Source organism: Bacillus cereus group sp. MYBK222-1, assembly GCF_051916425.1.
Classification (GTDB): Bacteria; Bacillota; Bacilli; order Bacillales; family Bacillaceae_G; genus Bacillus_A; species Bacillus_A paranthracis.
The window spans coordinates 230,686-288,356 of record NZ_JBQAGP010000004.1 but is presented as its reverse complement, the minus strand read 5'-3'; the positions used below and the strand labels follow the sequence as shown (position 1 = coordinate 288,356).

Below are 57,671 nucleotides of genomic sequence, written 5' to 3'. Positions count from 1 at the left end.
AGGCTTTGGCGTTATATCCAAACGTTATTATGGATTAGAGAGATTTCACAGTAGTGAAATAATTAGGGTGGTACCGCGGTCCATTCGTCCCTATAGTTTTTTGGGATGAATGGGCTTTTTTGTTTGCCTTCTCTTCCCTATCACGCATTCAAATTTAGGAGGAATTACTTATGTCAGTTATCTTTTCTGGTATTCAGCCGAGTGGAACGATTACACTTGGAAACTATTTAGGGGCTATGAAGCAATTTACAGAGCTTCAAAACGAACACGACTGTTATTTCTGTATTGTAAATCAACATGCGATTACAGTGCCTCAAGATCCCGTCGGGCTTCGTAAAAACATCCGCAGTCTTGCTGCACTTTATGTAGCATGCGGTATCGATCCTGAAAAAGCTACGTTATTTGTACAATCAGAAGTACCGGCACACGCTCAACTAGGATGGATTATGCAATCAGTTGCTTACGTTGGAGAATTAGAGCGTATGACGCAATATAAAGATAAAGCGTCAGGTAGAGATTCAGTACCAGCTGGATTACTAACGTATCCACCATTAATGGCTGCTGATATTTTACTTTACAACACTGAAATCGTGCCTGTTGGTGATGACCAAAAGCAACATATGGAATTAACACGTGACCTAGCAGAGCGTTTCAACAAACGCTTCCGTGAAGTATTCACAATTCCTGAAATCCGTATTCCAAAAGTAGGAGCTCGCGTTATGTCACTAACAGAGCCTACGAAAAAAATGAGTAAATCTGATCCGAATCCAAAATCAATGATCAGCATGCTTGACGAACCAAAAACAATTGAAAAGAAAATTAAGAGTGCTGTAACTGATTCTGAAGGTATCGTGAAATTTGATAAAGAAAACAAACCTGGCATCTCTAACTTATTAACAATCTACTCTTCATTCTCTGGAAAAACAGTTGAAGAAATTGAAGCAATGTACGAAGGAAAAGGATATGGCGACTTCAAAGGCGACTTAGCGCAAGTAGTCGTAGAGGCAATTCGTCCAATCCAAGACAAATATAACGAACTAATCAACTCACCAGAACTAGACGAAATTCTAGACAAAGGTGCCGAAAAAGCAAACCGCGTCGCATTCAAACAACTACGCAAAGTAGAAAACGCAATGGGACTAAGCAGAAAACGTAGGTAACATATAAAGCGGAGGCGACTGCTTAGCCCTGACGGCTAAGGTTCTTTCCCACAGAAGGTGCTTTTTACCTTCTTGTGGGGAAGGTTCTTAGACGCGAAGGGTTAGGAGCCGGAGCTAGATTACATATAAAGCGGAGGCGGCTCGTTCAGCTCTGACTGGCTAAGGTTCTTTCGCATAAAAGGCGCTTTTTGCCTTCTTATGCGGAAGGTTCTTAGACACGAAGAGCTTGCCGCTGGAGCTAGATTTCATATAAAGCAGAAGCGGCTCGCTTAGAATGTGAGGGGGATGGAGCTCCTGACGTAGAGGCGTTTTTTGCCTCGCAGGAAGGCGCGAAGCCACCGAACATTCTTGCCGCTGGAGCTAGACTACAACAAATAAAAAAAACCGCCGATTGGCGGTTTTTTAATTTACCTTTTGCTCGTTTTCCATTTCCCATAACTTTTCAAAAAATGGCTGTCCTTTTACGAGACGCTCGCATAATTGTTCGTGCTTCTCAGACCAACCTGTTTTCGCTTCATCATACAGCTTAGCCCAAATATCTTCAAATTCCATATGTTGAACCATTCCGTATGCTGATGGATCCCACTCTGTGAACCAATAGCGAATTTCCGCTGTGTTTTTCGTTGTATGTAATTGATCTAACGCCATAAATAGTAATTGTTTAAGCTGTCTTTCTTTACGAGTTAAGCCATTCATAATGAAAGGTGATGGTGATAAAATATGATGTTCTTTTTCCATTTCTTCTACTTGGAACTCATACTTTTCTGCTTGTACGTTTTCTACCATCTCATATACCATCTGCTCTTGGCGCGGTATAAGTCTGCTCTTTCGAATCGGTACGTTGTAACCAATTGTGTCGATTGCAATAATTCCTTTTCCATCTGTAACTACAAAGCAATACTCTTGCTGCAAACGTTCATGATTTTTACGAATATAAGCCTTATGATGTACGTCTTCCAACATTTTTTGCGGAAGCTCTAACAATTCGTTCTCGATGTAATGATATAATGTGGAATCTACTTTTAATAATGGCACTTGATCTAATAGCTCAATCGTATCATCTTTCCGCCATTCGTAAAAATGACAAACGTTATACCCATTTTCTTCACCTTCAAACCAATTTACCCATACATCATGTAGATATAACATTCACTACCCCTCACTTCACTACTGTTTGTATCCATCATTATGTTCAATTTTTCTTAACTTTATTCCACCTAAGGAAATATATTCTAATTATTATTTTTTCTTCTATTAATACTAAAAAAACAGGAAAGAGAGCTCCTGTTTTTTTATATATGAAATGTTTTTGCTTTATTCAATATTTCTTTTGCATCTATAGGTAATAAAGAAAGTGTATCTTCTCCTTCCAAAGTTACACAATCTTTGACAATATGAAATCCAAGCGCATAGCCAAGCATCTTCGGATAAGAGTGAAATCCATTTAATAAGATGTCGTGCTCCCTTGTTCCTCGCTTTATACTTATTCTTTCATATACAACGTTTTTCCAATAATATATAGCCTCTTCTTTTGAAAGATACGTCGTCCACGGTGCATTGTTTTTTTCTGAATATCTTTCCGTTACCGCTTGCTCAGCTAACCCTTCCATAATCATCGTATCAAGTAATGTATATTCCGTTTCTTTCGTCTCAATTTGATGCAACCTGCATATATGATGATATTCATGCGCCAATAGCACTTTTAATTCTTCCACCGAATTCCGTCCACATACGAATAAGAAAATAACGTGACGCATAGATAATCCAGCCCTGCCGTTATACTCTTCTTGTACAGTTCGATTATAGGAATCTGATAATAGAATAAAGACAGGGACATCTGGACCTTTTAACCAATTTTTCAGTTTCTCATACTCTGCACGTAACTCTTTCCAAACTTCCTTTTTCTCTAACTCTTTAATTTCTCGTTCTCCTCGCATAACAGGGCGATACATACCTTTAGAAATTAAAAAGCGATACAACCTTTCTTTTGGCAGCGGGATATACTTCGTAAACTTCTCACACAGCTTTTCTGGCCGTCCATAATATAGATGTAACCACTCAGCAGTTTCAACAACCCCCATCTTTATCCCTCCTTTTTCTTATGTATATGCAAAAAGAGAAAAAGACGTAAAAATAAATAAGGAGTTTTTTCGCAATATATCGCGAAAAAACTCCTTATCTCATCTATTATTTATACGCTTTAAATACTAATACTGCGTTATGACCACCGAATCCTAATGAATTACTTAACACCGCGTTTACTTCTTGATGTCTCGCATTATTCGGTACGTAATCTAAGTCACATTCTGGATCTGGTGTCTCATAGTTAATTGTTGGAGGAATTACTCCGTCTGTAATTGATTTAATAGAGAAGATCGCTTCAACAGCACCAGCTGCTCCTAATAAGTGACCTGTCATTGATTTCGTTGAGCTGATTGCTACTTTATACGCATGCTCTCCGAACGTTTCTTTAATTGCCATCGTTTCATACTTTTCATTCGCATCCGTACTTGTACCATGCGCATTAATGTAATCAATATCTTCTGGCTGTAGACCTGCATCCGCTAAAGCTTGACGCATTGCGCGCACGCCGCCTTCACCGCCAGGAGCTGGCATTGTAATATGGAATGCATCACCAGTTGCACCGTAACCAGCGATTTCCGCATAAATGTGAGCACCACGAGCTAATGCGTGCTCTAATTCTTCAAGAATTAAAATACCTGAACCTTCACCCATTACGAAACCACTACGGTTTTTATCGAATGGACGGCAAGCTGTTGCTGGATCTTCATTGAATGTTAATGCTTTCGCTGAGCTAAATCCTGCGAATGCCATACTTGTTAACGGCGCCTCTGCCCCGCCCGTAATCATTGCATCAGCATCACCACGCTGAATTGCTTTAAACGCATCACCAATTGAGTTTGCACCAGATGCACAAGCCGTTACAGAACAAGTGTTAATTCCTTTTGCTCCTGTTGCGATTGATACTTGGCCTGCTGCCATATCTGGAATCATCATCGGTACGAAGAATGGGCTCACGCGGCGCGGGCCTTTCTCAGTAAAAATCTTAAATTGTTCTTCGTATGTTTCCATACCACCAATACCAGAACCAATCCATACACCAATTCGAGGTCCATTTTCTTCTGTAATCTCAAGCTTTGCATCTGCAACTGCCATTTTCGCTGCTGCTACTGCATATTGTGTAAAGCGATCCATACGACGCGCTTCTTTTTTATCAATATATTTCTCGACTTCAAAGTCGTTAATTTCTGCTGCTACTTTTGCTGGAAATAGTTCCGGATCAATTCTTGTAAGTCGTCCGATTCCAGATACACCCTTTTTAATGTTTTCCCACGCTGTTTCAACATCTGTACCGACCGGTGTAACAGCTCCTAGTCCTGTAATTACGACCCTCTTTTTTTCCATACAAAATACACTCCTTTTTTCTCTCAGTCCTTATTTACCCCAACGAAGAGCGACTGCTCCCCATGTTAATCCGCCGCCAAAACCAACAAGTATAATTAAATCACCATCTTGAATACGTCCGTTTTGCAATTCCTCTACCATTGCAATCGGAATGGAAGAAGCTGATGTATTACCGAACTTCTCAATTGTCATACTCATCTTTTCTTGTGGTAAATTTAATCTCTCTCTTGCAGATTCCATAATACGAATATTCGCTTGATGCGGTACTAAGAAATCCACATCTTCTTTCGTAAGACCAGCTTTATCTAGAACGCGAAGACAAGAATCCCCAAGTTGACGAACAGCAAATTTAAAGACTTCTCTGCCATTCATCATAACATACTCATCTTGATAAAGATGCTTACCGCCACTTCCGTCCGCTCCTAATTCGAAAGATAGAACGCCTTTACCTTCTGAAACAGCTCCCATTACGATCGCACCGGCTCCGTCTCCAAATAGTACTGCTGTATTTCGATCGTTCCAATCTACAATTTTAGATAGTTTATCACTACCAACTACTAGTATATTTTTATAAGTTCCCGTTTGAATAAATTGCTGCGCTGTAATCATTCCGTACATAAAACCAGCACACGCTGCACTTAAATCCATTGCAGCTGCATGTTTTGCGCCAATTGCTTCTTGAATGACACAAGCCACTGCTGGAAAAGCACGATCCGGCGTTACTGTTGCTACTAAAATAAGATCGATATCCTCTCCGCTAACCCCTGCATCTTCAAGCGCTTTTTTAGAAGCCTCTACGGCCATATATGAAGTATCTATTGTATCATCGGCAATGCGTCTTTCCGCAATCCCTGTTCTCGTACGAATCCATTCATCGGATGTATCCATTATTTTCTCTAAATCGTGATTTGTGACTACTTTTTCCGGCACATATCTTCCGATCCCTAAAATGCCCACGTTCACATCGCAGCCCTCCGTTTTATATCAATTATTATGACTTGGTACTAATTTTAAAACATAAATGTATTTTTGTCTAGAATATATTTCTGCTAAAACATAAAGCGAACGCATTATTCACCTTATTGTTTATGAAAAGGAACGGAAACATACCTTTCCCTGTTCTTTCGAAATATAAAAAGGCCCTGACCGCTTCTATCCACGGTTCGGGCCTCTCTTCCATCTTAAAAAGATGCTTTTTATTCTTTTTATTCTTGATCTGCTTTCCCAAGCTCATATGCTTCGTTCATAACTTTCATCAATAACTCTAATACTGGTTGAGCTTTCTCCATATCAAGCGCAATTCCATTATCATCTAAAATGGCCTTTGCTTCTGGTAAATGCTTCATTGCGATTTGTAAAAATTGCATGCTTTTCTCATTCATATTATGTTCTTCCTCTCCATTAAAACTTTCACATACATAGTGTAACACGCTCGCTATCCTTCGTATAACTCTTTATATTTTTTCATATGTGCCAATTGTTTATTTAAACCGTATTCTAACGGAGTATTTCTTTTTATCGAAATAACCTCTACAGTTCCATCTCTTTCTTCCACATTCTCTTTTTTCACTTTATCCTCTGCACGTAAAAGGTTCATACCTTTTTTCCATAATGATTTTTTACCACTAAGTAAATTATATATACCGAGATACTCCTCGTTCATTCCATTTTCCCATAAGTATTCACATACATCTTCAACGTACAGTAGATCACTGGCGTTTTCCTCACTCGTATAATGGCACTCTTTCTCACCCAGTTCTGATAAAATGAGCTGATGATACATCATAAAAGATGGTTGCCATGGCCCATATAATGTAGGAACTCGAAATACACTATATTGTACCTCTCCTTTTTTCAATCCTTCTTCCACTTTCGCAAATAGACGTTTATTTTCGGACTCATCTACGTTTCCTACTTCAATAGAAGAAATTAGATTTAACTTCACTTTATGTTCTTCACACAGTCTTATCATTCGCTTTAAATACTGTAATATAACTCTTTCATTTCGAAAGCCACTTTGTTGGTTAGGCTCATACAGACAAAAGTAAACGGCATCAAATTTCTCTTCCTCTACGGATCTCCATCCGTCTTCATCTCTTATCGAATAATACGTAAATAACGCATTTCGCCCAATTAACAATAACTTCTCTTCATTAATTTTTGTCATACTATCGAATTCATCAAAATCAAGACCATATACTTCTACTTCTTCTGCAATCATTTTATTCACAAGGTGATAACCTACAAACGTAAGTGCACCTATAATTAGCACGCGTTCCATACCACCCACCCTTTCTCCTTGAAACAAATAGCTCCTCATTTATGTATATGGGAGCTTCACAATTCTTCTTCATATTTTTTAAAGAAATCAGTCGTTTGCCTAACCATTTTATATTTCACATCTTGCAGATGGAATAAGACAGAAGTATCGCATTGGTTCAATTGCCTCATTTTCTCGTATTTACGTAGCAACTGTTTTCTACCTCTTTTTTCTTGTGTTGATACGAAAACTTTAACAGGTACACAAGACGGAAGAAGCGTAAATGATTTCTTATTTATTTTGGATTCTAATTCTTCTTCTTTGGAATCATACGCTAAACATAATTCCTTCACGAGTCTCTTGTAAAAAAACTTATGCTCTTTCTCAAACTCGACATATTCTGGTAAATCTAAACACGGATTTAGCATAATGACAGAGCGTATACATTCAGGGTATTTGTTCATCATTTCAAGTGCTACAAGTGCCCCCATACCATCTGCCATAATGTGCATTTTCGCATTCAATGTCTCTTTTCTCAGAACAACGTCATATAGGCGTTTTGCTAGACGAACAGATTGATCGTTTCCCCAATGTCTTCCGTATAAATTAGAAGAAAAGACCGTATAGCCTTCCTCAATAAGGCCATGTAAAAAATAAGATCTACCCGCATGCTGTGTCCATAAACTTGTACCATTCTCAATAAAGTAGTTGTAATCACCTAGAAGCATGACAGAAAATCCATTTGGCTTCTCCGGTAAATAAATGACACATGGTTCTTTTTCTAAGTAAAAAAAACGTTCCGTAATACTCATTTTTCCCCCGCCTTATTTTCTAAACGTATAAAAGTACTCTTTTATAATGTATGAACGGAATGCAAATTTGCGTTGAAAAATCTACAAATATTTTTCTATATTCTTTTTTCAATTGTGTTACAATAAGGACAGATTGAACGAATAGAGGTGTAAAATATGCGTTTCATTTGGGCATTAATTTGGTCGTTCTTGCTTGTACATATGATGAGCTACGTAATCGGCTCTATGACTGGCGGTACATACGATTTTAACCAAGCGTCTATTTTCTCAGTTGTTCTTGCGGTATTCGTACTAGCAATTGCAGCTGCAATTCCAAACGAGCCAGTAGAACAACACTAAAAAAAGAGTCCGGATTTTATCCGAACTCTTTTTTGTTTTACTTCACATGAACGACTAATTCGTTATTTTCTACATCAACAACTACATGACTATTGTCAGTAATCGTTCCTGCAATTAATTCTCTCGCTAATTTCGTCTCAACTTGACGCTGTACATATCGTTTTAACGGACGAGCTCCGTACATTGGATCGAAGCCAGCTTCGACAACAAACTCTTTCGCTGCGTCTGTTAATTGTACCGTAATATGACGGTCAGCTAAACGGCCTTGTAATTCTTTTACAATTTTATCAACAATACCTTTAATTTCATTCGTTGTAAGAGGTTTGAATAAAATAATTTCGTCGACACGATTTAAAAACTCTGGTCGGAAATGTCCTCTTAATTGCCCCATGACAAGTTCTCTTGATTCCTCTTTAATTGAGCCATCTTCTTCTAATCCATCTAATAAATGAGCAGATCCAATATTTGACGTCATAATAATAACTGTGTTTTTAAAGTCTACTGTACGTCCTTGCGAATCTGTAATGCGTCCGTCATCTAACATTTGTAATAAAATGTTGAATACTTCTGGATGTGCTTTTTCGATTTCATCTAACAAAATAACAGAATACGGTTTACGTCTTACTGCTTCTGTTAATTGACCGCCCTCTTCATATCCAACATATCCAGGAGGTGCACCAATTAAGCGTGACACAGCGTGTTTCTCCATGTACTCAGACATATCAATACGAATCATTTGCTCTTCACTATCAAATAAAGACTGCGCTAACGTTTTTGCAAGTTCTGTTTTACCAACACCAGTCGGTCCTAAGAAGATGAAGGAACCAATTGGACGGTTCGGGTCTTTAATACCAGCACGAGCACGAAGAACTGCGTCTGATACTAGGCTTACCGCTTCTTCTTGTCCGATAACACGCTCTGATAAAATTTGCTCTAAACGTAGTAATTTCTCGCGTTCACCTTCAACGAGTTTTGCAACAGGAATACCAGTCCAACGTGAAACAATATCAGCAATTTCTTCTTCACTTACTTCCTCACGTAATAAACGATTTTCTTGTTTATTATTCGCGCCCATTTCTTCTGCTTCTTTTAACTCTTTTTCAATTGCAGGAATTTTTCCGTGGCGAAGTTCCGCTGCTCTATTTAAGTCGTAATTCCCTTCTGCTTCTTCTAATTCACGGCGCAGACGCTCTAAATGTTCACGTAAGTCACGAACTTTGTGAATATCTTCTTTTTCTTTCTCCCATTTGGCTCTCATGCCACTTGCCACTTCTTTTAAATCCGATAATTCACGTTGCAATGTTTTTAGACGTTCTTGGCTACCAAAGTCTTTCTCTTTTCCAAGAGCTGCTTCTTCAATTTCCAGCTGCATAATGCGACGCGTTACTTCATCTAATTCTGTTGGCATAGAATCAATTTCTGTACGAATTGTTGCGCACGCTTCGTCAACAAGATCAATTGCTTTATCCGGTAAGAAACGATCCGAAATATATCGATCTGATAAAACTGATGCTGCTACAATCGCGCGGTCATGAATATTTACACCATGATAAATTTCAAAGCGCTCTTTTAAACCACGTAAAATGGAAATTGTATCTTCAACAGTTGGTTCTTCTGCTAATACTTGTTGGAAACGTCTTTCTAGCGCTGGATCTTTCTCAATATATTTACGATATTCATCTAACGTCGTCGCCCCGATACAATGCAGTTCACCACGCGCAAGCATCGGTTTTAACATATTTCCTGCATCCATTGCGCCTTCTGTTTTACCAGCGCCGACGATTGTGTGAAGTTCATCAATGAATAATAAAATGCGTCCTTCACTCTTTTTAATTTCATTTAATACAGCTTGGAGACGCTCTTCAAATTCACCACGGAATTTCGCTCCAGCTACAAGCGCACTCATATCTAATGCAAAGATTGTTCTATCTTTTAATCCTTCAGGTACATCCTTTTTCACAATACGCTGTGCTAACCCTTCAACAATTGCTGTTTTACCAACACCTGGTTCACCAATTAAAACTGGGTTGTTTTTCGTTTTACGTGAAAGAATGCGGATTACGCGGCGAATTTCACTATCGCGGCCGATAACAGGGTCAATTTTCCCCGCTCTTACTTCCGCTACTAAATCACGACCATATTTTTCTAACGCTTCATAAGTTGCTTCTGGATTTTGACTAGTCACTCTTTGATTCCCCCGAACTGTCATTAAAGACTGTAATAAGTTATCTTTCGTAATATAAAATCTTGTAAATAATTGGTTTATATCGCCTTTTTCTTCAGTAAAAGCAAGTAATACATGTTCCACTGAAATGTAATCATCTTGCAATTTCTCTGCTTCTTTTCCTGCTCTTACAAGTAGTTGTTGCAGAGCACCTGTTATATATAATTTACCTGCTTCTGCACCGCTCCCCGTTACGGAAGGCTTTTTCTTAATTAAATTTTCGGCGCCTTGTTTTAATGCTTCTATATCGACGTTCATTTTTTGAAAAATACGTACTGCTAACCCATCTTGCTCTTCTAATAATGTAAACAAGAGATGAACAGTATCTACTTCTTGATGGTGATGAGATACCGCTAAAGATTGGGCACTCATAATCGCCTCTTGTGTTTTTGTTGTCATTTGATTTAAGTCCATCTTTACAGTCCTCCAAATGTTTGACTTTCTTTGACCTTTGATTTGATTATACGCCAACTGACTTTTTTATACAATAATTTTGCTTATGTATTTTCAAACTTATTATTTGAAAAAGAAAAAAGGAGCATTCATGATACAACTGAAAAATATACGGTAAATGAAATTAAAATGTGTAACGACAAAAAAGCCGCAATAACGATTGCGGCTCCTGTTACGGTTTTCTTTTATACGTCCACTGACGGTTATGATTCGTGTTATCTGGAAACTTGTCACCAGCAGTTAGTTTCACCATTTGCGGGTCTTTTACCATACTTCCCGTTTCACCAATTTCTACGTAAATGCCATCATTCGGCGCTTTTTGTCCAGAACGAAACCTGCGATTTTGTCCCATTTCCATTCTCCTTCCATGACGTCTTTGCCTCATTAGTATATCCATTTTAAAAGAAAGCTTTTCTGTCATGTTTAGGAAACAGGTACTACATTTCGTTCTTGTACATATACATGAATGACACAAGCTTAAAGCAGGGATTTCTTTCCTATTTGTAGAAAAAAAAGAAACCAACCTACTATAGGCCAGTTTCAAAGGAGAGTCAAACATATACGAGAAGATTACATGTTCATTATAAGCCTCATCATACGAGAAATGTAACCCTTTTCACAATTTGTCCATAATGAAAGAAACATTGTTTGAACTTTCTAAAAAGATGTTGACTTTTCTTAATTTCCAACGAGAAATAGTAGACACCGTAGCACTTTGCGACGTAAGATGGATATATAGTGAACTTTCCATCTTTGGTGGTCTCACCCAGTCTAACCTCTTATTTCTGCAGATTAAAAACGGAAATACAGATAAAAACAAAAAAATATTATAAGAGGTGAAATTATGAACAAACAACATTTAATCGCACTAGACTTAGACGGCACTTTATTAACAGACAACAAAATAATTTCCACTCGAACGAAACATACAATTGCAAAAGCAAAGGAACAAGGACATATTGTTGTTATCTCAACAGGACGTCCATTCCGCGCTAGTTATGATTACTATAAAGAACTTGGTCTAAATACACCAATCGTAAACTTTAATGGCGCTTACGTACATCACCCTCTTGATTCAAAGTGGGGCACACATCACTCTCCTCTTGAGCTAGCAACAGCGCAAGAAATTGTCCGGGCTTGCTTTGATTTTGGCGTAAAAAACATATACGCTGAAGTAATGGACGATGTGTATGTACGTGAAATTGATGAAGATAAAAAACATATTTTCGAATTCGGTTCTCCAAACATTTTTACAGGAGACTTATTAAATATTTTAAATGATCATCCAACTTGCTTATTAATTGACGCACATGACGAGCATTCCAGTGCAATTCGTCAACATTTAACTGATATGCACGCTGAAGTAATCGACCATAGAAAGTGGGGCGCACCTTGGCCGATTATTGAAATTGTAAAAAGCGGATTAAATAAAGCTGTTGGACTACAAAAAATTTCTAGTCATTATAACATTCCACAAGAGCGAATCATCGCTTTCGGTGATGAAGATAACGACTTTGAAATGATTGAATTTGCTGGTCACGGCATCGCAATGGGAAATGCCATCCCTGAATTAAAATCACTCGCAAACCATACGACGCTAACGAACGAAGAAGATGGTATTGCACTATATTTAGAAGAGGTTCTTGGGTTGTAATCTAAAAATTCCCTGCTTATAGTTTCTCGCCAAACGCTCATACTATCATTAGACGCACAAGTTAGCGCGTCGATTGTTTTCAGCTAAATAAAGGGGGTTTTTCGAATGGGTAAAAAGAACAAATCAAAACGTTTTATCCAACAAGGAGCCGATGCTGTTATGAAGCATGATGCAAGATTCCCGTACCGAGGTACATTAGCTGAGGCAGAAAAAGCGAGAAGTAACTCTTCTTTTGGAGGGGTCTAAATGGGGAACTTACTATTTCAACAAGCTAGAGATGCTGTTGCAAATGCTGTATCTTGTTCAAGCGGCGTCGAGCAACAAGATCTCGTATATAGAGCAAAAAATGCTTTGCAATCCGCTTACGCAAATTCTTCAACTGCTGAAAAAGTTCAGCTACGTGAAATGCAAGAGCAGTTGCAAAACATTACGAATGCACATTAAAAAAGAGGACCAGCTTTGGTCCTCTTTAATCTTTTCGAAACAATCCGAACACCCCAACTGTTTGCAGTACGTTTGTAAATGCACCTGGGTCCACTTGTTTAATAACCCTCTCCAATTCGTACAGTTCGTAACGGGTAATAACAATCATTAACATTTCCTTATTTTCATTCGTATAAGCACCAGTTGCTGGTATAGTTGTAATCCCCCTCACTAAGCGTGAGTGAATCGCCTTTCGTACATCCGCCCCATTCTTCGTAACGATTAATGCCGTAATCTTCACATGACGCGTATGAATTGCATCGATGATTCGCGTTGACACATACAAAGTCACTAAAGTATATAATGCTTTTTCCCATCCATACACATAGCCGGCAGCGATAATGATCAGTGCATTAAAGAAGAAAAAATACGTACCGACAGGCTTGTCTTTAATCTTTGATAAAATCATGGCGATTATATCTAAACCACCTGTAGAAGCCCCCCACTTCAACGCAATCCCTACCCCGATTGCTGAAATAAGCCCACCAAAAATCGCATTTAATATGATGTCGTTTGAAACTGCTCTAACTGGAATAATTTCTAAAAACATAGTCATAAAGATAACGCAAAGAAAACTAAAGAAAGTAAAGGCCTTTCCAACCTTTTTCCATGCTAAAATAACGACTGGAATGTTAAACAAGCTAAATAATACCCCGGTTGATATGTGAATAGATAAAAAATCACCTAATATTTGTGATAGCAATTGAGACAATCCAGCAAAGCCACTTGCATACACTTTCGCTGGCGTTAAAAATAAATTCATTCCAATCGCATTTAACAAACCTGCGACGATTACAACGATTAACTTCTTTATAAGTTCGGTATAATTCAACTTCAAATCCATTTCCAATCCACCTTCATTATTCATGAATACACTGCTATACATAGTCTTTACGAAAAAGGAAATGATAAACGTACAACGTTTAGAAATGGAGTTGATACATATGCCACATACGAGTGATAACGACAAAAAAGCACGCGATAATAATGCAAAACGCGCGCAAAAAAATGAGCAAGAACAAAAGAATATAGAGCAAGGTAAGCGTGCTTATTCCAAAAAGACCGATCACCTTTGATCCCATCGTACATCAACAATATTGTTGATGTACTTTTTTTACATTTCACAGGAAAAAACATTAAAAATTCACTTCATGTTCACTTCTATATTCTACAATAGCGATAACATATTCGGATGAGGTGTTAGCATGAGAGGAAAACACATTTTCATTATTACTGCACTACTAAGTATATTAATGCTATCTGCTTGTGGACAAAAAAACGACTCAGATACAGTCGCTACAGCAACCGACTCAACCATTACGAAGAGCGACTTCGAAAAACAGTTGAAAGATCGTTACGGAAAAGACATGCTGTACGAAATGATGGCGCAAGACGTTATCACGAAAAAATATAAAGTATCTGACGATGATGTAGATAAAGAATTACAAAAAGCAAAAAATCAATACGGAGACCAATTTAAAAACGTATTGAAAAACAATGGTTTAAAAGATGAAGCTGATTTCAAAAATCAAATTAAGTTCAAACTTGCTATGAATGAAGCGATTAAGAAAAGTATTACAGAAAAAGACGTGAAAGACCACTATAAACCAGAAATTAAAGCAAGCCATATTTTAGTAAGTGACGAAAATGAAGCGAAAGAAATAAAGAAAAAATTAGATGCTGGTGCTTCATTTGAAGAACTAGCAAAACAAGAATCGCAAGACCTACTATCAAAAGAAAAAGGCGGAGACCTCGGATATTTCAATTCAGGTAGAATGGCACCTGAATTTGAAACTGCTGCCTATAAACTAAAGGTCGGACAAATTAGCAATCCCGTTACATCACCAAACGGTTATCATATTATTAAATTAACTGATAAAAAAGAATTAAAACCCTATGATGAAGTGAAAGACTCTATTCGCAAAAACTTAGAAGAAGAACGTATCTCTGACCCTATATTCGGCAAAAAACTATTGCAAAATGAATTAAAAAAAGCAAATATTAAAATAAACGATAGTGAGTTGAAAGATACGTTTACTCTTGTACATGAGCAAGGGAATTAAAAAAGCACCACCTTATAGGTAAAATATAAGGTGGTGCTTTTTATTTCCTTTATTTCTTAAAGTACGTCCAACCTTCTTCTTGGTAAACCTTTTCTTCTTTCATCAACTTACCAAGTGCACGCTTAAATGCAGCTTTACTCATATTGAAACGTTCTTTAATGTCTTCTGGATAGCTCTTATCCCAAAACGGCATTGCTCCGCCCCGTTCTTCCATATATGCATAAATCACTGTAGCATCATCTTCCATTCCTTCTTCTTTACGAGGAAGAAGTGAAATGTTAATTGTACCGTCATCTTTTACATCAATAATTCGTCCCGTTACACGTTGACCGATGCGAACTTGTTCTTTTCTTTCCGTATGATGTAAAAATGCACGAAAATGCTCATCTGTTAATACGAACGAACCAACTTGAAGTGAACGATACACACGTCCGTTTACGTTTTTATTACGCATAGATGGTGTCGCATCTACAACGATTTCTTGCATATCACTATCTCTTGCCGGAAGAGCAATTAAACGATCACGATTCGTTAATTTTAACGTACAATATAATTCATCTCCAACTTCAGGCCATACTGGCATATAAATTGGGAATTCATCAGCTGGAATTAGTATATCTTTTGATACACCAATATCAACAAACACACCTAAACTAGGAATAACTTCTACAACCTTTACCCAGTTCCAATCATATGTTGTAATAATTGGCTCCTTCATTGTTGCCGAAATACGATTTTGGTGGTCAAGGTATAAGAATACATCAATCGTATCGCCTTCTTCAATTTCTCCAGCTACTTCATTTTTATGTAGGAAAATTTCTTCTTCTTCATTTCCAACCATATATCCAATTTCCGTTTCGCGTAAAACAGTTACCTGTTCAATCGATCCTATTTGTAAATACATATTTTTTTAATTCCCTTCTATATATATAAAATGAACTTTTTAACTTTTTATATTTTTATCATTCCAAACAAAAGTTAATTATAACACGATTTTCTCTTTATTTGTCCAACTGCCCAAAATTCACTATAATAAAATGAGGTTACATCATTATAAGTATGAAAACACTTAAGTCTAAGCTCGTTTTCAGCTATACTTTAGTATGTACAGTACATAAAAAGAGTAGAAATTTATTTGGAGGTGCTAACTATGGCAAAAGATAGTTCTTTTGACATCGTTTCGAAAGTAGAATTACCTGAAGTAACAAACGCAATTAACACTGCATTAAAAGAAATCCAAAACCGATATGACTTTAAAGGAAGTAAAAGTGATATTAAACTTGAAAAAGAAGTACTTGTTTTAACTTCTGACGACGAGTTCAAATTAGAGCAAGTAAAAGACGTTCTTATTTCTAAACTCGTAAAACGTAACGTTCCAATTAAGAACTTAGATTACGGAAAAGTTGAAGCGGCAGCTGGTAACACTGTTCGCCAACGTGCAACACTTCAACAAGGTATCGATAAAGATAACGCGAAAAAAATTAACAACATCATTAAAGAAATGAAATTAAAAGTAAAAACACAAGTACAAGATGATCAAGTACGTGTTACAGCGAAAAGCCGTGATGACTTACAAGCAGTTATCGCAGCAGTTCGTAGCGCTGATTTACCAATTGACGTACAATTTATTAACTACCGCTAAAAAGAAAAACATCCTCTATGTAGAGGATGTTTTTCTTTTTAGCTTGTAAAAGTCTAAGCTTACGGGCAATCGGATAAATTTTATGCATAAATGAAGAAGAACCTTTTAAAAATCGAAACAAAAACCTCCCTCCCCAATCAAATGTAACAAATTATGAGTATAAGAATATTTTCCACCCTTTCCTGTAATGTAAAATTAGTAAGGAATTTATTTTATGAAAAATGTTAATTAAAAAGAGTTAGAAGTGGTTATTTGAAGAAATTAATACTATGTTTTTTATTAACTACATTCTGTCTATATATTGCAGGGTGTTCTAATAATATAACTACACCTGGGGATACATCTAAAACTTCAACACCTGCGAATTGTAAATACATCAACAAAGCTTGGTATAAGAAACCTACGAACTGTAATAATCGATGATATAAGTCATAAAAAAGACACCATATGGTGCTTTTTTTATAGAGAATAATAAGATGTTCATCAGAAATTATGAGTGATTTTTTTATTTTGTTGTTCAAAATATTTTTCTTTAACTATTTTTATCAGATCTTCTTTTTCTGTTAATTCAAAGATAAATAATGCTTTTTTCATATTATCAGCTACATCTTCTTCATTACATTGTTTCAGCTTTAGCATGTTCCAAGCTTTCCCGTAGTATAATTCGCCTAATAAATATAAAGTATTTAGATTAATAGCTAATTTAATACCCATATCATTGTATTTTATTGCCTCTTCATGTTGATTTGCATGACCTAACATTTTCCCTAAATTAAAAATGATTTTTAATTTAATCTCTTTATCTCTAGGGAAATCTAACTTGTTAAAATTAGTTAAACATCTTCTTAATATAGTAATACTCTTTTCATATTCTTTATTTGCCCAATGAAATATAGCCATCGACTGCATAATATCTATTTCTCTTTCCGATAAAAAATCACCATTCGTTACAGTTAGTTTTAGTGCATTATTTAAAAGATTTAAAGCAGTTTTTATTGATTTATTCACATAAAATATAGCAATCGCTTCATGCCATATTAGAAATTGTTTATCTTCTTTTAACTGGAAATTATTTTCGGTTTTCTCTTGTTTCACTATTTCATAAAGTTCATTATATTGTTTTTGTTTTGTACAATCTCTCATTACACATTTTACATTTTCTACATATTTTAGTTTTTTGTTTTGAGTTAGTGCGAAAATATGATTTGGATCAATACCAAGTCTTTCAGATAATTGATATAACAATATGCTAGATGGATAAATCATACCTTTTTCTATTTTGCTAATTTGACTTTGCGAACATATTCCATGACACAATTCAGATTGTGATATATTCTTTTTCATTCTAAGTTCTTTAATGGTAATACCCAAATCGTAAAATTCCATTTTTCCTCCTCAAATATAGCCCTCAATGAGTAACAAAATACTTTTCACCCTTTAATGTAATGTAAAATTAGTATATTTTCAATTATTGTTTCTTCTATCGATTTTTTTACTTCTTTGCTCAGTTGCATTTCGAGGTGAGAGTCTTACTTCAAAGAAAAACAGACTAGGGAGAAAGTTTTCTCCTTAGCCTGTCCCACCGAACAAATTCCCCATCGTCACTGTTATCCCCAAAATACAGAATTACGAATACGATAAGAAGACTTGAACATCTCACCTCATCACGCACTTTTAATTGAACACAAAAGAGAATATCCCCTTATTTCCGCTTCTTTTTAACCACAATTAAAAAAGCAATAAACAATACGTTCACACCGACGATTAAAGAAATAAATAGCCAATTCACACCTGTTTCCCCGTTAACTTTATACACATTTGATTCTTCACGCTTTAAAACGAGATAAAATTTTCCGTTTTCTTCTCTTATAATTTCATCTTCTAACAATCCCCTTAGCTCTTGTTTTTCACCAATCGCACTTGCAGGTAAAGCAACTTTTTGTGTTTCTCTCGTATTATTAATCGCTACTACTGTCACTTCATCTTTATACTTTCTCTTTAGTACACTCATTCCATCTTTATCGTATAGAAGCTCAAACGTACCGCGGCGTAAAGATGGTCTCGCTTGTCTAAGCTCACCGAGTTTCGTTATATGTTGCATAAACTTTTCATCTGATTTGAAGTCCATTAATCGTCTATTATCTGGCGTACCTCCTCCATCCAATGCAATTTCAGTTCCGTAATAAAAATTCGGAATACCTGGTGTTGTTAATAAATATGTAAGAGCTAGTTTCAAACGAGATGGTGGATAATTCATATTCTCTTTTGCAATACGAGCAAATCTTTTTGTATCTTGATTATCTAAAAATGTAGCGGCTGCTCCGTCTTTTTTACTTACATCATATAAAGGTTTCACCGATACGTCCGCTTTGGAAAACGCATCTACTATTTTTTCGTTGTATTCACTATCTTCTTTTGTCATAACTCGAAAATCTTTCTTTATCACTTGCATATCTTTTTGCACATCATCCCAAAAAGCAGGCGATTTTTTTTCACTATGTATTACATAACTTGCATCTAAATCAACTTCTTTGATCCACCATTTCATCGAGTCGATTACTTGTTGTTCGTTTTCTCCAAGCGGAAATTGAAATACAACTTTCATTCCTTTTGCATGAGCTTCTTGCACAAGTTCTTTCACATCATTTTCTGTTCCGAAATGTTCATTTACCTTCTGAAAATTGCGCACGTCTAACCCATCGTATTTTACACTTTCAAAAAGCGGCGAAAGCATAACAGTAGTAAATCCCATTTTTTTTATGTAATCCATTCTTTTTATAATACCTCTTATATCTCCGCCCTGATATCCTTCTAAATTGCCAACTTCTAACTGTTTGTCATTTTTCGGTTCCCCATTATTAAAACGATCAATCATAATGGAATATATAACTTCATCTCGCCACTCTCTTTTTTCGTCTGCAAATGTATGTATTGGTACAAACAAAACGACAGCTAAACAAAAACAAATGAATAGTTTCCTAGTATGTATTTTCCCCACACGCATCCCCCATGTATTTTAATTGTAAGAATATTATACCAATTATCCAAACGAATCGCATACGTTGATTTCATTCTTATCAAATTAATACATGTTAGGTTTTCTAACATTACATATAAAATTTTCTGAATTTTTAGTTGATTTTTCTTTTTATTTCGAATATGATATGAAACATAACAAATTGATGTTATTTTTTCTAACATTACAGGAGGAGAGAGCATGAATACAGGAGATACGGTTTTTATGTTTGTAGCGACAGTAATGGTCATGTTAATGACACCAGGATTAGCACTTTTTTATGGAGGGATGGTTCGCAGTAAAAACGTACTCAGTACGACAATGCATAGTTATAGTGCAATGGCTATCGTTTCGATTCAATGGATTGTAATTGGTTATTCTTTATCATTCGGACCAGATTGGCACGGACTTATCGGCACATTCGATTGGTTCGGTTTAAACGGAGTTAGCTACGCACCAAATCCAGACTACTCATCTACTATTCCTCACAATTTATTTATGATGTTTCAACTCATGTTCGCTATTTTAACTCCCGCTTTAATTTCAGGAGCATTTGCCGAAAGAATGCGATTTTCAGCTTTCCTTATTTTCATCCTTCTATGGACAACAATCGTTTACAATCCTGTCGCTCATTGGGTATGGGGCGTTGGCGGATGGCTAAGAGAACTTGGTGCGTTAGACTTCGCTGGTGGTAATGTCGTTCATATTACATCTGGGGTGGCTGGCCTTGTATTAGCTATTTTCCTTGGAAAACGCAAAAACATAAACGGTTCGTCTCCTCATCATTTACCATTTACGATGTTAGGCGCTGGTTTACTGTGGTTCGGCTGGTTCGGTTTTAACGTCGGAAGCGCATTATCTTTAAACGACGTAGCTTTAACTGCATTTATTAATACAAATATAGCCGCCGCTGCCTCCGCATTAACTTGGATGCTTTCAGAGTGGTTCTTCCAATCAAAACCGACCGCGATGGGAGCTGCTTGCGGCGTTGTTTCCGGCCTAGTCGCTATTACACCAGCTTGCGGGTTCGTTACACCTTTCTCAGCTCTTCTTATCGGAGCAATTGGCGGCGTATTATGCTTCGGAGCGGTCTTTTTCTTAAAAACAAAATTCGGATACGACGATACACTCGATGCATTTGGATGTCACGGCATCGGCGGAACTTGGGGCGGCATTGCGACAGGACTATTTGCAACTACCACCGTAAACAGTGATGGCGCTAACGGATTATTTTACGGGAACGCCGCGCTGCTGTTGAAACAACTTGTAGCAATCGGCGCAACATATGCGTTCACAATTATAATGACGTACGCGATTATTAAAGCAATTAACTTCTTCCTCCCTGTCCGGGTAGATGAGCACGAGGAACATATGGGACTTGATATTTCAATGCATGGAGAGAAAGCTTATGAATATACTGAGCGAGTGAACTAAAAAAGAGATGCAATCTATTGATAGTAGATTGCATCTCTTTTTATTAGACTTGCCGGCACCATACCCTGAGCGGTATTAATATAAATATATCAGCGATTCTTCGGATATATCGACGATTTTTCAAATATATCAGCGATTATTTCAATATATCGACGTTTCGACACGATATATCGATTTACCAACAAATTCCGACATAATGAAACTGAAGAATACCCGCGTGTAACTTTACATAAACAAAAAAAGACGACCGTTTCATAACAGTCGTCTTTTCCAATTTATTTCGGAGCATTTCCTACATATTGCGTAATATCAACGTTTAATGCTTGCGCTAAACGCATACCGTACTCTTGATCTGCACGGAAGAAGTTACATACAGCTAGTAATTTCGTACGTTCATTTACGTCTTTTAAGTCATTTGTTAAGTTTGCAATTAAGTTGTCTTGCTCTTCTTTAGAGAATGAACGGTAACGCTCACCCGCTTGTTTGAAATCATTTGGTTTGTCAATTTTCTCACGAGATACATAGCCTTCTACTTTCATAGTTGAATCGCGGTAAGCTGGGTCTTCAACTGGATTTTCAGCATGACGGCTCGGTTCATAGTTAATTGTAGATGGGTTTTGATTGATTTGCATCGCACCATCACGTTGTTGATTATGAACAGCTGCGTATGGACAGTTTACAGGAATTTGTAAGTAGTTTGCACCAAGGCGGTAACGCTGTGTATCTGGATAAGAGAATAAACGACCTTGTAATAATTTATCTTCAGATGGTTCAATACCATTTACAGTTGCACTTGGAGAGAACGCTACTTGTTCTACTTCCGCGAAGAAGTTTTTCGGGTTACGGTTTAACGTCATTGTCCCTACTTCCATTAATGGGAAACGATCTTCTGGCCATACTTTCGTTGGGTCCAGTGGATCAAAGTCTAAAGAATCCATTTCATCTAGTTGCATCACTTGTACGTGTAAATCCCATTTCGGGTAATTTCCTTTTTCGATTGCATCGAATAAGTCACGAGTTGCATGGTTGAAGTCTTTTCCTTGTACTTCTTGCACTTCTTTTGCACTTAAGTTACGTACACCTTGCTGTGGCTTCCAATGATATTTAATGTAGACGATTTTACCTTCCGCATTAATCCATTTGAATGAATGTACACCGAAACCTTCCATTTCACGATAGCTTGCTGGTGTACCGTAATCAGAAAATACCCATGTCATCATATGTGTAGATTCTGGACTTAACGTCATGAAATCCCAGTAACGATCTGGTGTTTGAATATTTGTATCAGGTGCTGGTTTTAAAGAATGCACCATATCAGGGAATTTAATTGCATCACGAATGAAGAAGACTGGTAAATGGTTACCTACAATATCGTAATTTCCTTCTTCTGTATAAAATTTAACAGCGAAACCGCGTGGATCACGTGCTGTTTCAGGAGAACCTTGACCATGAATAACCGTTGAAAAACGAACAAACACAGGCGTTTCAGTTCCTTCATTTTGTAAAAATGCTGCTTTCGTATATTGCTTCATGCTATTTTTCGTAACGAATACACCGTGAGCACCTGCACCACGTGCGTGCACAACACGCTCTGGAATACGTTCACGATCAAAGTGAGCCAATTTTTCTACTAAATGATAGTCTTCTAATAATACTGGTCCACGGCGACCAGCTGTACGAGAATTTTGGTTATCTCCGACCGGAGCACCTTGGTTTGTGGTTAAGCGATTATTTGGATTCATCTAGGGGGATCCTCCTCTTTCTTTCATAGTAATTATTATTTATTTAAAATTATTATAAATTAATTATTATTCAAAATTAGTTCTTTGTCAACTATTTCTTTCATTTTTCTGGAAACAATTGTAGCTAAACAATCAATAAATGTAGATTGTGCATTCGGCATATTTGGTCTAAAATACGCAGCATTTAATTCATCCGTCACAACTTTACACTCGTAATCGTTGTCATATAAAACTTCTAAATGCTCTGCCACAAAACCAACTGGGCAATATATGAAAGATTTATATCTATGCTCTTCAAATAAATCTCTCGTTAAATCTTGCACATCCGGTCCAATCCATGGATCAGGTGTATTTCCGGCACTTTGCCAACCTATTGTATAGTTTTGGATGTTTGCAGCTGCTGCGATTAAATCCGCCGTATGCTGCAATTGCTCCACATAAGGATCACCTGCTGCAATAATTTTTTCTGGTAAACTATGCGCAGAAAAAATTACAACTGCTTTCTCTTTATCTTCAATTTTTGTAAATGTTTCTTTTATTTGATCTGCCCAATACGAAATAAATTTCGGTTCATCATACCATTGTTCAATTGGTTCAATAACAGGACCACCTATTTCCTCCGAGAGACGAATTGCACGCTCGTTATATGCCTTAATGCTAAAGGTAGAATAATGCGGCGCTAATACGATACTAATTGCTTGCTCAATTCCATCGCGCTTCATCTCTTCTACTGCATCTTCTATAAACGGAGCAGTATGTTTTAAGCCTAAGTAACAATTAAATTCATACTCTGTAAACATATTATTCATTGAGTCTGTTAATTTATGCGCTTGCTCTTTCGTAATTTTTGCAAGCGGTGAAATTCCACCAATCGCTTTATAGCGTCCAATTAAATCTTGGAGTGCTTCTTCTGATGGCTTACGCCCATGACGAATATGTGTATAATATGCCTCTACTTCATCTAATGAATCCGGCGTTCCATACGCCATTACGAGTAAACCTATTTTTTTCTTTTTCATCTATATAACACCTCAATTTTATAAATGAGAATCTTTTTCAAGAACATTTGTTTCCAATTATAACAACTAATAATAAGTACGTAAAGATAATTATTCTAAATAAGTATTTTCTCTAATATGATTTTGAATTTTATATGACAATTTATTTAATAAAAAGCGACTTACTTATAAAGTAAGTCGCTTTTCTCCTATTCTTTAATATTTACTCCATATTCTTTAAACCAAACGTGAATTTGTGCTAAATGAGCTAAAAGTTGTGGCCCAGTCATTAATTGACCATACCATGGCGTTTGGAATGCACTGCCGCCTGACTCAATTAATCCACTCAGCTGTTCTTTATCAAATAGCTCGTGTAAAATCGAGCCTTTATCTGTTAATAAATCTTGTATCCATACTGTTACTGCTTTCGTATAGTGCGGATTATGTGTTTTTGGATACGGGCTCTTCTTTCTATATAATATCTCATTTGGAAGTAACCCTTCTAACGCTTTACGCAATAGACCTTTTTCGCGGTTTTTATACATTTTCATTTCCCAAGGAATATTCCACGCATATTCGACAAGACGATGATCTGCAAATGGAACGCGTACTTCTAAGCTCGCCCCCATACTCATACGGTCTTTTCTGTCTAATAATGTTGTCATAAACCATACCATATTTAAATAAAATAATTGGCGTCTTTTTGCTTCTAGCGGACTTTCCCCATCTAAAATAGGAACTTCTTGAATGGACTCTTCATAGCGCTGCTGTACATATTGTTGTAAATTTAATTTATTTCTCCATTCTTTCTTTAGCAATTGTTCACGCGCTTCTGTAGAACGCATCCACGGAAATGCGCTCGATTGTAAATCATCTTCTCTATAAAACCACGGATAACCACCAAATATTTCATCTGCACATTCCCCAGATAAACCGACGACAAAATCTTGTTTAATTTCGCGGCAAAACCATAATAATGACGAATCGATATCTGCCATACCAGGCAAATCACGAACGAGTACTGCTTCTGTTAAATACTGCGCTAATTGTTCATTTGAAATGACGCAGCGATGATGGATCGTTTGAAACGTCTCCGTCATTAAATGAATAAATGGTGCATCTGAATTTGGCTGAAACGCATTTGCTTTAAAGTATTTGTCATTATCTTCGTAATCAACCGAATACGTGTGTAATTGACCTTTTCCCGATCTTTCGTATTCTTTTGCAGCAATTGCTGTTATAGCGCTTGAATCTACACCGCCTGATAAAAAAGTACATAATGGTACATCAGAAACGAGCTGCCTTGTAATCGCATCTTGTAATAAAAAGCGTGTTTTTTCTACTGTTTCTTCAAAGGAATCTTCATGCTTTTTACTTTCTACATTCCAATATCTCCATATGCATAAACCGTTCTTTGAAAATGTCATCGCATGACCTGGACGTAATTCTTTTATACCAGCATAAATGCCGTGGCCAGGTGTTCTAGATGGTCCAAGGCCAAATATTTCAGATAATCCTTCTAACGTCACTTCCGCCTTCACATCTGGATGCGCCAATATCGCTTTTAACTCTGAGCCAAATAGTAATCGCCCACTGTCATATTTATAAAATAGTGGTTTTACCCCTAATCGATCGCGCGCAATAAACACTTGTTCTTTCTGTTCATCCCATACAGCAAACGCATATATACCGTTTAAATGATCGACACATTCTTCTTTCCATTCGATATAAGAAGCTAACAATACTTCCGTATCAGAGTGACCTTTGAAGGTATATCCTCTTCTTAATAGTTCCTTTCGGATGTCTTCCGTGTTATAAAGTTCGCCGTTATAGCAAATTGCATAATTTGCTTCATCTTTTAAACAAGTCATCGGCTGTTTACCACCTTCAGGATCAACAACGATTAACCGTTTATGCCCAAATGCAACATTGCCTTTAATCCAAACTTTATTATCATCTGGACCACGCTTCGCTAACGTCTCAGCCATCTTCGTAACGACGTCCCGTTCTCCTTCTAATGAGCGTTTATAATCCACCCATCCTGTAATCCCGCACATATAAATCATCCTTCCATCTTATTTCTTTTCTTGAACGTGCAGTAACCCCACTCTAAAAGTGCGGATCAAAAAAATGACAAACTTGACGATAACCTACTATCCACATATGGAATAGCATTTTCACTCAGTAAAACGTGTTTTATTGTATGCCCACCTATGTCCGGATGTGTCTAGTTATAAAGAATGCACGAACTGTCTATAACAGGAATAACTACTTTTCAAAAGGAGAAATCGTGTATGATACAACGTAAACATATTTTATATAACCAGCCTCGCGCTCATACAGTCGGTAATGTAGAATATATAAACAATGAATGGATATTCTTTGATGACGAAAATGAGGAAGCATTTTTATTAGAAGATATTGCCGAAGATGGATTTGAAATTTTATATAACAACAACTGGCTACCGGCTCGTTTCTATGAACAAGATATATTACAAATCGCCAACGAACAGCACCATTTGCAAAATGGGGAAATGATACGCATTCGTAAAAAATTACTCCTTAGCTATACAGAATGGCTTGAGGAATTACCTGACTCTGTCTTCGCCTTATTAACAGAATCATTGCAATCACTTCATTACTCTTTATATGATTGCATGTATTGTCATAATTATTTATCCTTCTTACCGAAAGAGGAAACATGCGAAGGAGTAAATATTCTTTTATTCGATAACGAAGAAATGATTTGTTCACTACAGCACCATTTCGTTCGTCACGCTACGTCAAATAAAAATATGTTTCGTTTTACGAAAGTAAACGGAGAAGAGTTGCATATCGATGCAACATAAAATAAAAAACCACCTTATCTCCCAAATATTTGAGATTATAAGGTGGTTTTATTTTCTTTATTAGAATACTTGCCAACCAATCGGTAATTTCAGTCCTAGATAAAATACCGCTACAAGCGCGATAATAAATAATCCCCAGAATGCCCCCGTTGCCTTGTTCTTGCTCATTTTCACAAGAACCATTTCCATTCCAGCGATAACTAAAATACCAGCTAGCATTTTTAAACCATACCACATGTGCATGTTACTTGTTGCAGTCTTCATAATACCCATGTACAACATGAAACCTGTCACAATAATGATAATGTACATAAGACGAAGCCCCATATGTACACCTTTCCCTTTTCTTCCTGCTGAATAAAGTGAATACGCAACGAAAAATAAAATTAAACCTAACGCCCATGCTGTAATATGCATATGTACCATCGTATCCCTTACCTCCTCTTTTCACACTTTTTCACTCTATATGATAACATGTTCATTTATTTTCAGGAAATGTTTCGCTTTTTTACATTTAAATGCTATAATATTTAGAGTATTTACAAACTTCTTGTAATAACAAAAGGGGGAACAATCATGATTCAAACTAAGGATATTATCGAACTTACAGACACATACGGGGCAAATAACTATCACCCACTTCCAATCGTTATTTCTAAAGCAGAAGGCGTTTGGGTAGAAGATCCTGAAGGAAACCGCTATATGGACTTATTAAGTGCATATTCGGCAGTAAACCAAGGTCATCGTCACCCAAAAATTATTAACGCTTTAATTGACCAAGCTAATCGTGTTACGTTAACTTCTCGTGCTTTCCATAGCGATCAATTAGGTCCTTGGTACGAAAAAGTTGCGAAACTAACTAATAAAGAAATGGTACTTCCAATGAATACAGGTGCAGAAGCTGTTGAAACTGCAATTAAAACAGCTCGCCGCTGGGCTTATGATGTGAAGAAAGTAGAAGCAAACCGTGCTGAAATTATCGTTTGTGAAGATAACTTCCACGGACGTACGATGGGTGCTGTTTCTATGTCTTCAAACGAAGAGTACAAGCGCGGATTCGGTCCAATGCTTCCTGGCATCGTTGTAATTCCTTACGGTGATTTAGAAGCGTTAAAAGCTGCTATTACACCAAACACAGCTGCATTCATTTTAGAGCCAATCCAAGGTGAAGCAGGGATTAACATCCCCCCAGCTGGTTTCTTAAAAGAAGCTCTTGAAGTATGTAAAAAAGAAAACGTTTTATTCGTAGCAGATGAAATCCAAACTGGCTTAGGCCGTACTGGTAAAGTATTTGCTTGTGACTGGGACGGTGTAACTCCTGACATGTACATACTTGGTAAAGCGCTTGGCGGCGGCGTATTCCCAATCTCTTGCGTTGCAGCAAACCGCGACATTTTAGGGGTATTTGAGCCAGGTTCTCACGGTTCTACATTCGGTGGTAATCCACTTGCATGTGCTGTTTCTATCGCAGCTCTTGAAGTGTTAGAAGAAGAAAAATTAACAGAGCGTTCTCTTCAATTAGGTGAAAAATTAGTTGGACAATTAAAAGAAATCGATAACCCAATGATTACTGAAGTTCGCGGTAAAGGTTTATTTATCGGTATCGAATTAAACGAGCCAGCTCGCCCTTACTGTGAACAACTAAAAGCAGCTGGACTGTTATGTAAAGAAACACACGAAAACGTAATTCGTATCGCACCACCTCTAGTAATCTCTGAAGAAGATTTAGAGTGGGCATTCCAAAAAATTAAAGCTGTATTATCGTAATAATAGAGAGGTTGTCCTACATGTTGGGACAACCTCTTTCATTTTATATTGATTTATACTAAAATAAAATTGTAATTTTCTGTATTTTAAATTCATAAAGGAGGTGCGATATGTTATTAAGATACGGCAAACATATTAACTATTTAGCTACAACTTTTCTTTTAGTTACATTCTTTGGCTTCCTACTTTCCGTAACATCGCTTAGTCACTACTCAACTCCCACTACATTCACACTACTGAAAGCATCATTTTGGACTACTGTTATTCTTACTATCATTGGTTTTGGACGCGAAAAAAGCGCACTTACGGTTATACTATTTGGCATTTGTACACTTGCAGTCATTGGTCTTTACACTTTTTCCGTTATCGATTACCTCTATCACCCAAGACCATAGAAAAGAGCTATCTTATTAATAAGATAGCTCTTTTCTTCACTTCACTACATTTCGCAAAGTACCAATTCCTTCTACTGTAACAACTACTTCATCACCGGCATGCAAAAACTTCGGTGGTGTGAAACCTTTTCCAACACCAGCCGGGGTTCCTGTTGCGATAATATCTCCTGGTTCTAATGTCATTCCTTTACTTATCGTTGAAATGATTTCTTCTATTGAAAAAATCATTTTATTTGTATTTGAAGTTTGTCTTACTTCTCCATTTACTACCGTTTCAATGTGTAACGCATTTGGCGCACTAACCATCGATTTATGAATTAAATACGGTCCCATCGGACAAAATGTATCGAAACTTTTTCCAAGGAAAAATTGCTTATGCTTCCTTTGAATATCGCGAGCAGTTATATCATTTATAATGGTATAACCAAAAACATGCTCAAGCGCTTTTTCTTTTTTTATTTGTTTCCCTCGCTTACCAATGACGATAGCTAGTTCCCCTTCATAGTCTAATTCATTTGTTGCGTGGGGATGACTATTAATTTTTTCATCCATTCCAATCACTGTCGTTGGTGCTTTCGTAAAGATCATTATATTTTCTGGAATTGACTCTACGCCGCCCATTTCCATCGCATGCTCACGATAATTTTTTCCAACGCAAAGAATATTCTTTCTTGGCCTTGGAATTGGTGCTAATATTTTCACCTCAGTTAACGGGTAATACGCCGTTCCTTCATTTTCCTTCGCCCAATTGACAATTTCACACATTTTTTCAACACATTCGGTTCCTCTTTCAATACATTCTAACATTGTAATAGGGATTGTAACCTTTTCTCCCTTTTGCCTTTGCGCTTCTCTTAAGTGCAATACCTTTTCTTCTTCTTCATCCACAATACCTACAAATACCTTTTCTTCTTTTTTCGCCGTTACCAAACGCAACATTTCCACTCTCCATCCTAAAACTCATACCTTTTAATTGTATTCGCATCTGTAAGAAAAAAACCTTCTCATACACGCTAATTTTTACAATATTCTTCTCATATCCGATTCGTTACTCCTTTATCATTTGGCATAAAATGTAGAAATTTTACTTTTTTTAGCGAATGCATTTCTTTTTTATGTTTTTTTTGTATAATATGTACTACATATATACTAAAAATTTCATTTAGAGATGGAGCCGATTTCAATGTTTGAGCAAGCGATTGAAAAAAAACGTGAAAAAATGATTTATTTTGCTGAACGCTACGGAATGACTTCTCAAAAAACAGTGGATTGTAGCCAAGAACTGGACAGGCTCTTAAATGCAATTTGGCATGTACATACGGATTTTCACCCTAATCAAACACTCGACACACACACACAATAACGTGTGTGTTTCTTTTATTTCAAAAAAACACACATTTTATTAAAAACGCCCATACAATAGTAGAAAAGAAAATTTTAAAAACGAAAGGTGTTTTGTATGCCAGCTATGGTCGGACATATTCGTATCGTTAATATTGGATCAAGTGGTATTTTTCATATTGGAGATGTATTTGCGATTAGGCCTATTAGTTATTCACGCGCTTTCGCTGGGGCCGGCTCTTTTAATGTTGGAGATAACGTTTCTGTCTACAATTATCAAAGCGCAACGACTGTTAATGATTCAGATGTTGTTGATCAAGCGATAATTGGTTCAACTTAAAGGGGGCGATTGTATTGAATTTTTATGTAAACCAAAGCATCATCATTAACAGTATTAAAATTGATAGCATTACAACCTCTTCTGTATTCCAGATTGGTACTGCCGGAAGTATTAAAGCCCTATCTAAATTCTCAAATACTGGCGGATTTACAGAACCCCTTCGCCCATTACAAGCGAAAGGACAAATTATTTCTATCAAACCATCAACTAGTTCTTCTTAAGACATCCTTGTCATAAATATATAGTAGGAATATATTTACCCTCCCTATTGAAAAGGAGGTTTCACAAATGAATCAAGATATATATACTTACTTACACCAACTTCAACAAGCTCTTCAAGCACAACAAGCGACCATTCTTAACTTAGAAGATCAAGTTCGTCAATTACAAGAAGAGCTTAATGAATTAAAAAGTCGCCCCTCCTCTTCTATAGGAAAAGTGGAATATAAATTCGATCAATTAAAAGTAGAAAATTTAAATGGCACTTTAAATATTGGATTAAATCCATTTTCAACAAAAGGACAACAAATTGAGGATTTTCAAGTTGACACGGAAACTTTGAAGGTCAATCCTGAAACAGATACAAACCCAGACTTTTACCAAGGTATCCTTCAGGAAATGCATCGTTACTTAGATGAAGAAGCATATAATCGAATTCTCCATTTTGAACAGGAAGAGAGAACGCCGCTCGATGAAATGTATCGACAAATGATGGTTGACGACATAAAGAAACAGATGGAGCATAGACTTCCTTATTATTTATCACAAGCACAATCACATGAAGGGATTTCAACAGATCCAGATTATTTACGAGATATCATTATTCAAGCTATGAAACATGATATCGACAAAGCCTTCCTCTCTTTTATTCAACACATACCGGGCAATTTCCGAAAGGAGTAAGTATGTATGAACCTTAACGTTGTAAACCGCGAGTTCAAAGTCGGACAGATTAAAATGAACGGTGTATCGTCGTCCGCACTCTTTTTAATTGGGGATGCAAATTTCCTCATTCTATCTTCTATTCTTGATACGCCGTTTGAAACTGTTACAGAGGGTCCATTTGTGCCATTAGTAACAGATGTCCCTCCTACTCCAGGTTAAGGAGACTGAGAAATTATGTTACATCACGTGTCTATTGTCCAAAATGTTTCTATTGTTTCGTTAGGGATTGCTGCCGTATTTCAAGTTGGAGATGCCAATCAAATGGAATTAAAAAGTAGAGCTCTTGCCGTTCACCGGGAATTCCCTTGTTATATAAAAGACGAAGGTCGCTTAGATGCATTTGAAATCTTTACAGATGAATACATTACAATCCCGAAACGAACGACAGATGTAAAATTAAACATTGTAAATGAATGTCCTTTTATTGAAGTGAATAACGTTGAATTGCGCACACTTTTAAACTCTGGTGGATTTCAAATTGGAAATGTTGATTATGTTTTTAATAACTCTCGTATTATGCAAATTCGCCAATATATTACAGATGAACCTTCCGCACAATAATTCATATAGTAATTACAAAGTTTAGTAAAGTAGGTGGATGGTATGCCTTCTGTTGTTGGAAATCTCGTCGTGCAAAACAGTAATGGTTCTTTCAATTTAGGGGATTTTTATAACGTTTCTCCGAAAGAAAATACGAAAGCTTATAATGGATCTGGAGCTTCCAATGTTGGATTTGTCGTGAATACTTTTAACGGTGTTAGTGCAACAAATACGTTTGATTCTGATGTGGCGGATCAAGACCAGATTGGAACAGCTTAATCAAACAGTTGCCCTGTAATTACTCTTTATAGGTAGATAGTAAAAGAGTCCATCTAACGTGATGGACTCTTTTCTATTTCTTCTAGAAGAGCATAGCACTCTTTTTATTTAAATGATAATCCTTGTTCCTCCAAAGCCTTTCTAAGCTTCGGCATCGACGCAGGTCCCATACCATGCAGTTTTAAAACTTCTTTCTCACTATACTTTGAGAGTTCTTCTACAGTGTGAATTCCATGATGCTCTAGCGCCCTTCTTGCTGGCACTGAAAGAAGGGAAAGAAACCCTTCTTTTGGCGTTCTCTCTTTCTCACAGGTTGGGCAAGTTGGACAATCGCTACTTTTATAGTACTCATGTCCTTTTTCACACGTTCTTAACGTTTTTTCCGTTACCATTTGCAAGCCCCTCTATTCCTCAACTTTTATAACATGATTACCATCAAAGAAGTATAAACATTTCTCTTTCACAGGGTGTTGTAAGCTTTTCTCAAGCGCTTTTGCATATAACGAAAGCTGGACTTTATATCGCTCTTCTAAAATTGGTTTCGCTTGATCAAATCCACCTGGGAACTTCCCTTCAATCGTATCCGTTTTAAAGTCGATTAAAGTAATACCATCTTCCTCTTCAATCATGCAGTCAATAACCCCTTGGACAAGAATGGATTCCCCGCTCTGCCCTTGCCAATCTTGATACGCTTCTTCTGCTGCAAGCATCATCGTAAATGGTACTTCACGCTCAACACTTTTCGCCGCTAATACCCTTTTACCTAGGTCACTATCAAAGAATGAAATTACTTTTTCAATCGCAATTTCTTCCGCCTGCTCGAATGTTAATAATTCTTTATTTACCATTCCAGCAATTTGCTCCCGAATCACTTCTTCTGTAATCGGCTTCTTCAAATCAACATACTGCATAACGGCATGTACTGCTGTTCCGCGCTCTGCATATGTTAATCCCTTTTTCTCCATAAAACGAGGACGTGTCCTAATTGGTGCACGTATTTTTTTAATAAAGGCATTATCGCTACCTTCTTCAGATTGATAATTTCTCTTTATTTCTGTAACAGATTGCTTCGCACGATGAGATGTCGCTTCCTCATATCCGTACTTCCACATTAATCTATCGTACACCTCTTCTTTCCGTTCACTTTGCAGGGGAACGGCCTTTTTCTCACGAAGTGCTTCTAACAATTCTTGTTTCTCTTCTTGAACCGGTTCTGGCGCGAGTAACGTGTTACCGTCAACAACTTCTACTTTCCAGCTAGTGTCATACCCATAAATTTCATCTGGAACACTTCCTTGTCCTAATTCAAGAAGTATTTCACTATCACGGTGCCTATATAATGAAGGTGCAATCCAGTCTAAGTAGCAAGACGCTCCGGCACGTATATGATCTGGTAATAACCATTCACTATGCTCTCTCGCATCCAGCCATTTTTCCATTTCCTTAGTTGCATCCTTAACTGTTCCAATTAAAATTAACTTCTCTTTTGCACGTGTTAACGCTACGTATAAGACGCGCATTTCTTCCGCAATTAATTCCATTTTCATTTTACGCTTAATTGCAAGTTGTGATAATGTCGTATATTTAATTCGTTTACGAGGATCGATAAATTGCGAACCGAAACCGAAGTCTTTATGCAGTAAGAAACGCTTCATTAAGTCTTGTGTATTAAAGCGACGACCAAGTCCAGCGACAAATACGACTGGAAACTCAAGTCCTTTACTTTTATGAATTGTCATAATGCGAACGACATCTTCTTGTTCACCTAAAGCTCTCGCCGTACCCATATCATCACCGCGTTCTAAAATACGCTCAATAAAGCGTAAGAAGCGGAATAGTCCTCTAAACGATGTTGCTTCATATTGTCTTGCGCGGTCATATAGTACACGCAAGTTTGCTTGCCTTTGCTTTCCAGCTGGTAAACCACCGACAAAGTCATAATAACCTGTCTCACCGTACACTTTCCAAATTAAATCGGAAAGAGACTGTTGGCGCGCAAATTCACGCCATCCTTGCAGTAAGTTGTAGAACCATTCTAATTTATCATGTAGTTCTTTTTCTTCTTCAAGCGGTGCCCCTTTTAAGAATGAGCTCATTACTTCATAAAACGATCCTTTCTTCCCATGAGCACGAAGCGTTGCAAGTTCTTCATCATTTAATCCAACGATTGGGGAACGAAGTACTGCTGCAAGCGGAATATCTTGCATCGGATTATCAATAACGCGGAATACGTTCATCATAATATTTACTTCTGTCGCTTCAAAGTAACCAGTCGCAAGATCAGCGTATACTGGAATTCCTTGCAATTTTAACTCTTCCATAATTTGCGGTGCCCACGGCATGGAGCGAAGTAAAATAACGAAGTCGCGGTATTGTACAGGGCGCATACTATCCGTTTTACGATCATACACTTCATAACCTGAATCAACCATCGCTTTAATGCGCTGCGCCATAAGACGAGCTTCAAGCTGTGCTTTTTCTACTTCCGCACCTTCTTCACCGTCTATTACTTCTTCTTCTGTTTGCTGAATGCACAATAGTTCAGCTGCTACATCTTCACCTTCTGGATAGCTAGCACCTAGCTTTAATTCAGCGTCAGCATCGTAATCGATTTCCCCAACTTCTTCGCCCATAATTTGTTTGAAGATAAAGTTTGTACCCGCTAACACTTCATGACGACTACGGAAGTTTTTCGCTAAGTCAATTTTCATTCCGCCGCCTAATCCTTCTTGCGTGAAGCGTTTATACTTTCCTAAGAATAATCCTGGTTCTGCTAGTCGGAAACGATATATCGACTGTTTCACGTCACCTACCATAAACAAGTTTCCTTCACTCTCAGAATCTTTCGTTACGAATTTAATAATCGATTCTTGTACGAAGTTCGTATCTTGATATTCATCGACTAATACTTCAGCAAATTTATTACGATATTGAAGTGCTACAGCTGATGGCTTCATTTCACCTTCTTCACTTTGTTCGCTTAAAATTTGTAAACAGAAATGCTCTAAATCTGTGAAATCGACCATTCCTTTATCTCGCTTCATCGCTTGGAAACGCTCTGTAAATACTTTTACAAGCTGTACGAGTTTTTCTAATACAGGATGCATATCTTGAAAATCTCGTAAGAAACTTTCAGGTTTGCGACTAAATAGCTCTTCTTGTAATTTCTTCACTTCATCTTTCGCTTTATTACGAAGAGAGTCTACTTGTTTTACAACATCCTCGTTATAATCGCTTTTCTTAATACGCTTTAATGTTTGCCACGATACGTTTTGCATCGCTTCATATACGCTTGTCCATGACTCACGAGCAGCTGATGATAACGTTCCAAGTAAAGCTAAATCCGCTTGCAGTGTTTCAACACGGGGCGCTGGACCGTCAGGAAGCATTGCGAGCTCTGTCGCTTTACGAATATGCTGTTCCGCTGTTTCAAGTTGAAATTTCACATCTTCTAATAAGTAGGAAGCGTACACTAAATCTTCAATTGTCTTTCCTTCCACATCATATGCTTCTACTAATTTATCAAGCCATTTTTCCGGATTTGGATGCGCTCTTGATTCTGTATGAAGCGCTAAAATCATACGTTGTAAATCATCGTCACTACGGTCACTCGTATAACGATCAACGAGTTCAAAGAATATCGTATTATCTTCTATCCCATACTCTTCTTCTAATATGTCATCTAGCACTTCTTCTTTTAACAATTCATTTTCGGTTTGATTCGCAATGCGGAAACGAGGATCAACATCAAGCATGTAATAATATCCTCTAATGACTTGTAAACAAAATGAATGGATCGTTGAAATGGAAGCTTTATTTAATAAGCTCAGCTGCTTTCGGATGTGCTGAGAGCCAGGCTCATCAATTAATACTTTTTCTAATGCTTCCCCAATTCTGTTTTTCATCTCTTGCGCCGCTGCATTCGTAAATGTTACAACGAGCAGGCGGTCGACATCGACTGGGTTTTCTTCATTTATAATCTTTTTAATAATACGTTCAACTAATACTGCTGTTTTCCCTGATCCTGCTGCTGCTGCGACTAAAATATCACGCCCGTTCGCTACAACCGCTTTCCACTGGTCATCTGTCCACTGACTACCTTCTGGTTTTTTAGGCCAATTTTCTATCATTCTCCGCCAACCTCCTCTCTAATTTTCTCCATCGCTTCGCTATCTTTCATATCTTTTAGCGTACGGAATTGGTTATCTTCAAGTGATTCATCGAACTGACAAACCGATTTGAAGTTACAGAACGTACACGCCGCTTTATTTCCTTTTTTGTAAGGGGCAATATCGATCACACCTTCTGTAATGTCTTTTCCGATATTTTCAAACGTATGGTGTACATATTTTTGCAGGACGTTAAACTCTTGTTCACTGGCAATACTTGAACGCGCACTAAAGCTACCGTCTTTTTTCAGACCAGCAGAAATAATATCAGAGCTTCCTGTTGAAAGTTTATTATCCATTAAACGAACAACGTCAGCATCTCCTAGTACGAGACCTTTCATTTTGAATTTCTTTAAAATTTCCTTTTCAATTTCTGCTTCAGATGCGTCACCTTTTACCTCCACAATTGGGTTATGAATGTGGAAATACAATACACCAGCTGGTGATGCCGTGCCGCCTTTTTTCATCCACGTATGCGCATTTGAAGTAACAACATCTAAATACGTTAACATTTGAAGTGCTAATCCGTAATACACTTCCGTTAAGTCTAACGCTTTTGAGCTTGATTTATAGTCAATAATACGTAGGAATGTTCCCTTTTCATCTTCTGCCTTATCAACACGGTCAATACGGCCAACTACTTCCATCTTCACACCATTAGGTAAGGAGAATTCCATTGGCGGAAGTGATCCTGTACCGCCCATACCAAATGGCACTTCTAGATCAACTGGTACGAAACCGCTAGACTTCGCATGTTCACGAAGAATGATTGACGTACGGAAAATGATTTGTTGTAGTTTTTGTTTTAAATAGAAATGACGGTTTGAACTTAATAAAATTTGTCTTTGTAATAACGGTGCGATTTCTTCTATTACTACAGTAGAAAGATGCTCACACTCTTTTATTGATAAATCCGCCCAAGTACGATTTTCACGTAATAGCCTATCTGCAATTCTCTTCAGCGCTGCATGGAAGAGCTCTCCGATATCTGGCGCATCCAGTTTGAAAATATCACGCTCTCTTAACGATAAACCGTGCTGCGCAAAATGAGCGTACGCACAACGGTTAAATAATTCCATACGAGAAACGCTTCCTTTTATTTTATCTCCGTATAAATCTCTACTTACAGCTGTACTTAGCTTTTGCGCACGATTTCGGTAGAATAAGCTTGATAATACGCGGCTACTTTTTTGCTTCCATTCATCTGAAGTAACGTAGAAATTATATACATCCCACCAAAAGTCTAAGTTGCCTTCAAATCCATATCGCTTCCACGTTTGAAGTTGCTGCATAACATATGACAACGTTACTTCTGGTGTTGCTACATATGAAATTTGTTCCGAACGTGATAAATCATTTACGTCGTTCGTAATAAATGTATCTTTCACATCAGGGAACATTCTTTTTATTTTCTTAATAAAGCTAGAAGCAAGTAACGTCTTTCCTTCCTCATCTGCAAGCGGGCATGAAATGTATAATTTCTCAGTTGCTCTCGTTACCATTTGGTACATAACAAACTGTTCTTCTAATAAAGTTTGTCTCGTCGTTGGTGCGAGTTCAATACCTGCAGCGCTAAGAACATCTCTTTCTTCATCAGAAAGCATACCTTCATCCATCGGTGCTGCTGGAATCACACCTTCATTCACTCCAATGACAAATGTTGCTTTCACATTTGATAATCTAGAACGATCAATATTCGCAATTAACACTTGGTCTAATGACGGCGGAATGTTTGCGAATTGAAGCGCCTCAAGACCTGTCGACATAACGTCTGTGAACATAGAAAGTGACATTTTTTCTTCGCCAAGCATCTCAACGAACGTATCAAGAAGACTCATTACTTCTTCCCATACTTGTTCATGATCTGTCGCAAATAAGAAATCTCCACTCTCTTCTGCACGAATACGTAATGCTTCTAATTTTTTCGGAACGTCAAGCTCTTCTAAAAATAAGTAAACAGCTTCGCACATTTGCATAACCGTTCCCGCACGCTTCAGTCTTTTTTGCATACGAATAACAGGCGTTCTTACAACGTCACGCAATCGATTTATTTTCTCTTCCATTTCACGTTCACTGTCTGTAATCATCCCGTCCGTATCGTCAAGAGAACGATAGCGGCGATACATCCACGGATCTTCAGAAGTCCATCTTTTCCCTTGTACACCGTACGCTAAACAATAGTTTTCAAACTCATCCATCTCTTCGCGCATCGTTTCTTTTCTTACGTCTAATGGATATAAAAGCTCTGTTTTCACGCAGCGAAATACTGCATCATAACGCCAATTCCCGCTAATAATCTCGAGTGCAGAACGAATGCATTCTACTAACGGATGATGTGACATCGGGCGTTTTTCATCGATAAAGTGCGGGATATTATAATCTGTAAATAGAGTCCGCATTACATCGTAATAACTTTCTCCGTTACGAAGAAGAACTGCAATATCTCGGTAACGATAGTCTTCATCCGCCACAAGTCTACGAATTTCACGAGCAACGCCTTCTACTTCAGCTCGTAAATTCGCGGCTGTATGAATCGTTACACTTGCTTCCCCGTTAAATTTCTCATTCGGACGCGCTTCATAATGAGCTTCTAAATGCGCTAATGCTGGAGAATGAAAACGCGGTTGTTCCATAAGCGGAATCGTTTTTTCAATTTCTATTTTCTCTTCACGCGCTACTTGTTTTATTTTTTCATACGTTAACGTCGTTTCATAAAATAAATCTAGTTCATTTACTGGCTGCGCTAACGTTTTTTCATCTATCGTTAATGTAATTGTCACTCTCGCACCGCAAATCATAAGCTGTCTTACAATTTCTAGTTCTTGCGGTGAAAACGAATGGAAGCCATCTATATAAATTTCAGCTCCCTTTACATATTCAGACTGCGGAAGCTTTTCCACTAGCAATTGCAGATAGTCTTCTGAATCTAAGTACTTTCCGATTAAAGCACGTTCAAAATCATCATATAATAACTGTAAATCATACACTTTATTCGCTAATAGCTTTTGTTCAGCACTGCTACTGTGTGCATCTAATTGTTGCCACATTTCATATACGTTTGATGGCGTCACGTTATATCGTTTAAACTCCGCAATCATACTGCCAAGATGTTCAAAGAAACCATTTTGCTCCGCTGCTTTTTGGAATACCGATAATCCATCTTTACGAGACTCTACAATTTTACGAAGTAACATATGTACGCCCGCTTCATCAATGTGAAGACGACTCGCTCCGCCAACTTCTTGCAATACTTTCCACGCTAATCGTGAAAAACTAAAAACTTGTGCCCGAATAGAACCTCTAACATCCTCACTACCAATTAACGCCTGCTGCGTTTGGAATGTCATCTGTTCTGGCACAAGATATAATATTGTTTCCCCTCTTGGACGCTGCTTTAACTCTTCTTGCACTTCGTGTAAACAAAGTGTACTTTTTCCACTTCCCGCTCTACCAATCACAAATCGAAGTGACATGTAACCCCACCTTTCACTTACATAACGAACGTTAGTTTGCTACTATAATTGTATTATAGGACACGAAAAAAGACAAACGGAGTAGTTTGTCTTTTTCTATACTTCTACCTATTATATCAACCTTTTGAAAAATTCGTTTGCACCTCTTGAATTGGCCAATATCGTAAATCAACTTTACCGACAACTGTATTAGCTTTTACAAAACCAAAATGTCTACTATCCCAGCTCCCGAGGCGGTTATCACCTACTACAAAAATATATCCAGGTGGCACCGTTTTTTCCTTCGTTAACTCTTCTAGCGTAAAGTCACCTGTTAGTTGTCGTCCATTTATCTCTTTCTTATATTTCTCTAGATAAGGTTCATCCACGAATTGTCCGTTTATATATAGTTTATCATGCTTATATTCAATATGATCCCCAGGTAAACCGATAATTCGTTTTACGTAGTCCTCTTTTTTGTTCGCATGAAATACAACAACATCAAACCTATTCAAGTCCCCCACTTGATAACTCACCTTATTTACAACGAGCATATTGCCATCTTGCAATGTCGGCATCATTGACTTCCCCTCTACAACATACGTTGAAAAGAAAAACGTTCGAAAAAATACAGCTAATAATACACCAATTAAAATTGTCCGTATCCACTCTATGCCTTCTTTTTTCAAAGTTTTCTTCATCCGCTTCTCCCCTTCTCCTTTAATAATGAAGCTTTCCTTTACAAAGAAGACTATTCTTAATGTAGTTCTAACTTTACTTCGATTTTCTTACCGACATACCATAAAATAAAAATACCAATTGCTACAATGACTGATTTCACCGGATTATGAATAAATGACATTAAATCATGACCGATATACGTTAAAATAAAAATCATCACAAGCTTTCCGAACGCGAGCGCAAGGCCAAACTGTTTTACACTAATGCGAGATAGACCAGCGACAACATTTATAAGCGCAGATGGTGTAAACGGAAAACAAAATATGACGAAAATCGGTGCGAACCCTTTCCTTTCAATCCACCCCATTGCCTTTCGTACTTTCTCATGCTTATTTACAAAAGAAAAGAAACGACTTCGGCCAAAATGGCGGATTATGAAAAAGACAAGTAAGGCACCCATTACTGATCCAAGCCAAGAATAAAGAAAACCGAGCCAAAATCCAAATGCAACAGCATTCGCCAGTACAAATACGATGAGTGGCAATGCTGGAATTAACGCCTCTATCATCGGTAACCCAATACCAAGAAGTGGTCCGAACGCTTTATAGCTTTCAACAATATGATCCATATTTTCTGGTGAAAAATACTCTTTGATCGTCTGAAAATCCATTCTACACTTTACCCCTTTACTCTAAGTACTACCTCTACTGTATCATTGCCTATATGAAAGAGGAAATGGTAGATACGACATATGGAGATGTAATTATTAAGTTTCCATATCTTTCATGAGAATTCCTTCATTATTATGCTATGATAATCTATCAATATTCGACAATATTTAGAAAGGAATGATATACATAGTGACAATCAGTATTTTTCAAAAATAAATTTGCTGTGCATAATGCTATTTTATATCAACAATACACCCTATAAATAAAAAAGAGTTTGACCCGAGTAGCTATTCAGCTACTTTTGGGTCAAACTCTTTTTGAACTTCAATATAATTTTAATAATAAAATTTAATGATTCTTTTTATCTTTAAGAAAAAGAATTACAGAAATTATTACTAGAACAATAACTATGGTATCTAAAACATATGATACCGTTGTACTTAAACTTATTAATTCCACACTCATAATCCCTGCATACAAGCTTACAAATATCATTAATAAATCGTATGTCTTTTTTAATTTTAAGTAACGAATTACAAAAAATACTGAAAAACTAAAGAAGAAAATCGTACTGATAATAGTCATATTTCACTCCTATATCATTATTCAAAACAAGCAGAATAAATACTTCCTAAAGCAAAGAACTCTAGCAACGCTTGTTTAGCTTCTGGTCCCGCTGCACTTGCTGCTTTTTTCACTGCAGAAGTTGCAGCTGCTTTTTTACTTTGTCCACTAGCTCTAGCAGCATTATATGCTGGAATCAATTTATTCACAAATGTTTTTGCCCCACCTAGCGCTTGTAATGCACTTTTAATTTTTGTAAGCTTAGTAATTGAGAATACATTAGAAAGCACTGCAATCCCGACAGCTGAAACACAACCTGCTACCCCATATGCTACAGCTTCATCATTTTCGACAGCATCCATAACTTGGAATAAACCATCATAATTATTTTCCGCCATCCACTGATTTACAGAATCACTACCTTCCGCTAATACACTATCAGGAATTGATTCAATAACACTTAACACCTTAAATGCTTTGTCCATTTCAGCCTTCTCTTCTAATGAATAAGTTGGTGGATTAATTTCTGCCGCACTTACAGAAGTTGTATTTGCTAGACTTCCACCTAAAATTGCAGCTGACAGCATTAACGCTGTACCTTTAAATAGTTTCTTTTTCATCACAATTCCCCCAATTAAACTGACATAACGTCGTTTTTAATATGTACCAAGTTACTTTATCTTGGTTTCTATACATAACTATATTAAAAACAATGCAAGTTTCATACGAAGAGTTTCTTGTCTTTTTCCGAAATACAGTTTTCGGAAAAAGACAAATTTACTTTTCTACATCATAATAAAGGGAATAAAAGAGTGAATTTGTAAAAAAGAAAAAGAAGTGATTGAAGGTTATTTCAACAAACTAAATTTTTGATCTTTTATTACATATATTACAAATTAATTTTAGATAATATCCCAAGAGATTTTGCTTTCTCTACAGCCTCTACTCTAGAAGATACTCTTAACTTATTAAATAATTCCGTTAACGTATATTCTATAGAACGTTGGCTTAAATTCAACGTTAGTGCAATATTTTTATTAGTCATTCCTTGCTGTACAAAAATTAAAATCTCTCGCTCTCTTTGAGTTAAAGTAATAGGAAGTTCATTTGTTTTTTCAGATTGTAACAATGATTTTGCTGAAAACTGCTGAATTCGCAATTGCCTAAATAAGCCTAATGGAATAACCACTTCTTTTCGTTTAGCGCAACGAATCGTAGTTATCATCTGTTCTTTAGACGCCGTCTTACTGATAATTCCAGAAATATTATTTTCTAGAAGTAGATTGAAATGCGGCTCTATGTCAAAACCTGTATAAATTATTATAGCAGCATCCGGATCATGCTTTAAAATCCCCTTTGTAACTTCCAACCCATTTAAATTAGGCATAAATAAATCCACTAAATAAACATCATATTTTTTTTTAGTAATACAACTTAAATATTCAGCACTGTCAAACAAAACATCTGCACAAATATCTTCTGTTTCTATGAGTGCCTTTGTTCCCATTCCAACAGCCATATGGTCATCTATAATAAGAACCTCTATCATTTTCATACTCCTATTAACAATTTTTTGCAAATCACATATAGTCTTTAATTAAATTTAATATCTATCTCTAATCCTTGACCTATATTCGAGTTTATTTTTATTTCTCCATTTAAGCTTTTCACCCTAGTAACAACCCCTGATATTCCCATGGTTGTATAGGATTCAGTTAATGCACTTGTTTTCATTCCGATACCGTCATCTTTATATACAAGATAAATCGATTCCGCTTCCTCGAACACATATAGATATACAACAGAAGCTTGCGAATGCTTTAATGCGTTATTTAACAACTCTTGTATAATTCTATATATAGCATTTTCATACTCTAAATTTCTCATATTAAACTTTTCTTGAATGTCATAATTCAAATGAAAATTCGCCTCAAAACTTATCTTTTTAAACAATCGCTGAAGTGATTGTTGCAAACCTAACTCCTTTAGAAATGGAGGTCTTAAATTGTTGCATGTTTCTCGAACAATATATATTTGATCCATTAATTCCTCCTTGATTTCATTTAATACTTCTACTACTTTTTCATCTACAAATAATTCTTTATATCCTTCCATTTTTCGATACAAACGTAACTGATCTTGTAAAACGCCATCGTGAATATCCCGAGACAAATCCCCTCGTTCCTTTTCACTTATCATTAAAGATAAACGAGCAAATCTATTGACATACTCTTTTTCTGAATTTTCACGAGATATTTCATCCATAAAATCTTCTAACTTTTTGGCAGCTTCAAATTGCAAATGGATATAATTTGAAATTGTTTCCAACCATAAAATTTCGTCAATACTTAAACTCTCTCTATCACAAATTAATACTACTTTACTTGCATTTAAATCTGAAACCACAACGATAAAATATCCTTCTATCCATATCACGGATCCTACTGTGAATTCGCACCACTTTACTTTTTTTAATACCTCATAATTTAGCGACACTTTTCCCTCAATAGGTTCTATCTCTTGGTTGGCATTATTAATTTGTAGAAAAATTATTTCCTTTATCGCTAATACGTCTATAAACTCTCGTTTAATTACTTTTATTAAATCAGATTGTTTGTACTCACTTTTCATTTGATGAAGAAATCTATTTAAACTATTTGAATAAATTTTCTTATGATCATATAAGACCTTACGAAACTTAAAATCTAAATAGTCTTTAAAATAATAACTCACAATAATAAAAATAAAAGTAACAATATTTACTTGAATAAAATCTAATACATTTTCCAACTCAAACTTCTTATCAAAAACAATTATTTCCATTATCAATATTAATCCTGAAACAATCAATGATATAAATAAGTAATATTTAAATCTACTAATGATAAAATTCACATCAAATAAATCCCTTGAAATCAATAAATAAAAAAAATAAGTTGGGATGAATAAGAAAAATATTATAGATATTTCAAATTCTATTAATTCTTTCCCTAAAAATAAGCTGGGAATAACAAAAAAGAATATAAACGGTATTAAAGAAATCAAAAAACTAATAATAATAGCTTTAATAAACTCCAATTTTACATTTTGTTTATTCCGAAAAAGAAAGCGCACTAAGAGAAACATTATAGTAAATAACAATATTAAAAAGGTAATTCCGTTTATTAATGAACCTAATCTATTATAAAAAAATCGCAGTGCATTCGTTGATATTAATAGAACAATTACAGTTTTTTGCAGAAAATTAAGGGTTTTAGCATTGATAATCCTCTTATTCCTATTGTTAAAATACGCATTAAAAAATAATAGGAATAACACTAGGGAGTAATTGAAGCTACTTGACATAACAATCATACCTAATACATCCATTCTCCCATAGGCAATTGAGCTAATATATGTCAGGCTAAACAATGTAAGGAATTGCAACAAGTATTTAGACCAATCATTATTTTTTCTACCGTTATAAATTATTATAAATAGACAACTACTAATAAATATTAAGTAATATAACAACGGCATAAACAAATGATATGTAAATTGTTTATCACCCTTTTCATACATTACATTATATTTCCTTTCAGTTTCACCTTGTTGAACATGAATAGTTTGTACCTTTTCCACTCTAGAAAACATGTTTACAGATGAATTGAATTCCGGGGGTTCTCTATCTAAATTCTTTATAATATCTCCCCTCTTAATTCCTTGTTTTGCAGCCCATTTATCATCATCCAAATCTACTATTTGATAATTCCCCTCTATCTTCTCTACTTCAATTCCCAGCATTGGATATTTAACAATAATAGTCGAAAAATAAACTACCAACAAAAAAGAAATAAGTATAAAATTTATTTCTTTTTTATAACTATGGATATTTTTCATCAAAACCCTCCCAAAATAAAAAATCTTGCCGAGTATACAACAAAAAAAGGAGTTATCAATATAACTCCTTTTCAGAACTGCATTTGTTTATGGCCATAACATATTACGCAGTGTAGGCAGCGCCACTACTAATACAACAAAGCTAGAAGTCATATACTTGAAATATAAATTATAATTAACTTTTTTCATAATTAATACCCACTTTCTATTTTTAAATTCTATAATTCGAAATCGATATAATCTCTTTTAATATTATATTATAAAAAAATATATATTCTCCCGAAAAATATATGTGTCTTTCCGAAATGTATTTTTCGGAAAGACGCATATATTAAAAGACTCAATACTATTTTTTAAACTACTTCTAAAATCCTTTTACACATCCTCTTCTCTAACAAAATACACACTCTCATATGCTGGTTTTAATCTAGATTCATCCCTTTGATCAACCTCTTTAAAGCAAGGATTCCCTTGTTTTTTCCTACGATCTTCATACTCCGTTCGCAATTTCGCAGTACGATTTTGTTGATTTTCAAAACTAGTTTTCGATATCTCTAACTTCACAGCAAAACCATTTATAAATCGGATAATAAGGTTTCCATCTTTTAATTCTTTATTATTTTCAATATAAAAATGAGACAACCACGCGCATTCTTTTCTAGAATACGAATAGGTAGGGAAAAAATAAAGTTGATCTGTTGGACTAATCGCAATCGGAGCTTTATGTGTAATATGAGTTAACTCTTTCGTTCCTTCTTTTCTGCCTAAAAAACTAGAACCATGCTTGCGGCAACTTCTTTCTATAATATCTAAAGGCTTTTGAAATACGAAAAAAGAGTCTTGCACTTCAACAACTCGCGTAACAATTTTCTTTTCACTGAGAATTACAGGAAGTAAGGCCATTGTATTTTTATTTACAACATAGTTTTCGACGTAGCGTTCCACTTTACTTTCCATATTCCACTATCTCCTTTTTTCTATTTATATTAGCAGCTGCATATATAATTTTAGCATCTATGAAAAGGAAATGGCTTACAGATTCCGCTTTTTTACAATACTTTATTATTTGTCAACTGCCTTTTAAATTATAAAATAAAAATATATTATTTTTATAATAATAAACCTATACAAAATCTATTTATACTACCTATAAATATTTACAACTACTTCCTCATTTCGCATCATTAAGACAATTAACTTTGCTATAATTAAAATAAAAATCCAATATATGGAGGTCCACTATGAAAGAAAAAGAAATGCAACCAACGATTCACATGAAAAATAGCAGCATTGTGATCGTGAACAACCCAGCTAGCATTATATTCGCTTTATTTTTCATTCTATTATTTTTTGCAAAGCCTTTTCGTAAATCGAAATGCTCTGAATGTAAGAAAAGCGCGAAGAAAAAAGTTGAAAAAGAAGAGTAAAAGGCTTTCTATTTTGGAAACCCTTTTACTCTTCTTCATATTCATAATTTCTTCCGAGTGTCCCTGTATCCCCTTTATTTTCTAATATTATTACATATAAAAAATTATCCACTACGTTAAAAAGTACTTGTACGTGTTACCCATTTTTATTAAGAACTTCACCTTTATAAATCACTAGCAACTTTTTAACTCGTTAAATCTGCAATATAAGTTTTGTATATAATTCCACTTCAAAACACAAAATATGTAAGTGATTATTTATGATTACATTCGTTTTTTATCTAATTCCAAAAAGGAGCTGTATAATATGGAGAAAAAAAGTCTATTAAGCCAACAGATTAATAGCGTCCCATCAGATGCTCTGAATACCCCTAGTAAGGAGCAAGAACAAATGTTAGAAACATTATCTCAAGACGAACAAAATTCTAACAACAATGCTAACAAAAAAGATGATACTCAAGGTCTATCTAGAAAAGATTTCCCCATTTCAACAGAGAATACAAATTTATAGTTATTTACTATCATACGCAGCAAATGCTCTTGCTGAACTAATTCTTCTACAGAAACTAATACGCATTCCAGATAATTTTTCACCCGTTGTAACATAGAAAAAGAGATTTAGATATAAAAACAGGCTCTGGGAAAACTTTCTCCACAACCTAAAAAAAAGGATGGCATTAGCCATCCTTTTTTCCATCATCAACTATAAAATTATAGTTTGATTACGTTTTTAGCTTGAGGTCCACGGTTACCTTCTTCGATTTCGAAGCTAACTTTTTGACCTTCTTCTAGAGATTTGAAACCTTCAGTTTCGATTGCAGAGAAGTGTACGAATACGTCGTTTTCGCCTGGAACTTCGATGAAACCGAAGCCTTTTTCGTTGTTAAACCATTTTACTTGTCCTGTTACTGCCATAATTATTTCCTCCTAAGAAAATACATTTTTTTAATTTTTTAGTTTTCCTATCTAAAAAAAGAATCCACACATTATCAAATACGAAACATAAACTAGTTCTCACATACTTTTTCTCGTTCGTTTTCAGCACTTGATAATATATGGATTGCTTAATTTAACTATTCAACTGACATTATCATAGCACATTAAAATAAAATGTACAATCTTTTTTGAAAATAACTGACAAATTAAATCACGTATGCAATTATCAATATCTTATTTGAATAAAAATAAACAAATCTTTCGAATGCCACTTTATTCCTTTTTCTAAGTGTTAAAATGTAATCTGACAGTACTTACTGGAGGGGATGAAATGTCAAACTACACAAACGAAGAAAAGCTTACAGGGGGAAACGTCTCAAACGTATATCGTTCTAAAAATACTGTTCGGCGAGAATTGAAGCCAGACAGTGTAAAAATTCATAAGTTATTACAGCATTTAGAAAACAAAGGTTTTCATTACGCACCAAAATTTTTAGGTATAGATGAGAAAAATAGAGAGATTTTATCTTTTATTGAAGGAGAGGCTGGGAATTATCCTTTAAAAGAATATATGCGATCTAATGATGTGTTAAAAGAAATAGCAAAGATGCTTCGCCTTTATCATGATGCTGTAAGTGACTTTCCGTTATTAGATGATTGGAAACCTATGGACCATACCCCAAATAATATTGAGGTTTTATGCCACAATGATTTTGCTATATATAACATTATATTTAATAACGAGAAGCCAGTAGGAATTATTGATTTCGATGTTGCTGCCCCTGGACCAAGAAGTTGGGATATCGCTTATACACTGTATACTTGCGTGCCTTTAAGTAGAGTGTATTATACGGAATCAGACGAGACAATTCATTATGAATCGGCACAACGTGCTGGCCGTATGAAAGAAAGAATAAAATTATTCGTCCAGTCCTACGGTAAAAGTATGGATGAAGATTACTTAGGTATGGTACTACTACGTCTAGAAGCATTATGTACATATATGAAAAGAAAAGCAAACGAAGGCGACATAAATTTCCAAAGAATGATTGATGAAGGACATTTAGAGCATTATGAAAAAGATATGAAGTTTATTCGTGATCATAGAGCTGAGTGGATTTGATCATATTGTCTTTTTTTGTCGGTAAGTCGATATCCTTTGTCGAATCGTCGATATATTTGAAAAATCGTTGATATATTTTAAGTTATGATAGATATATCGAGAAAATCGTCGATATATTTTTATTTACTCTCGAATCGTGCGAAAAATAATAAGGGGCACCCTTCAAAAAGGGGCCCCTTCCTTTTATTTCGTAAATTGTGCTTCTTCTGTAGATCCTTTTAATGCTGTCGTTGATGAAGTACCACCTGTAATCACTTGTGCTACTTCATCAAAGTAACCTGTTCCTACTTCTCGTTGGTGACGAGTTGCAGAGTAGCCATGTTTTTCTGCTGCGAATTCTGCTTGTTGTAGTTCAGAGTATGCTGCCATGCCGCGCTCTTTATAGCCGCGTGCTAATTCGAACATGCCGTAGTTTAATGAGTGGAATCCAGCAAGTGTTACGAACTGGAACTTATAACCGTAAGATGCGATTTCTTTTTGGAAGCTCGCAATTGTTTTCTCATCTAGTTTTTGTTTCCAGTTAAATGAAGGTGAACAATTGTATGCAAGCAATTTCCCTGGATGCTCTTTATGAATTGCGTCCGCAAATCGTTTTGCATCTTCTAAATTTGGTTCAGATGTTTCACACCAAACGAGGTCTGCATAAGGAGCGTATGCTAAACCACGTGCAATCGCTTGGTCAAGACCTGCTTTCGTACGGTAAAATCCTTCTGGTGTTCTTTCTCCTGTAATAAACGCCTTATCAACCGGATCAATATCGCTCGTAATTAAATCAGCTGCATCCGCATCAGTTCTTGCAACGATAATTGTCGGTACACCCATTACATCTGCAGCAAGGCGTGCCGAAATTAAATTACGTACCGCTGTTTGCGTTGGTAGTAATACTTTTCCCCCTAAATGACCGCATTTTTTCTCTGAAGATAATTGATCTTCAAAGTGCACACCTGATGCACCCGCTTCAATCATACCTTTCATCAGTTCAAATACGTTTAATTGTCCGCCAAATCCAGCTTCTGCATCTGCTACAATTGGTACGAAATAATCTGTATCACCGCTTCCTTCCATATGCTGAATTTGATCCGCACGTTGAAGCGTTTGATTAATTCGTTTTACGACAGCAGGTACGCTGTTTGCTGGATATAAACTTTGGTCTGGATACATATGTCCAGACAGGTTTGCATCTGCTGCTACTTGCCATCCACTTAAATAAATTGCTTTTAACCCAGCTTTTACTTGTTGCATCGCTTGGTTTCCTGTTAATGCGCCAAGTGCGTTAATGTAATCTTCTGTATGAAGCGACGCCCAAAGCTTTTCAGCACCGCGGCGCGCTAATGTATGCTCGATATCAATTGACCCGCGCAGGCGAATTACATCTTCTGCCGAATATGGACGTGTGATCCCTTTCCAGCGCGTATCTAGTTCCCAGCTTTCTTGTAATTTCTCGATTCTTTCATTTTTCATTTGTTCCATCCCCTTTTCACTTTTTATAAAATTTCATAACCCGGTAATGTTAAAAATGGTACGAATTCATCACTCCGAACAAGATTTGTAAATAACGTTATCGCCTCTTGGAATCTCCCTTTCTTAAAGGCTTCTTTACCAATCTCTCTTTCTATTTTTGCTAACTCTTCTTCTTTTAGCTCTTCCATTAATTCAAATGTAATATTACGGCCATCATTTAATTTTCCACCTTCATGGCGAATCCATTGCCATACTTGTGCCCTAGAAATTTCCGCTGTTGCCGCATCTTCCATTAAGTTATAAATTGGTGCTGCTCCCCGTCCGCTTAACCAAGATGCGATATATTGAATGCCTACGCTAATATTCATACGAAGACCCTCTTCTGTAATCGTTCCCACTGGTACTTCTAATAAATCCTTTTCTGTAACATGTATTTCTTCACGTTTTCTAAAAATTTGATTCGGCGTTTTCATAATGTGATTAAATACTTCCATCGCGACTGGCACAAGTCCCGGGTGGGCAACCCAAGTCCCGTCATGACCGTCTAAAGCTTCGCGCTCCTTATCCGCACGTACTTTTTCAAAAGCTGCTTCATTCGCTTTTGGGTTGTTTTTAATTGGAATTTGTGCTGCCATTCCTCCAATAGCTGGTGCATTACGACGGTGACACGTTTGAATGACTTTCAAAGAATACGCGCGCATAAACGGCGCCGTCATCGTGACTTGCGCTCTATCTGGAAGTAAAAATTCATTATGATTACGGAAACCCTTTAGAAAACTAAAAATATAATCCCATCTTCCGCAATTTAATCCAGCAGAATGATCTTTAAGCTCATACAAAATTTCATCCATTTCAAACGAAGCATGTATCGTTTCCAGTAACACCGTGGCTTTGATCGTTCCGTTTGGAATACCGATATATTTTTGAGCAAATACGAAAACATCATTCCATAACCTTGCTTCTAAATGGCTTTCCATTTTCGGTAAGTAAAAGTATGGACCGCTTCCTTTTGCTAAAAGAGCTTTCGCATTATGGAAAAAATAAAGTCCAAAATCTACTAAGCTACCAGACATATTCTTTCCGTCAACTTGCATATGTTTTTCTTCTAAATGCCATCCTCTTGGACGCACAATTAATACTGCTGTTTTACTATTTAAACGATATTCTTTTCCGTTTTCATTTTTATGTGAAATCGTTCCCTTTACTGCATCTCGTAAGTTTATTTGACCTTCAATCGCATTTTCCCAAGTTGGTGAATTCGAATCTTCAAAATCCGCCATAAAAAGATGTGCTCCTGAATTTAAAGCGTTAATAACCATCTTTCTATCTACTGGGCCAGTAATCTCTACGCGGCGATCCTCTAAATCTTTTGGCAATTTAGCAATTGTCCAATCAGCTTCACGTATGTGCTTCGTTTCTTCTAAAAACTTCGGAAACTCTCCTGCATCAATTCTCTTTTGTTTCTCCGCACGCTTTTGTAAAAGTTCTATGCGGCGCTCATTGAAATTTCCATGTAGTTCCTTCAAAAAACTAAGCGCCTCAGGTGTCAATATTTCGTTGTACGCTGGCAACATTTCTCCGGGCAATGTAACCCGTGAAGTTTGCGTCGACATATTAGCATCCCCTTCTTAAACTGTTTTATAACAGATTTGATTTTATGTTTTATATTATATAACAAATCTTCAGAAAAGGAAGTTTTTTTTGAAAATTTAATTGTTTTTTTGTAAAACTGTATTCTTCCACCGGTATTACACATAAAAAAAAGCCAGTGTTATACAACACCAGCTTCTTGTTCTATTATTTATTCAAAAATTGTTTTAAATAAGAATTGCGCATATTGTTCACGTGTTACTTTCATGTTTGGAGCAAAGTTACCCTTTCCATCTCCTACCGAAATACCATTTGAACCTACTGCATTAATCGCATTTTCTGCCCAATGTCCTTTTGGTACATCTTTAAATCCTTTTGTTTCTTTTACTTCTAACTCATATGCTACTGTAAGCACTTGTGCCATTTCTGCACGTGTTAATGTATCTTTCGGTCTAAAGTTTCCAGTTCCATCACCATTAAAGATACCTAATTCTGTTAATACTAAAATTTCTTCTAAGAACATTGTTGATCTTTCATTAATATCTTTATATGGATTTTCAAGAATATCGCCTTCCTCGAATACTTCACTGAAATCCATTGTGCGATAAATTAAAGCGGCTACTTGTTCACGTGTTACGTTATGTCCAAAACCGAACACACCATTTCCATAACCAAGCATAATTTCTTGTTCTGCTAAAGTTTGAATTGCTTCATAAGACCAATGTCCTGCTGGTACATCTTTAAAGAATGCCTGACTTGCTTGTTGTGGCTTTGCAGCTAATTCAGCTTTTGCTGTTGTCCCTTCAGCACTAAATGCCACTCCACCCATAATTGTTAAAGCTGTTGCTACTTTTAAAAACTTTTTCTTCAAAGTATTCTCTCCCTAAAAACATATTTTTTTCTAATATAAAGAATTAATGGAAGCGTAACAATATAATTTCCATGTGATTTTTGTCTAATTTATGAACTATATTTCATATACTTTTATTTACACTTGATTAACAATAAAGTTACTAAAACGTATATTTAAACAATAAAAAGTCACTTTATTCAATCTCTTCTTATCCACTAAAATCGAAAAATTAAATTACGAATAGAAAATCAATATAATTACAAATAATTTTAAATAAGAAAAAAGCGTGGAATTCCCGCGCTTTTTTCTTAATATATATTATATCAATATAATTTAAACATCCTTATACTTTAACTTTCATTCATAATCTTCATCTTTTACTGGAAAATAAAAAACAGCTCTATTTAAAAACGTTGCATATTGCTCACGTGTTACAACTTTATTCGGTTCAAATTGCCCATTTCCTGTTCCTACTATGACATGATTAGACTGTAGTGCACTAATCGCATTTTTTGCCCAATGATTATTTGGTACATCTTTAAATGTATGGTTCTTCTTCACCTCAAATGTAAATGCATTCGTAAGAATTTGTGCCATTTCTGCGCGTGTTACTGGTGCAGTTGGTCTAAAGTTTCCTTTTTCATCACCTTTAAAAATACCATGCTCTGTTAATACTAAAATTTCATCTAAAAACATTGTTGCTCTCTCAGAAATATCTTTGTATGGATTTTTTAAAGGTCCTTCCCTTTTCAAATTCAATGTACGATACAGCACTGCTGCTACTTGTTCTCTCGTTACATTATCACCTACACCAAACTTACCATTTCCATACCCTAACATTACTTTATTGTATACTACATCCATTATATCGTCATATGCCCAGTAGTTTACTGGAACATCATCAAACACAATCATTTCTGGATATTCTTCTGCTTTTACGTTGGGAACATTCGTACTTACAAACAAGCCGCCCATAATAGTCATCGTTGCCATTATACGTAACATGTTCTTCTTCATTGCCCTCTCCCCTTTACCTCCATTTTAAAAAACGGAAAATAATAGACTGAAATCCTTTCCAATATTACATATGTTGCCTTTGCACCATTTATGCAATATATTACATTTAAAAAATCTATTATTGTGAAAATCACTACTAAAGGAGAGCCAATTCGCTCTCAATTTCAATTTTTATACCGAATTGTACGCAAACTAATTTTCTTTCCTGTATTCATGTAAAGGTGTTTCTATAATATAAATATTCTACTTTTTTCAAAAGAAATCCTTCACGTTTTAAGAGTTCATTTTCTAGACAAAAAATGCAATTATATCGACTTACCTACAACATACGACAATAGTAACCTCTCTATTAATAAAAGCTCATAATGAGCGGAAGATACCTCTTCTACACATTATGAGCTTTCTCTCTATCTATTCCATTTTCCCTGGAGAATTATCAATTGATCGTTGTAAAAACTTTGCAAATTGTCCGCGTGTAACGAGCATTTCAGGCTGGAACTTGCCATCTCCCGTTCCTACCGCTACTTTATTAGACTGCAATGCGCTAATTGCATCCCTTGCCCAATGATTTTCTGGTATATCTGTAAATGTATGCGGATGCTTTGTTTTCAACTCATATGCTTTCGTTAAAATTTGTGCTAATTCTGCACGAGTCAATGTATCTTTCGGACGGAAATTCCCATTTTCGTCTCCTTTAAAAATACCAAGCTGTGTTAAGCGTAAAATTTCGTAAGGGAACATGGTTGATTTCGTACTAATATCTCCATATGGATTCTCATTAAATGCACTTCTTTTTAAACCAAGTGCGCGATATAGAACTGCTGCCGCTTGTTCACGTGTTATATGATCTTCTGTCCCAAACTTACCATTTCCATAGCCATACATAATGCGATGATATACTAAATTTGTAATTTCATCATACGCCCAATGATCTGTTGTTACATCATCAAACTTTATCATAATATCAGGACTAGATTTTTGGACGACATCTGTATTTGCAGACACACCATTTGCACCTACAAATATTCCTCCCATTAGTGTTAACGATGTCGCTATCTTTACTAGCTTTTTCATCTCTCTCATCTACCTTTTCCTTTATTCCCCTGCAAATTATATTATACAATAAATCTGAAAATTATAAATTCATTTCAACCTAATTATTTACAATTAAGAATATAATTTTTCTTCTACTACTATTTTTTCATCCTTCGTTTTTCGAAAAGTAAATGCCATTCCTACAAATATAAGAACAATTCCTACTATTTGCATACTAGTCGGTCTAAACCCGGTAAAGACTGTATCTAATAGTATTGCAACCGCAGGATCTAAGAACACTAATACAGAAATTAATCTCGTCGATAAATCTCTTAAACTGTCAAAAAATAAGTAATATACAAATCCCGTATGTATAAGACCTGTCGCTGTAATCATCATCCAATTCATCTCTGTTAACCCTTGAAACTTGCCAAAGTCTACGAATGGTAGCAATAAAAATATACCTAAAAATGTTTGTAAAAATGTCATCGCATAGGCGCTCGTATGCTGAATTCCTTTTCCTAATAAAGTGGTAAAAGCATAAAATAGTGCCGCAAGTAGTGCCCATACCATGCCAGATGACATCAGTTTTTCAAGTGATAGACTTCCATCTACTCCAGCCACTAACACTGTACCGATAAAACAAATAACAATGGACAAAACAGCAAACATTGTAAGTCTCTCTTTAAATACAATACTACCAATCATTAATACGATAATGGGTGCTAGATGATAAACTGAAATCGCAATTGTAATCGACATAACTTCAAATGCTTTAAATAGAAATACCCAGTTAAAAACGAGAAATACACCGCATGCTAATATTTGCATGACTTCTTTTTTATTCCATTGCTCACTTTTATATTGTCCTGTTACGAGCCAACATAATGCTAAAAATATAGTCGCACAAATACAACGAACGAATACTAATTCAAAAGACGGTAAACCTGTTTGAACAGAAAAAAATCCAATTGATCCGAAAATAGACATCGAAAGGATCATTTTTATAGCCGGCATTGATTTTGAATGAAACAAAATATTAACCTCCTAAACATTTCACTGAATATTCCATATATTATACACTATAATTTTCCAAAACTCGAATAACGCATAAAAAAAGAAGCAGTACACTACCGCTTCTTTTCCTTTTCATATTGTTCAAACGTATGAATTCTTTCAAAAATTGGTGGGTGTGTATATAAGAAAAACTTTACTAACGCAGGCGGATTTACTTGGCTTAAGCTCGTTTTTGATAAATATTGAAACGTTTTTACACCAGATTTCCCGTCCTTCGTCATATCTAGAGCGTATTGATCTGCCGCTCGTTCTTCTATACGAGAAACATAGTTTGTTGCTGGCTGTGATGCAAAAGAGAGGACAGAAGAAATTAAGAAAAATAAAGGTAAAATTGAGAAACATGCTGCTTTTGACATTTGCAGCGTATCCCCCCATTTTCGAATACACATATTTATAATACGACTAATGAGGTACATCCCTATAAACGATAGCAACACATAACTCGCAACGCCCCAATATATATGTTTCATAACATAATGCCCCATTTCGTGAGCCATTATAAATAAAATTTCTTTATCTTTTAATTGCTTAAGCGTCGTATCCCACATTACAATACGTGAATTAGGTCCTATTCCTGTTACATATGCATTTAACGCATTCGTTTTTTCCGACATATTGACTTCATATACATGTTTCGCTGGAATATCGGCTTTGTCTGCCATCGCTAAAATTTTCGTTTCTAATTCTTTATTTTTTAGCGTCGAAAAGTCGTCATACAGTGGATCAATCACGACAGGCTGTATGAATGTTAAAAAGATTGTAAACGGAACAGAGAGTGCCCATCCTGCTAACCACCATCTCTTCGGGAATTTGCGAATAAGCCAAAGAAGAACCGTAACTACAATTAACATAGTTGCATAACTTTCCCAAAAACCGATAACGTGATCTTTTATCCAGCTTTGTGTACTTTGCGTTGAAATGCCGTAATCAACGGACACTTTTCGGCTAATCCATTGCATCGGCAGGGCAAGAACTGTTGTAAGTAGTGATAAATAAAAGAAATAAATCGCAACTTGCAGGACACTTATTTTCGTCGTTTCCTTCGACCATTTCTCAAACTTTTTTGAAATACCGAGCACAAGTACAAATAATAATATAATCCATTCAAGAGGCGCCGCTAAAAAATACAGTAAATTTTTCACGCGCGAATAATCTTGGCTTAGCGTAAGCTCTCTTGCATTCATAAACGTTTCTGGATCTGCACTCGTTCCTTTGTACATGTCAGGAATTAGTTCATGATTCCATCCAAATAAATACCAATATATAAATAACGCAAACCCAACGTACAAAAAAAGCGACCACCCGATAACCTTCCTCACGCTATTCCCTCCTCTATGCTGCCTGTCTATTATTATTGTAAGTTCGTACATGCTAAATTAGAACAAGCTTATTACGCGAATTGCTCGAGATCCTTTTATTTACATAAAAAAACTCTTCTACAAATAGAAGAGTTTTACCTACCTTTAGACGCTTTCTTCGGTTCATACTCTGGGATAAGAAACGTACTTACAACCCAGCATATTAAACCAGCGCCTTTTATATAGCGTATATATTCATAGTCTTGAAAAAATAAA

The 57,671-nt window shown here is 36.0% G+C and carries 58 protein-coding genes and 1 other annotated feature (2 of these 59 only partly in view); of the genes, 22 read left to right on the top strand and 36 right to left on the bottom strand.

Going from position 1 to position 57,671, the window contains the following annotated elements; translation table 11 throughout:
* Positions 1–95, top strand: a binding site (T-box leader); it begins 122 nt to the left of the window's first position.
* 75 nt (positions 96–170) lie between these two features.
* Positions 171–1,160 (top strand): tryptophan--tRNA ligase, encoded by a 990-nt coding sequence (gene trpS / locus ACTFR9_RS20180; protein WP_000110985.1) that lies wholly within the window; start codon positions 171–173, stop codon positions 1,158–1,160.
* A 402-nt stretch (positions 1,161–1,562) separates the two neighbouring features.
* Here trpS and ACTFR9_RS20175 read toward each other — a convergent pair whose 3' ends face one another.
* The 7 genes from ACTFR9_RS20175 to ACTFR9_RS20145 form a co-directional block, all read right to left on the bottom strand.
* Entirely contained in the window at positions 1,563–2,309 is a 747-nt protein-coding gene (locus ACTFR9_RS20175) for a YjbA family protein (RefSeq protein WP_000966137.1), read from the bottom strand.
* A gap of 143 nt (positions 2,310–2,452) precedes the next feature.
* Positions 2,453–3,241: a DUF2268 domain-containing protein gene (locus ACTFR9_RS20170; RefSeq protein WP_000539323.1), complete on the bottom strand. Its 789-nt coding sequence runs from the start codon at positions 3,239–3,241 to the stop codon at positions 2,453–2,455.
* 106 nt (positions 3,242–3,347) lie between these two features.
* Complete coding sequence (gene fabF / locus ACTFR9_RS20165) at positions 3,348–4,586, bottom strand: beta-ketoacyl-ACP synthase II (RefSeq protein ID WP_000412651.1); 1,239 nt, start codon at positions 4,584–4,586, stop codon at positions 3,348–3,350.
* Between the two features lie 30 nt (positions 4,587–4,616).
* The gene (gene fabH, locus ACTFR9_RS20160; RefSeq protein ID WP_001100541.1) at positions 4,617–5,549 is read right to left on the bottom strand and encodes a beta-ketoacyl-ACP synthase III; all 933 of its coding nucleotides are present in this window, start codon (positions 5,547–5,549) and stop codon (positions 4,617–4,619) included.
* A 242-nt stretch (positions 5,550–5,791) separates the two neighbouring features.
* Positions 5,792–5,968, bottom strand: a complete 177-nt coding sequence (locus tag ACTFR9_RS20155; RefSeq protein WP_009879752.1) for a ComZ family protein — start codon at positions 5,966–5,968, stop codon at positions 5,792–5,794.
* A 53-nt stretch (positions 5,969–6,021) separates the two neighbouring features.
* Positions 6,022–6,894 (bottom strand): NAD-dependent epimerase/dehydratase family protein, encoded by an 873-nt coding sequence (locus ACTFR9_RS20150; RefSeq protein WP_000486163.1) that lies wholly within the window; start codon positions 6,892–6,894, stop codon positions 6,022–6,024.
* 29 nt (positions 6,895–6,923) lie between these two features.
* Positions 6,924–7,658: an alpha/beta hydrolase gene (locus ACTFR9_RS20145; RefSeq protein ID WP_073536336.1), complete on the bottom strand. Its 735-nt coding sequence runs from the start codon at positions 7,656–7,658 to the stop codon at positions 6,924–6,926.
* Positions 7,659–7,814: 156 nt separating this feature from the next.
* Between ACTFR9_RS20145 and ACTFR9_RS20140 the strand changes: the two genes are divergently transcribed.
* Complete coding sequence (locus tag ACTFR9_RS20140; protein ID WP_001211114.1) at positions 7,815–7,997, top strand: YjzD family protein; 183 nt, start codon at positions 7,815–7,817, stop codon at positions 7,995–7,997.
* Between the two features lie 37 nt (positions 7,998–8,034).
* Here the strand turns inward: ACTFR9_RS20140 and clpB are convergent, their stop codons facing one another.
* Together clpB and ACTFR9_RS20130 are read right to left on the bottom strand one after the other, a co-directional pair.
* Complete coding sequence (gene clpB / locus ACTFR9_RS20135; RefSeq protein WP_098487491.1) at positions 8,035–10,635, bottom strand: ATP-dependent chaperone ClpB; 2,601 nt, start codon at positions 10,633–10,635, stop codon at positions 8,035–8,037.
* A 211-nt stretch (positions 10,636–10,846) separates the two neighbouring features.
* Positions 10,847–11,026, bottom strand: a complete 180-nt coding sequence (locus ACTFR9_RS20130) for a YjzC family protein (protein ID WP_000531418.1) — start codon at positions 11,024–11,026, stop codon at positions 10,847–10,849.
* Between the two features lie 492 nt (positions 11,027–11,518).
* Here ACTFR9_RS20130 and ACTFR9_RS20125 point away from each other — a divergent pair, with 492 nt between their 5' ends.
* From ACTFR9_RS20125 to ACTFR9_RS20115, 3 genes are all read left to right on the top strand, one after another.
* On the top strand, positions 11,519–12,328 hold the full coding sequence (locus ACTFR9_RS20125; protein WP_001041235.1) for a Cof-type HAD-IIB family hydrolase: 810 nt from the start codon (positions 11,519–11,521) through the stop codon (positions 12,326–12,328).
* A gap of 105 nt (positions 12,329–12,433) precedes the next feature.
* Positions 12,434–12,574 (top strand): hypothetical protein, encoded by a 141-nt coding sequence (locus tag ACTFR9_RS20120; RefSeq protein ID WP_000516816.1) that lies wholly within the window; start codon positions 12,434–12,436, stop codon positions 12,572–12,574.
* Positions 12,575–12,772, top strand: coding sequence for a DUF3813 domain-containing protein (locus tag ACTFR9_RS20115; RefSeq protein WP_000527400.1), 198 nt, complete (start codon positions 12,575–12,577; stop codon positions 12,770–12,772).
* A 25-nt stretch (positions 12,773–12,797) separates the two neighbouring features.
* Here ACTFR9_RS20115 and ACTFR9_RS20110 read toward each other — a convergent pair whose 3' ends face one another.
* On the bottom strand, positions 12,798–13,655 hold the full coding sequence (locus ACTFR9_RS20110; protein ID WP_000364453.1) for a YitT family protein: 858 nt from the start codon (positions 13,653–13,655) through the stop codon (positions 12,798–12,800).
* Between the two features lie 100 nt (positions 13,656–13,755).
* Here ACTFR9_RS20110 and ACTFR9_RS20105 point away from each other — a divergent pair, with 100 nt between their 5' ends.
* Both ACTFR9_RS20105 and prsA read left to right on the top strand, forming a co-directional pair.
* Complete coding sequence (locus ACTFR9_RS20105; protein WP_001120845.1) at positions 13,756–13,887, top strand: DUF3941 domain-containing protein; 132 nt, start codon at positions 13,756–13,758, stop codon at positions 13,885–13,887.
* A 129-nt stretch (positions 13,888–14,016) separates the two neighbouring features.
* Positions 14,017–14,874 (top strand): peptidylprolyl isomerase PrsA, encoded by an 858-nt coding sequence (gene prsA / locus ACTFR9_RS20100; protein WP_001214230.1) that lies wholly within the window; start codon positions 14,017–14,019, stop codon positions 14,872–14,874.
* A gap of 49 nt (positions 14,875–14,923) precedes the next feature.
* Here the strand turns inward: prsA and ACTFR9_RS20095 are convergent, their stop codons facing one another.
* Positions 14,924–15,778: a CvfB family protein gene (locus tag ACTFR9_RS20095; RefSeq protein ID WP_000281267.1), complete on the bottom strand. Its 855-nt coding sequence runs from the start codon at positions 15,776–15,778 to the stop codon at positions 14,924–14,926.
* A gap of 246 nt (positions 15,779–16,024) precedes the next feature.
* Here ACTFR9_RS20095 and ACTFR9_RS20090 point away from each other — a divergent pair, with 246 nt between their 5' ends.
* A complete protein-coding gene (locus ACTFR9_RS20090; protein WP_001040153.1) occupies positions 16,025–16,516 on the top strand; it encodes a YajQ family cyclic di-GMP-binding protein in 492 nt (163 codons plus the stop codon).
* 483 nt (positions 16,517–16,999) lie between these two features.
* Here the strand turns inward: ACTFR9_RS20090 and ACTFR9_RS20085 are convergent, their stop codons facing one another.
* Entirely contained in the window at positions 17,000–17,902 is a 903-nt protein-coding gene (locus ACTFR9_RS20085) for a helix-turn-helix domain-containing protein (protein WP_000397900.1), read from the bottom strand.
* Between the two features lie 316 nt (positions 17,903–18,218).
* Positions 18,219–19,520 (bottom strand): alpha-amylase family glycosyl hydrolase, encoded by a 1,302-nt coding sequence (locus ACTFR9_RS20080; protein WP_048520013.1) that lies wholly within the window; start codon positions 19,518–19,520, stop codon positions 18,219–18,221.
* Between the two features lie 213 nt (positions 19,521–19,733).
* Between ACTFR9_RS20080 and ACTFR9_RS20075 the strand changes: the two genes are divergently transcribed.
* Positions 19,734–20,966 (top strand): ammonium transporter, encoded by a 1,233-nt coding sequence (locus ACTFR9_RS20075; RefSeq protein ID WP_001091647.1) that lies wholly within the window; start codon positions 19,734–19,736, stop codon positions 20,964–20,966.
* Between the two features lie 275 nt (positions 20,967–21,241).
* Here ACTFR9_RS20075 and katB read toward each other — a convergent pair whose 3' ends face one another.
* The 3 genes from katB to asnB all read right to left on the bottom strand — a co-directional run bounded on the left by katB (position 21,242) and on the right by asnB (position 25,763).
* Positions 21,242–22,708 carry a catalase KatB gene (katB, locus tag ACTFR9_RS20070; protein ID WP_001069173.1) on the bottom strand — a complete coding sequence of 489 codons (1,467 nt, stop codon included), beginning with the start codon at positions 22,706–22,708 and terminating at the stop codon, positions 21,242–21,244.
* Positions 22,709–22,767: 59 nt separating this feature from the next.
* Complete coding sequence (gene hemH / locus ACTFR9_RS20065) at positions 22,768–23,727, bottom strand: ferrochelatase (RefSeq protein ID WP_000727370.1); 960 nt, start codon at positions 23,725–23,727, stop codon at positions 22,768–22,770.
* Positions 23,728–23,915: 188 nt separating this feature from the next.
* Positions 23,916–25,763, bottom strand: a complete 1,848-nt coding sequence (gene asnB, locus ACTFR9_RS20060; RefSeq protein WP_000333972.1) for an asparagine synthase (glutamine-hydrolyzing) — start codon at positions 25,761–25,763, stop codon at positions 23,916–23,918.
* A gap of 237 nt (positions 25,764–26,000) precedes the next feature.
* Between asnB and ACTFR9_RS20055 the strand changes: the two genes are divergently transcribed.
* Positions 26,001–26,555, top strand: coding sequence for a DUF2777 domain-containing protein (locus ACTFR9_RS20055; RefSeq protein ID WP_098946651.1), 555 nt, complete (start codon positions 26,001–26,003; stop codon positions 26,553–26,555).
* Between the two features lie 60 nt (positions 26,556–26,615).
* Here the strand turns inward: ACTFR9_RS20055 and ACTFR9_RS20050 are convergent, their stop codons facing one another.
* Positions 26,616–26,981 (bottom strand): YisL family protein, encoded by a 366-nt coding sequence (locus tag ACTFR9_RS20050; RefSeq protein WP_000233491.1) that lies wholly within the window; start codon positions 26,979–26,981, stop codon positions 26,616–26,618.
* A 150-nt stretch (positions 26,982–27,131) separates the two neighbouring features.
* On the opposite strand from ACTFR9_RS20050, the gene rocD reads away from it, so the two are divergent.
* Positions 27,132–28,322, top strand: a complete 1,191-nt coding sequence (rocD, locus tag ACTFR9_RS20045; RefSeq protein WP_000616655.1) for an ornithine aminotransferase — start codon at positions 27,132–27,134, stop codon at positions 28,320–28,322.
* A gap of 110 nt (positions 28,323–28,432) precedes the next feature.
* Positions 28,433–28,717 carry a hypothetical protein gene (locus tag ACTFR9_RS20040; RefSeq protein ID WP_000926868.1) on the top strand — a complete coding sequence of 95 codons (285 nt, stop codon included), beginning with the start codon at positions 28,433–28,435 and terminating at the stop codon, positions 28,715–28,717.
* 36 nt (positions 28,718–28,753) lie between these two features.
* Here the strand turns inward: ACTFR9_RS20040 and ACTFR9_RS20035 are convergent, their stop codons facing one another.
* Positions 28,754–29,656, bottom strand: a complete 903-nt coding sequence (locus ACTFR9_RS20035; RefSeq protein WP_000945298.1) for a fumarylacetoacetate hydrolase family protein — start codon at positions 29,654–29,656, stop codon at positions 28,754–28,756.
* A 244-nt stretch (positions 29,657–29,900) separates the two neighbouring features.
* On the opposite strand from ACTFR9_RS20035, the gene ACTFR9_RS20030 reads away from it, so the two are divergent.
* From ACTFR9_RS20030 to gerPF, 7 genes are all read left to right on the top strand, one after another.
* Positions 29,901–30,080: an aspartyl-phosphate phosphatase Spo0E family protein gene (locus ACTFR9_RS20030; RefSeq protein WP_000462840.1), complete on the top strand. Its 180-nt coding sequence runs from the start codon at positions 29,901–29,903 to the stop codon at positions 30,078–30,080.
* 96 nt (positions 30,081–30,176) lie between these two features.
* Complete coding sequence (gene gerPA, locus ACTFR9_RS20025; protein WP_001111188.1) at positions 30,177–30,398, top strand: spore germination protein GerPA; 222 nt, start codon at positions 30,177–30,179, stop codon at positions 30,396–30,398.
* A gap of 14 nt (positions 30,399–30,412) precedes the next feature.
* Entirely contained in the window at positions 30,413–30,619 is a 207-nt protein-coding gene (gene gerPB, locus ACTFR9_RS20020; protein ID WP_001012508.1) for a spore germination protein GerPB, read from the top strand.
* 67 nt (positions 30,620–30,686) lie between these two features.
* On the top strand, positions 30,687–31,301 hold the full coding sequence (gerPC, locus tag ACTFR9_RS20015) for a spore germination protein GerPC (protein WP_001070747.1): 615 nt from the start codon (positions 30,687–30,689) through the stop codon (positions 31,299–31,301).
* 6 nt (positions 31,302–31,307) lie between these two features.
* Complete coding sequence (gerPD, locus tag ACTFR9_RS20010) at positions 31,308–31,502, top strand: spore germination protein GerPD (protein WP_001052802.1); 195 nt, start codon at positions 31,308–31,310, stop codon at positions 31,500–31,502.
* Between the two features lie 15 nt (positions 31,503–31,517).
* On the top strand, positions 31,518–31,904 hold the full coding sequence (locus tag ACTFR9_RS20005; protein ID WP_000902335.1) for a spore germination protein GerPE: 387 nt from the start codon (positions 31,518–31,520) through the stop codon (positions 31,902–31,904).
* Positions 31,905–31,946: 42 nt separating this feature from the next.
* Positions 31,947–32,162 carry a spore germination protein GerPF gene (gene gerPF, locus ACTFR9_RS20000; RefSeq protein WP_001141566.1) on the top strand — a complete coding sequence of 72 codons (216 nt, stop codon included), beginning with the start codon at positions 31,947–31,949 and terminating at the stop codon, positions 32,160–32,162.
* Between the two features lie 104 nt (positions 32,163–32,266).
* Here gerPF and ACTFR9_RS19995 read toward each other — a convergent pair whose 3' ends face one another.
* From ACTFR9_RS19995 to ACTFR9_RS19955, 9 genes are all read right to left on the bottom strand, one after another.
* Complete coding sequence (locus ACTFR9_RS19995) at positions 32,267–32,554, bottom strand: RNA polymerase alpha subunit C-terminal domain-containing protein (protein ID WP_000255721.1); 288 nt, start codon at positions 32,552–32,554, stop codon at positions 32,267–32,269.
* Between the two features lie 12 nt (positions 32,555–32,566).
* Positions 32,567–36,292 (bottom strand): helicase-exonuclease AddAB subunit AddA, encoded by a 3,726-nt coding sequence (gene addA / locus ACTFR9_RS19990; RefSeq protein ID WP_440049016.1) that lies wholly within the window; start codon positions 36,290–36,292, stop codon positions 32,567–32,569.
* On the bottom strand, positions 36,289–39,804 hold the full coding sequence (gene addB, locus ACTFR9_RS19985) for a helicase-exonuclease AddAB subunit AddB (protein WP_074532218.1): 3,516 nt from the start codon (positions 39,802–39,804) through the stop codon (positions 36,289–36,291). The genes addA and addB overlap by 4 nt, the downstream gene beginning before the upstream one ends.
* A gap of 116 nt (positions 39,805–39,920) precedes the next feature.
* A complete protein-coding gene (gene lepB, locus ACTFR9_RS19980; protein WP_000751901.1) occupies positions 39,921–40,484 on the bottom strand; it encodes a signal peptidase I in 564 nt (187 codons plus the stop codon).
* 56 nt (positions 40,485–40,540) lie between these two features.
* Positions 40,541–41,134 (bottom strand): TVP38/TMEM64 family protein, encoded by a 594-nt coding sequence (locus tag ACTFR9_RS19975; RefSeq protein ID WP_000347516.1) that lies wholly within the window; start codon positions 41,132–41,134, stop codon positions 40,541–40,543.
* A 603-nt stretch (positions 41,135–41,737) separates the two neighbouring features.
* Complete coding sequence (locus ACTFR9_RS19970; RefSeq protein WP_000727686.1) at positions 41,738–42,319, bottom strand: hypothetical protein; 582 nt, start codon at positions 42,317–42,319, stop codon at positions 41,738–41,740.
* Between the two features lie 269 nt (positions 42,320–42,588).
* Positions 42,589–43,248, bottom strand: coding sequence for a response regulator transcription factor (locus tag ACTFR9_RS19965; protein ID WP_000573661.1), 660 nt, complete (start codon positions 43,246–43,248; stop codon positions 42,589–42,591).
* Positions 43,249–43,292: 44 nt separating this feature from the next.
* Positions 43,293–45,578 carry a sensor histidine kinase gene (locus ACTFR9_RS19960; RefSeq protein WP_229136469.1) on the bottom strand — a complete coding sequence of 762 codons (2,286 nt, stop codon included), beginning with the start codon at positions 45,576–45,578 and terminating at the stop codon, positions 43,293–43,295.
* A 375-nt stretch (positions 45,579–45,953) separates the two neighbouring features.
* Complete coding sequence (locus ACTFR9_RS19955) at positions 45,954–46,535, bottom strand: competence protein ComK (RefSeq protein WP_000444428.1); 582 nt, start codon at positions 46,533–46,535, stop codon at positions 45,954–45,956.
* Positions 46,536–46,819: 284 nt separating this feature from the next.
* Here ACTFR9_RS19955 and ACTFR9_RS19950 point away from each other — a divergent pair, with 284 nt between their 5' ends.
* The gene (locus ACTFR9_RS19950; RefSeq protein ID WP_000659564.1) at positions 46,820–47,005 is read left to right on the top strand and encodes a hypothetical protein; all 186 of its coding nucleotides are present in this window, start codon (positions 46,820–46,822) and stop codon (positions 47,003–47,005) included.
* Between the two features lie 307 nt (positions 47,006–47,312).
* On the top strand, positions 47,313–47,516 hold the full coding sequence (locus tag ACTFR9_RS19945) for a hypothetical protein (protein WP_229136467.1): 204 nt from the start codon (positions 47,313–47,315) through the stop codon (positions 47,514–47,516).
* Positions 47,517–47,716: 200 nt separating this feature from the next.
* Here ACTFR9_RS19945 and cspA read toward each other — a convergent pair whose 3' ends face one another.
* Positions 47,717–47,920, bottom strand: coding sequence for an RNA chaperone/antiterminator CspA (gene cspA / locus ACTFR9_RS19940; RefSeq protein WP_000301522.1), 204 nt, complete (start codon positions 47,918–47,920; stop codon positions 47,717–47,719).
* A gap of 352 nt (positions 47,921–48,272) precedes the next feature.
* Between cspA and ACTFR9_RS19935 the strand changes: the two genes are divergently transcribed.
* A complete protein-coding gene (locus ACTFR9_RS19935) occupies positions 48,273–49,064 on the top strand; it encodes a phosphotransferase (RefSeq protein ID WP_440049015.1) in 792 nt (263 codons plus the stop codon).
* A gap of 183 nt (positions 49,065–49,247) precedes the next feature.
* Here ACTFR9_RS19935 and aceA read toward each other — a convergent pair whose 3' ends face one another.
* From aceA to ACTFR9_RS19895, 8 genes are all read right to left on the bottom strand, one after another.
* A complete protein-coding gene (gene aceA / locus ACTFR9_RS19930; RefSeq protein WP_000787354.1) occupies positions 49,248–50,525 on the bottom strand; it encodes an isocitrate lyase in 1,278 nt (425 codons plus the stop codon).
* A gap of 23 nt (positions 50,526–50,548) precedes the next feature.
* Positions 50,549–52,138, bottom strand: a complete 1,590-nt coding sequence (gene aceB, locus ACTFR9_RS19925; RefSeq protein ID WP_440049014.1) for a malate synthase A — start codon at positions 52,136–52,138, stop codon at positions 50,549–50,551.
* Positions 52,139–52,326: 188 nt separating this feature from the next.
* Entirely contained in the window at positions 52,327–52,986 is a 660-nt protein-coding gene (locus tag ACTFR9_RS19920) for an S-layer homology domain-containing protein (protein WP_000726288.1), read from the bottom strand.
* A gap of 339 nt (positions 52,987–53,325) precedes the next feature.
* Complete coding sequence (locus ACTFR9_RS19915) at positions 53,326–53,985, bottom strand: S-layer homology domain-containing protein (protein ID WP_000739933.1); 660 nt, start codon at positions 53,983–53,985, stop codon at positions 53,326–53,328.
* Between the two features lie 411 nt (positions 53,986–54,396).
* The gene (locus tag ACTFR9_RS19910) at positions 54,397–55,068 is read right to left on the bottom strand and encodes an S-layer homology domain-containing protein (RefSeq protein WP_229136464.1); all 672 of its coding nucleotides are present in this window, start codon (positions 55,066–55,068) and stop codon (positions 54,397–54,399) included.
* An 84-nt stretch (positions 55,069–55,152) separates the two neighbouring features.
* The gene (locus ACTFR9_RS19905) at positions 55,153–56,055 is read right to left on the bottom strand and encodes a DMT family transporter (protein ID WP_076856150.1); all 903 of its coding nucleotides are present in this window, start codon (positions 56,053–56,055) and stop codon (positions 55,153–55,155) included.
* A 95-nt stretch (positions 56,056–56,150) separates the two neighbouring features.
* A complete protein-coding gene (locus tag ACTFR9_RS19900; protein ID WP_193635095.1) occupies positions 56,151–57,416 on the bottom strand; it encodes a M48 family metallopeptidase in 1,266 nt (421 codons plus the stop codon).
* Between the two features lie 134 nt (positions 57,417–57,550).
* Positions 57,551–57,671: the 3' portion of a hypothetical protein gene (locus ACTFR9_RS19895; protein WP_000949420.1), read on the bottom strand. Its footprint extends 68 nt past the window's final position; only the last 121 of its 189 coding nucleotides appear in the window; its start codon lies off the right edge, out of view; it ends in the stop codon at positions 57,551–57,553.

Coding starts and splice junctions, on each gene's coding strand:
- trpS (WP_000110985.1), top strand. CDS start 171: ATGTCAGTTATCTTTTCTGGTATTCAGCCGAGTGGAACGATTACACTT.
- ACTFR9_RS20175 (WP_000966137.1), bottom strand. CDS start 2,309: ATGTTATATCTACATGATGTATGGGTAAATTGGTTTGAAGGTGAAGAA.
- ACTFR9_RS20170 (WP_000539323.1), bottom strand. CDS start 3,241: ATGGGGGTTGTTGAAACTGCTGAGTGGTTACATCTATATTATGGACGG.
- fabF (WP_000412651.1), bottom strand. CDS start 4,586: ATGGAAAAAAAGAGGGTCGTAATTACAGGACTAGGAGCTGTTACACCG.
- ACTFR9_RS20155 (WP_009879752.1), bottom strand. CDS start 5,968: ATGAATGAGAAAAGCATGCAATTTTTACAAATCGCAATGAAGCATTTA.
- ACTFR9_RS20145 (WP_073536336.1), bottom strand. CDS start 7,658: ATGAGTATTACGGAACGTTTTTTTTACTTAGAAAAAGAACCATGTGTC.
- ACTFR9_RS20140 (WP_001211114.1), top strand. CDS start 7,815: ATGCGTTTCATTTGGGCATTAATTTGGTCGTTCTTGCTTGTACATATG.
- clpB (WP_098487491.1), bottom strand. CDS start 10,635: ATGGACTTAAATCAAATGACAACAAAAACACAAGAGGCGATTATGAGT.
- ACTFR9_RS20130 (WP_000531418.1), bottom strand. CDS start 11,026: ATGGGACAAAATCGCAGGTTTCGTTCTGGACAAAAAGCGCCGAATGAT.
- ACTFR9_RS20125 (WP_001041235.1), top strand. CDS start 11,519: ATGAACAAACAACATTTAATCGCACTAGACTTAGACGGCACTTTATTA.
- ACTFR9_RS20120 (WP_000516816.1), top strand. CDS start 12,434: ATGGGTAAAAAGAACAAATCAAAACGTTTTATCCAACAAGGAGCCGAT.
- ACTFR9_RS20115 (WP_000527400.1), top strand. CDS start 12,575: ATGGGGAACTTACTATTTCAACAAGCTAGAGATGCTGTTGCAAATGCT.
- ACTFR9_RS20110 (WP_000364453.1), bottom strand. CDS start 13,655: ATGGATTTGAAGTTGAATTATACCGAACTTATAAAGAAGTTAATCGTT.
- ACTFR9_RS20105 (WP_001120845.1), top strand. CDS start 13,756: ATGCCACATACGAGTGATAACGACAAAAAAGCACGCGATAATAATGCA.
- prsA (WP_001214230.1), top strand. CDS start 14,017: ATGAGAGGAAAACACATTTTCATTATTACTGCACTACTAAGTATATTA.
- ACTFR9_RS20095 (WP_000281267.1), bottom strand. CDS start 15,778: ATGTATTTACAAATAGGATCGATTGAACAGGTAACTGTTTTACGCGAA.
- ACTFR9_RS20090 (WP_001040153.1), top strand. CDS start 16,025: ATGGCAAAAGATAGTTCTTTTGACATCGTTTCGAAAGTAGAATTACCT.
- ACTFR9_RS20085 (WP_000397900.1), bottom strand. CDS start 17,902: ATGGAATTTTACGATTTGGGTATTACCATTAAAGAACTTAGAATGAAA.
- ACTFR9_RS20080 (WP_048520013.1), bottom strand. CDS start 19,520: ATGCGTGTGGGGAAAATACATACTAGGAAACTATTCATTTGTTTTTGT.
- ACTFR9_RS20075 (WP_001091647.1), top strand. CDS start 19,734: ATGAATACAGGAGATACGGTTTTTATGTTTGTAGCGACAGTAATGGTC.
- katB (WP_001069173.1), bottom strand. CDS start 22,708: ATGAATCCAAATAATCGCTTAACCACAAACCAAGGTGCTCCGGTCGGA.
- hemH (WP_000727370.1), bottom strand. CDS start 23,727: ATGAAAAAGAAAAAAATAGGTTTACTCGTAATGGCGTATGGAACGCCG.
- asnB (WP_000333972.1), bottom strand. CDS start 25,763: ATGTGCGGGATTACAGGATGGGTGGATTATAAACGCTCATTAGAAGGA.
- ACTFR9_RS20055 (WP_098946651.1), top strand. CDS start 26,001: ATGATACAACGTAAACATATTTTATATAACCAGCCTCGCGCTCATACA.
- ACTFR9_RS20050 (WP_000233491.1), bottom strand. CDS start 26,981: ATGGTACATATGCATATTACAGCATGGGCGTTAGGTTTAATTTTATTT.
- rocD (WP_000616655.1), top strand. CDS start 27,132: ATGATTCAAACTAAGGATATTATCGAACTTACAGACACATACGGGGCA.
- ACTFR9_RS20040 (WP_000926868.1), top strand. CDS start 28,433: ATGTTATTAAGATACGGCAAACATATTAACTATTTAGCTACAACTTTT.
- ACTFR9_RS20035 (WP_000945298.1), bottom strand. CDS start 29,656: ATGTTGCGTTTGGTAACGGCGAAAAAAGAAGAAAAGGTATTTGTAGGT.
- ACTFR9_RS20030 (WP_000462840.1), top strand. CDS start 29,901: ATGTTTGAGCAAGCGATTGAAAAAAAACGTGAAAAAATGATTTATTTT.
- gerPA (WP_001111188.1), top strand. CDS start 30,177: ATGCCAGCTATGGTCGGACATATTCGTATCGTTAATATTGGATCAAGT.
- gerPC (WP_001070747.1), top strand. CDS start 30,687: ATGAATCAAGATATATATACTTACTTACACCAACTTCAACAAGCTCTT.
- gerPD (WP_001052802.1), top strand. CDS start 31,308: ATGAACCTTAACGTTGTAAACCGCGAGTTCAAAGTCGGACAGATTAAA.
- ACTFR9_RS20005 (WP_000902335.1), top strand. CDS start 31,518: ATGTTACATCACGTGTCTATTGTCCAAAATGTTTCTATTGTTTCGTTA.
- gerPF (WP_001141566.1), top strand. CDS start 31,947: ATGCCTTCTGTTGTTGGAAATCTCGTCGTGCAAAACAGTAATGGTTCT.
- ACTFR9_RS19995 (WP_000255721.1), bottom strand. CDS start 32,554: ATGGTAACGGAAAAAACGTTAAGAACGTGTGAAAAAGGACATGAGTAC.
- addA (WP_440049016.1), bottom strand. CDS start 36,292: ATGATAGAAAATTGGCCTAAAAAACCAGAAGGTAGTCAGTGGACAGAT.
- addB (WP_074532218.1), bottom strand. CDS start 39,804: ATGTCACTTCGATTTGTGATTGGTAGAGCGGGAAGTGGAAAAAGTACA.
- lepB (WP_000751901.1), bottom strand. CDS start 40,484: ATGAAGAAAACTTTGAAAAAAGAAGGCATAGAGTGGATACGGACAATT.
- ACTFR9_RS19975 (WP_000347516.1), bottom strand. CDS start 41,134: ATGGATTTTCAGACGATCAAAGAGTATTTTTCACCAGAAAATATGGAT.
- ACTFR9_RS19970 (WP_000727686.1), bottom strand. CDS start 42,319: ATGAAAAAGAAACTATTTAAAGGTACAGCGTTAATGCTGTCAGCTGCA.
- ACTFR9_RS19965 (WP_000573661.1), bottom strand. CDS start 43,248: ATGATAGAGGTTCTTATTATAGATGACCATATGGCTGTTGGAATGGGA.
- ACTFR9_RS19960 (WP_229136469.1), bottom strand. CDS start 45,578: ATGAAAAATATCCATAGTTATAAAAAAGAAATAAATTTTATACTTATT.
- ACTFR9_RS19955 (WP_000444428.1), bottom strand. CDS start 46,535: ATGGAAAGTAAAGTGGAACGCTACGTCGAAAACTATGTTGTAAATAAA.
- ACTFR9_RS19950 (WP_000659564.1), top strand. CDS start 46,820: ATGAAAGAAAAAGAAATGCAACCAACGATTCACATGAAAAATAGCAGC.
- ACTFR9_RS19945 (WP_229136467.1), top strand. CDS start 47,313: ATGGAGAAAAAAAGTCTATTAAGCCAACAGATTAATAGCGTCCCATCA.
- cspA (WP_000301522.1), bottom strand. CDS start 47,920: ATGGCAGTAACAGGACAAGTAAAATGGTTTAACAACGAAAAAGGCTTC.
- ACTFR9_RS19935 (WP_440049015.1), top strand. CDS start 48,273: ATGTCAAACTACACAAACGAAGAAAAGCTTACAGGGGGAAACGTCTCA.
- aceA (WP_000787354.1), bottom strand. CDS start 50,525: ATGAAAAATGAAAGAATCGAGAAATTACAAGAAAGCTGGGAACTAGAT.
- aceB (WP_440049014.1), bottom strand. CDS start 52,138: ATGTCGACGCAAACTTCACGGGTTACATTGCCCGGAGAAATGTTGCCA.
- ACTFR9_RS19915 (WP_000739933.1), bottom strand. CDS start 53,985: ATGAAGAAGAACATGTTACGTATAATGGCAACGATGACTATTATGGGC.
- ACTFR9_RS19910 (WP_229136464.1), bottom strand. CDS start 55,068: ATGAGAGAGATGAAAAAGCTAGTAAAGATAGCGACATCGTTAACACTA.